At 29.4% G+C, this 57,671-nt stretch carries 49 protein-coding genes (2 of these 49 running past the window's edge); 35 read left to right on the forward strand and 14 right to left on the reverse strand.

Annotated features, from left to right (window positions below; genetic code table 4):
* Window positions 1–547, reverse strand: the 5' portion of a protein-coding gene (locus tag IM807_RS00690) for an amino acid permease (protein ID WP_230861144.1). The gene continues 230 nt to the left of window position 1, outside the view; only the first 547 of its 777 coding nucleotides appear in the window; it begins with the start codon at window positions 545–547; its stop codon lies off the left edge, out of view.
* Between the two features lie 27 nt (window positions 548–574).
* Here IM807_RS00690 and IM807_RS00695 point away from each other — a divergent pair, with 27 nt between their 5' ends.
* From IM807_RS00695 to IM807_RS00710, 4 genes are all read left to right on the forward strand, one after another.
* Complete coding sequence (locus tag IM807_RS00695; RefSeq protein WP_308699296.1) at window positions 575–1,003, forward strand: amino acid--tRNA ligase-related protein; 429 nt, start codon at window positions 575–577, stop codon at window positions 1,001–1,003.
* A 131-nt stretch (window positions 1,004–1,134) separates the two neighbouring features.
* Entirely contained in the window at window positions 1,135–2,058 is a 924-nt protein-coding gene (locus IM807_RS00700) for a putative cysteine peptidase (RefSeq protein WP_196362665.1), read from the forward strand.
* A gap of 102 nt (window positions 2,059–2,160) precedes the next feature.
* Window positions 2,161–2,484, forward strand: coding sequence for a putative cysteine peptidase (locus IM807_RS00705; protein WP_230861146.1), 324 nt, complete (start codon window positions 2,161–2,163; stop codon window positions 2,482–2,484).
* A 28-nt stretch (window positions 2,485–2,512) separates the two neighbouring features.
* The gene (locus IM807_RS00710) at window positions 2,513–4,186 is read left to right on the forward strand and encodes a hypothetical protein (RefSeq protein ID WP_196362666.1); all 1,674 of its coding nucleotides are present in this window, start codon (window positions 2,513–2,515) and stop codon (window positions 4,184–4,186) included.
* A gap of 12 nt (window positions 4,187–4,198) precedes the next feature.
* On the opposite strand, the gene rpsO (IM807_RS00715) is transcribed toward IM807_RS00710, so the two are convergent.
* Window positions 4,199–4,465, reverse strand: coding sequence for a 30S ribosomal protein S15 (gene rpsO / locus IM807_RS00715; protein WP_196362667.1), 267 nt, complete (start codon window positions 4,463–4,465; stop codon window positions 4,199–4,201).
* A 2-nt stretch (window positions 4,466–4,467) separates the two neighbouring features.
* Between rpsO (IM807_RS00715) and IM807_RS00720 the strand changes: the two genes are divergently transcribed.
* A complete protein-coding gene (locus tag IM807_RS00720) occupies window positions 4,468–4,650 on the forward strand; it encodes a hypothetical protein (RefSeq protein ID WP_196362668.1) in 183 nt (60 codons plus the stop codon).
* Window positions 4,651–5,223: 573 nt separating this feature from the next.
* Here IM807_RS00720 and IM807_RS00725 read toward each other — a convergent pair.
* From IM807_RS00725 to secDF, 5 genes are all read right to left on the reverse strand, one after another.
* Window positions 5,224–6,591 (reverse strand): APC family permease, encoded by a 1,368-nt coding sequence (locus IM807_RS00725; RefSeq protein ID WP_196362669.1) that lies wholly within the window; start codon window positions 6,589–6,591, stop codon window positions 5,224–5,226.
* An 85-nt stretch (window positions 6,592–6,676) separates the two neighbouring features.
* Window positions 6,677–8,185, reverse strand: coding sequence for an LppA-related lipoprotein (locus tag IM807_RS00730; protein WP_196362670.1), 1,509 nt, complete (start codon window positions 8,183–8,185; stop codon window positions 6,677–6,679).
* Between the two features lie 261 nt (window positions 8,186–8,446).
* Window positions 8,447–10,150 (reverse strand): aspartate--tRNA ligase, encoded by a 1,704-nt coding sequence (aspS, locus tag IM807_RS00735; protein WP_196362671.1) that lies wholly within the window; start codon window positions 10,148–10,150, stop codon window positions 8,447–8,449.
* Window positions 10,143–11,429 carry a histidine--tRNA ligase gene (gene hisS / locus IM807_RS00740; RefSeq protein WP_196362672.1) on the reverse strand — a complete coding sequence of 429 codons (1,287 nt, stop codon included), beginning with the start codon at window positions 11,427–11,429 and terminating at the stop codon, window positions 10,143–10,145. The genes aspS and hisS overlap by 8 nt, the downstream gene beginning before the upstream one ends.
* A gap of 81 nt (window positions 11,430–11,510) precedes the next feature.
* The gene (secDF, locus tag IM807_RS00745) at window positions 11,511–14,105 is read right to left on the reverse strand and encodes a protein translocase subunit SecDF (protein ID WP_196362673.1); all 2,595 of its coding nucleotides are present in this window, start codon (window positions 14,103–14,105) and stop codon (window positions 11,511–11,513) included.
* Between the two features lie 188 nt (window positions 14,106–14,293).
* Between secDF and glyA the strand changes: the two genes are divergently transcribed.
* The 3 genes from glyA (at window position 14,294) to IM807_RS00760 (ending at window position 16,807) form a co-directional block, all read left to right on the forward strand.
* The gene (gene glyA, locus IM807_RS00750) at window positions 14,294–15,556 is read left to right on the forward strand and encodes a serine hydroxymethyltransferase (RefSeq protein ID WP_196362674.1); all 1,263 of its coding nucleotides are present in this window, start codon (window positions 14,294–14,296) and stop codon (window positions 15,554–15,556) included.
* Window positions 15,557–15,618: 62 nt separating this feature from the next.
* Window positions 15,619–15,771 (forward strand): 50S ribosomal protein L33, encoded by a 153-nt coding sequence (gene rpmG, locus IM807_RS00755; protein ID WP_196362675.1) that lies wholly within the window; start codon window positions 15,619–15,621, stop codon window positions 15,769–15,771.
* 1 nt (window position 15,772) lies between these two features.
* Window positions 15,773–16,807, forward strand: a complete 1,035-nt coding sequence (locus IM807_RS00760; protein ID WP_196362676.1) for an aminopeptidase P family protein — start codon at window positions 15,773–15,775, stop codon at window positions 16,805–16,807.
* A 263-nt stretch (window positions 16,808–17,070) separates the two neighbouring features.
* On the opposite strand, the gene IM807_RS04145 is transcribed toward IM807_RS00760, so the two are convergent.
* Window positions 17,071–18,633, reverse strand: coding sequence for a GIY-YIG nuclease family protein (locus IM807_RS04145; protein ID WP_196362677.1), 1,563 nt, complete (start codon window positions 18,631–18,633; stop codon window positions 17,071–17,073).
* Between the two features lie 143 nt (window positions 18,634–18,776).
* Here IM807_RS04145 and IM807_RS00770 point away from each other — a divergent pair, with 143 nt between their 5' ends.
* From IM807_RS00770 to IM807_RS00810, 9 genes are all read left to right on the forward strand, one after another.
* On the forward strand, window positions 18,777–19,088 hold the full coding sequence (locus tag IM807_RS00770; RefSeq protein WP_196362678.1) for a phage holin family protein: 312 nt from the start codon (window positions 18,777–18,779) through the stop codon (window positions 19,086–19,088).
* Between the two features lie 170 nt (window positions 19,089–19,258).
* Window positions 19,259–21,049, forward strand: a complete 1,791-nt coding sequence (dnaK, locus tag IM807_RS00775; protein WP_196362679.1) for a molecular chaperone DnaK — start codon at window positions 19,259–19,261, stop codon at window positions 21,047–21,049.
* Window positions 21,050–21,212: 163 nt separating this feature from the next.
* The gene (locus IM807_RS00780) at window positions 21,213–22,340 is read left to right on the forward strand and encodes a DnaJ C-terminal domain-containing protein (protein ID WP_196362680.1); all 1,128 of its coding nucleotides are present in this window, start codon (window positions 21,213–21,215) and stop codon (window positions 22,338–22,340) included.
* 547 nt (window positions 22,341–22,887) lie between these two features.
* Window positions 22,888–23,559, forward strand: coding sequence for a (d)CMP kinase (cmk, locus tag IM807_RS00785; protein ID WP_196362681.1), 672 nt, complete (start codon window positions 22,888–22,890; stop codon window positions 23,557–23,559).
* 43 nt (window positions 23,560–23,602) lie between these two features.
* The gene (gene der, locus IM807_RS00790) at window positions 23,603–24,910 is read left to right on the forward strand and encodes a ribosome biogenesis GTPase Der (RefSeq protein ID WP_196362682.1); all 1,308 of its coding nucleotides are present in this window, start codon (window positions 23,603–23,605) and stop codon (window positions 24,908–24,910) included.
* Window positions 24,911–24,951: 41 nt separating this feature from the next.
* Window positions 24,952–25,224 carry an HU family DNA-binding protein gene (locus IM807_RS00795; RefSeq protein ID WP_196362683.1) on the forward strand — a complete coding sequence of 91 codons (273 nt, stop codon included), beginning with the start codon at window positions 24,952–24,954 and terminating at the stop codon, window positions 25,222–25,224.
* A 12-nt stretch (window positions 25,225–25,236) separates the two neighbouring features.
* Entirely contained in the window at window positions 25,237–25,467 is a 231-nt protein-coding gene (locus IM807_RS00800; RefSeq protein ID WP_196362684.1) for a hypothetical protein, read from the forward strand.
* Between the two features lie 3 nt (window positions 25,468–25,470).
* Window positions 25,471–27,267, forward strand: coding sequence for a translation elongation factor 4 (gene lepA / locus IM807_RS00805; protein WP_196362685.1), 1,797 nt, complete (start codon window positions 25,471–25,473; stop codon window positions 27,265–27,267).
* Entirely contained in the window at window positions 27,267–28,286 is a 1,020-nt protein-coding gene (locus tag IM807_RS00810; RefSeq protein ID WP_196362686.1) for an MSC_0882 family membrane protein, read from the forward strand. Before lepA ends, IM807_RS00810 begins: the two co-directional genes overlap by 1 nt.
* A gap of 30 nt (window positions 28,287–28,316) precedes the next feature.
* Here the strand turns inward: IM807_RS00810 and IM807_RS00815 are convergent, their stop codons facing one another.
* Both IM807_RS00815 and uvrB read right to left on the reverse strand, forming a co-directional pair.
* Entirely contained in the window at window positions 28,317–29,171 is an 855-nt protein-coding gene (locus IM807_RS00815; protein ID WP_196362687.1) for a Sua5/YciO/YrdC/YwlC family protein, read from the reverse strand.
* Window positions 29,172–29,232: 61 nt separating this feature from the next.
* Entirely contained in the window at window positions 29,233–31,206 is a 1,974-nt protein-coding gene (gene uvrB, locus IM807_RS00820) for an excinuclease ABC subunit UvrB (protein WP_196362688.1), read from the reverse strand.
* A gap of 236 nt (window positions 31,207–31,442) precedes the next feature.
* On the opposite strand from uvrB, the gene IM807_RS00825 reads away from it, so the two are divergent.
* The 13 genes from IM807_RS00825 (at window position 31,443) to nusG (ending at window position 45,940) form a co-directional block, all read left to right on the forward strand.
* Window positions 31,443–34,115 (forward strand): MAG2960 family serine endopeptidase lipoprotein, encoded by a 2,673-nt coding sequence (locus IM807_RS00825; RefSeq protein ID WP_196362689.1) that lies wholly within the window; start codon window positions 31,443–31,445, stop codon window positions 34,113–34,115.
* 230 nt (window positions 34,116–34,345) lie between these two features.
* Window positions 34,346–36,718 carry a leucine--tRNA ligase gene (leuS, locus tag IM807_RS00830; protein WP_196362690.1) on the forward strand — a complete coding sequence of 791 codons (2,373 nt, stop codon included), beginning with the start codon at window positions 34,346–34,348 and terminating at the stop codon, window positions 36,716–36,718.
* A 15-nt stretch (window positions 36,719–36,733) separates the two neighbouring features.
* Complete coding sequence (locus tag IM807_RS04150) at window positions 36,734–38,728, forward strand: DHH family phosphoesterase (RefSeq protein ID WP_196362691.1); 1,995 nt, start codon at window positions 36,734–36,736, stop codon at window positions 38,726–38,728.
* Window positions 38,709–39,146: a 50S ribosomal protein L9 gene (gene rplI / locus IM807_RS00840; RefSeq protein WP_196362692.1), complete on the forward strand. Its 438-nt coding sequence runs from the start codon at window positions 38,709–38,711 to the stop codon at window positions 39,144–39,146. Before IM807_RS04150 ends, rplI begins: the two co-directional genes overlap by 20 nt.
* Window positions 39,139–40,530, forward strand: a complete 1,392-nt coding sequence (dnaB, locus tag IM807_RS00845; RefSeq protein ID WP_196362693.1) for a replicative DNA helicase — start codon at window positions 39,139–39,141, stop codon at window positions 40,528–40,530. Before rplI ends, dnaB begins: the two co-directional genes overlap by 8 nt.
* Window positions 40,530–41,759, forward strand: coding sequence for a CNNM domain-containing protein (locus IM807_RS04155; RefSeq protein WP_196362694.1), 1,230 nt, complete (start codon window positions 40,530–40,532; stop codon window positions 41,757–41,759). The genes dnaB and IM807_RS04155 overlap by 1 nt, the downstream gene beginning before the upstream one ends.
* The gene (locus tag IM807_RS04160; RefSeq protein WP_196362695.1) at window positions 41,749–42,435 is read left to right on the forward strand and encodes a YgjP-like metallopeptidase domain-containing protein; all 687 of its coding nucleotides are present in this window, start codon (window positions 41,749–41,751) and stop codon (window positions 42,433–42,435) included. Before IM807_RS04155 ends, IM807_RS04160 begins: the two co-directional genes overlap by 11 nt.
* Window positions 42,422–43,630, forward strand: a complete 1,209-nt coding sequence (gene cysS / locus IM807_RS00860) for a cysteine--tRNA ligase (protein WP_374958957.1) — start codon at window positions 42,422–42,424, stop codon at window positions 43,628–43,630. Before IM807_RS04160 ends, cysS begins: the two co-directional genes overlap by 14 nt.
* Before the next feature lie 33 nt (window positions 43,631–43,663).
* The gene (rlmB, locus tag IM807_RS00865) at window positions 43,664–44,353 is read left to right on the forward strand and encodes a 23S rRNA (guanosine(2251)-2'-O)-methyltransferase RlmB (protein WP_196362697.1); all 690 of its coding nucleotides are present in this window, start codon (window positions 43,664–43,666) and stop codon (window positions 44,351–44,353) included.
* Window positions 44,354–44,379: 26 nt separating this feature from the next.
* A complete protein-coding gene (locus IM807_RS00870) occupies window positions 44,380–44,925 on the forward strand; it encodes a sigma-70 family RNA polymerase sigma factor (RefSeq protein WP_196362698.1) in 546 nt (181 codons plus the stop codon).
* Window positions 44,926–44,977: 52 nt separating this feature from the next.
* Window positions 44,978–45,118 carry a 50S ribosomal protein L33 gene (gene rpmG / locus IM807_RS00875; protein WP_196362699.1) on the forward strand — a complete coding sequence of 47 codons (141 nt, stop codon included), beginning with the start codon at window positions 44,978–44,980 and terminating at the stop codon, window positions 45,116–45,118.
* Window positions 45,118–45,345 carry a preprotein translocase subunit SecE gene (gene secE / locus IM807_RS00880; protein ID WP_196362700.1) on the forward strand — a complete coding sequence of 76 codons (228 nt, stop codon included), beginning with the start codon at window positions 45,118–45,120 and terminating at the stop codon, window positions 45,343–45,345. Before rpmG (IM807_RS00875) ends, secE begins: the two co-directional genes overlap by 1 nt.
* 16 nt (window positions 45,346–45,361) lie before the next feature.
* The gene (gene nusG / locus IM807_RS04165; protein ID WP_196362701.1) at window positions 45,362–45,940 is read left to right on the forward strand and encodes a transcription termination/antitermination protein NusG; all 579 of its coding nucleotides are present in this window, start codon (window positions 45,362–45,364) and stop codon (window positions 45,938–45,940) included.
* Between the two features lie 108 nt (window positions 45,941–46,048).
* Here nusG and rpsO (IM807_RS00890) read toward each other — a convergent pair whose 3' ends face one another.
* Window positions 46,049–46,315: a 30S ribosomal protein S15 gene (gene rpsO / locus IM807_RS00890; RefSeq protein ID WP_196362702.1), complete on the reverse strand. Its 267-nt coding sequence runs from the start codon at window positions 46,313–46,315 to the stop codon at window positions 46,049–46,051.
* 109 nt (window positions 46,316–46,424) lie between these two features.
* Window positions 46,425–47,123 carry a triose-phosphate isomerase gene (tpiA, locus tag IM807_RS00895; protein ID WP_230861147.1) on the reverse strand — a complete coding sequence of 233 codons (699 nt, stop codon included), beginning with the start codon at window positions 47,121–47,123 and terminating at the stop codon, window positions 46,425–46,427.
* Between the two features lie 191 nt (window positions 47,124–47,314).
* Here tpiA and IM807_RS00900 point away from each other — a divergent pair, with 191 nt between their 5' ends.
* The 4 genes from IM807_RS00900 (at window position 47,315) to IM807_RS00915 (ending at window position 54,264) form a co-directional block, all read left to right on the forward strand.
* On the forward strand, window positions 47,315–49,387 hold the full coding sequence (locus IM807_RS00900) for an ATP-dependent Clp protease ATP-binding subunit (protein ID WP_196362704.1): 2,073 nt from the start codon (window positions 47,315–47,317) through the stop codon (window positions 49,385–49,387).
* A 389-nt stretch (window positions 49,388–49,776) separates the two neighbouring features.
* Window positions 49,777–51,924, forward strand: a complete 2,148-nt coding sequence (gene ftsH / locus IM807_RS00905; protein WP_196362705.1) for an ATP-dependent zinc metalloprotease FtsH — start codon at window positions 49,777–49,779, stop codon at window positions 51,922–51,924.
* Window positions 51,925–51,965: 41 nt separating this feature from the next.
* Window positions 51,966–53,432, forward strand: coding sequence for a lysine--tRNA ligase (gene lysS / locus IM807_RS00910; RefSeq protein ID WP_196362706.1), 1,467 nt, complete (start codon window positions 51,966–51,968; stop codon window positions 53,430–53,432).
* A 1-nt stretch (window position 53,433) separates the two neighbouring features.
* The gene (locus IM807_RS00915) at window positions 53,434–54,264 is read left to right on the forward strand and encodes a Cof-type HAD-IIB family hydrolase (protein WP_196362707.1); all 831 of its coding nucleotides are present in this window, start codon (window positions 53,434–53,436) and stop codon (window positions 54,262–54,264) included.
* Here IM807_RS00915 and mnmE read toward each other — a convergent pair.
* Window positions 54,253–55,581, reverse strand: a complete 1,329-nt coding sequence (mnmE, locus tag IM807_RS00920) for a tRNA uridine-5-carboxymethylaminomethyl(34) synthesis GTPase MnmE (RefSeq protein WP_196362708.1) — start codon at window positions 55,579–55,581, stop codon at window positions 54,253–54,255. The genes IM807_RS00915 and mnmE overlap by 12 nt on opposite strands.
* Before the next feature lie 57 nt (window positions 55,582–55,638).
* On the reverse strand, window positions 55,639–57,255 hold the full coding sequence (locus IM807_RS00925; RefSeq protein ID WP_196362709.1) for an ABC-F family ATP-binding cassette domain-containing protein: 1,617 nt from the start codon (window positions 57,253–57,255) through the stop codon (window positions 55,639–55,641).
* Between the two features lie 148 nt (window positions 57,256–57,403).
* Here IM807_RS00925 and IM807_RS00930 point away from each other — a divergent pair, with 148 nt between their 5' ends.
* A protein-coding gene (locus IM807_RS00930; RefSeq protein ID WP_196362710.1) for a hypothetical protein crosses the window boundary here: on the forward strand, window positions 57,404–57,671 show its start. The gene runs 761 nt beyond the window's last position; only the first 268 of its 1,029 coding nucleotides appear in the window; its start codon is at window positions 57,404–57,406; its stop codon lies off the right edge, out of view.

Here is a 57,671-nt window from a genome sequence, read left to right on the forward strand (position 1 = left end):
ATTCAGTTTTTCGGTATTTTCAAATTAAAACTGTAAAAATTGTAAGTAGGTATTGGATTAAAAAAGAAATATTTCCGGCCTTTAAAATTATTCCAAAAGAATTTTTTAAATTTGCAATTTCGGGAATAATTGTAAAAATTAAGCCAGAAATAACAATAATTACAACTGATAAATAAATTGCATTTTGATGCTCGTTGTGTTTGTTTTTTTGAAAAAACAACAGGTATATAACCATTTCGGCAAGTGGCGCAATAATTCTTGTTCGTGGTTGGACACCACTAATTGCTGCTGACATTCTATTGAATGCAAGCCCAATTGCAAAAAGCAAACCTCCAGAAGTGCCTCAAAGTGTTTTATAAACATTTTTTAGTCCAAATTCAGAAAGATAATTTTTCCCAAGCCCTAAAAATATAATATAAAAAACAAAATAACTTGAAATCACAATTAAAAAAATCAAAATAATAATTTTTCTAAACCTATTTGTTTCAACATTTTTTGAAATTGTTGCTAAAGATTCAAAACCGCCATAAGAATAAATAAATGACAAAATTTTGAATTAGATTCACAACAAAATTTAACTCCAGTTCACCATCCTTTTACTAATCCAACTTCAGAAACTAGACATTTTTTGGACTTAGATACAATGAAAGTTCGAGCTGAAGCCTGTGATTTAGTGCTTAATGGTTTTGAACTTGGTTCAGGTTCAATTCGCATTATTGATTCTGAATTACAAAGGAAAATTTTTAAAATTTTAGGTCTAAATTCACAGGAAATTAAAAGTCAATTTGGCCCTCTTTTAAAAGCCTTTTCCTATGGAGCCCCACCTCATGGTGGTTTTGCAATTGGTCTTGATCGACTAGTGATGTTGCTTAAACAAGCTGATTCAATTCGCGATGTCATTGCTTTTCCGGTAAATTCCAAAGGTTTTGATTTATTGCTTAATTCACCAGGCAAAATTGATGAAAAAATTCTTACTGATTTTAACTTAAAACTTAAAAACTAATAATAAATTCAATTAGTTTTTCAAAAAAAAAAAAAAAATGGTTAATGCTATAATTTAACCATATAAAATAACAAAAAAATCATAAACTATTGTTTTTTAAAAAATAATTTATAAAATTAGGAAAATTAAAGATGATACGCTTATTTGAAAATATTGTTATGAAAGTAGATCAAAACAAAATCATTTTGAGTCAACAACAAATAGATTTTTTTATTAAAACATCCAAAGTAGAATTATTAAAAAAAACTAATACATCTCAGGATTTTTTATATTATAAAGTTTTAAGAAATATTTTCAATCAACCAATATTATTTTTGCAATTTATTAATCATTATTTGATAATAACTCCTGAAAATTATGAAACTAACGAAATTGCAAATTTTAATTTTGATAAGGAATTATTTGATAAAAATAATGTTGTTTACATGCCCGGATTTTCATTGCATTATCAAGTTGATGATGAATATTTTGGGTTAATTTCTAAACAAAAATTAGATGAAAGAATAGTTGAGGTTATAAAGAATCAAAAAGATATATATTTAAATGCAACTGGGCAGAATACAAGAAAAAATAAGGCTAAAAAAGAAGAATATTTTAATTATAAATTTCGTATAAAACGAGGAATTGAAAATCCTGAAGAAATAGCGACAAAAGCTGAAAAAGTTAATAATCTTTATTCTTTTAATATTCCTATTCAAAATTCTTGATGATTTAAGGTAAAAGATTCATATTCCAAACTTGGTTATATAGAATATCAAAATGATTCTAGAACCGTCGGACTTTGTGAATACATTGTTATGTCTTTAATGTTAGAATATGCTGAAACATTCATTGCATCTGGAATATTTAACGATGAAGAAATTGATAGATTCTTTGATATAAAAATTAATTATTCTTATAATTTAAGTGATGGTGTTGCAGAATATAAATATTATAAAAATAAATATTTTAGCGATGGAGCTACTACATATAATTCACTTCCAGTTCAATTGTTTGAACTTAATGAAAAATACGAAAATGTTAAGTATGCTTTTTATTTTACTAATACATTATAAAAATTTCTAAAAGGAAAGGAAATAAAAAATTACGTCACAACTGACTATTCTGCTAGTTGAATGCATTCAAGTAACCCCGAAACTTTTTTATTAAAAAATAGAATGCCAGTTATGTTATCTTTTGCTAATTTTAATGTTGGCCATAACATTCTTTTATATGGTTATGATTCAGATACAGAAAAATATCTTGTAAATTTTGGATGACCAGGTTTTTCTAATTTACTCATTTCTAAATGAGATATTTGAAGTTTTTGATCACTAGGTTATTGATGATCATTTAAAATAGATGATGATTATATAAAAAATCATCCACCTAAACAAAAATTATTAAGTGCAAATGGTAATATTTATTCATATCCAAAAATCTTTGAAGAAGGATATGAAATTGATAGAAATGGTATTTTAATTAGAAATTACGACATTTAATTAATGCAGTTAAATTTAGGTATTTTTAATGAAAAAAATAAAAGAAAAAAAATTCACAAGTTTATTAATTGTTTTAAAATATTTAAAAACTAATTTTCAAAAAAATTGATTTTTATCATTTTTCTTTATAGTTTTTTCAATTCCTTCAGTTTTACTTTTTTTGTTTTTATGAGAACTTGATAAAAAATTTGATTTGCCCATTTATAATTCACAAAATCAACAAATAACTATTGTGAAAAAAAATGGAGAAGAGTTCAAAAATAATGAAATTTCAGAAATAAAAAACTTAAATTCTGTTAAGTATGTTTCAAATGGCGAATCAACACTAGATTTTGGCGAATTTACCAATAAAAACTCTGTTAGTTTTAATCATATACCAACTAAAATTTTGCCAGTTGAAATCAATCATTTTTTTAAAAATGATATGAAAAACTATACTAATTTTCAAGGTAAATTTCTAGAAAATGATGATCAAATAATAGTTTCACGAGATTTTGCTAATTTAAATAAAGTTAAAATTGGTGATTATATTGATTATAAATATTGAATATCAAATTTTTCAACTAATAAAAGGGAATTAATTTATACTAAAAAATTTCAAATTGTAGCAACAGTAGGGTTTGCTAATGATCATCCAGATTTTCTTGTTTTAATTTCCAATAGTAGTTATAAAAACCTAGTTAAAAATATTTTTGATAAATCAAAAACATTTTTCAATCAAAATCAAGTAGAAGTTCAAGGTCAAACTAGGTTCTTTGAATTTTTAATTAAAAATTTAGTATATTATAATGCAAAAACAACAAACACTAAAAATACTGTTGATTTTAAAATTTTTGGACTTTATGCTTTAAATTCTAATAAAAATTTTAGTCTTGATGAAAAAGATAAAGTGCTAAAAATAGGTCATTTTAGTAAAAATAAAAACGAAATTCTTGTTAGTCAAAATTTAATTAAATATTTTAGTAAAAATTTCAATTTAAATTTAAATCTAGGAGATGAAATAACTTTTAAAATAGAAAATATTAATTTCTTATTTTTCAAAAATCATCTTTTTACTTTTAAAATTAGTGGAATTCTTGAATCTGATGAAATAAATAAAATAGAATTTAACAAAAACATAGTTCAGTTTTTTGCTGATTCAATAAATGAAAATCAACCTTTAAAATTAAATGTTTTTTATGATCCAAGTGAACAAAATGGCAAAAATTTGTTGTCAAATCTAGAAAAAAAAGGATTTAAATTGGCAACAAAAATTGAATACGGGATTCATAGCGGAGTAGCTTCTGGTATTTTGCCAATGATTTTAGCAGTTACAGCAATTATAATCTTACTTTTAACTGTTGTTATTGTTTTTGTTTTTACCTTGAGAAATTTCAAAATAAACAATGAAACTAATCAGTGTTTTTCTGTTAATATAAGTAAAAAAATATTGTTTAAAAAAGAAAATTTATATTGAATTTTTATTCAATCACTTATTTTTATTATTACTTTTTTAGTTTTTCTTATTTCAATTAAACTGCCATTTTTTAGTAATTTTTTTATGTACAAACCAATAAATTACATAATTGGTCGTATTAGTTTAGATCTTTTGTGAATTTTATCATTTTATATTGCATTTTCTACAATTATTTTTAAAATCATTACTTATTTTAAAAATAAGAAAAAAAGTATAAATAAAATCAAAAAACTAGCATCAAAATAATTATAAAAAAAATTATTTTCGAATATCTAAAGCTTTAATTGCCTCTTTATAAACATCAAAATGTTTGTTTTTGAGGTAATTTAAAAGTTTTTTACGTTTGTTAACTTTAGCAATAAAACCACGCATTGAATGTTTGTCTTTTTTATTTTTTGCAAAATGAACTTTTAATTTTTCAATATCTTCGGTTAAAATCGCAATTTGTACACTAGAATCTCCGGTATTTTTTGCATTTTTACCAAATTTTAAAATTAATTCTTCTTTTTTTGATTTTAAAACCAATAATGGCACGTGGAGGAATTAAATTAATTGGGGCTACCACAAATAATGAATATCGACTTTATATCGAAAAAGACGGTGTTCCTTGAACGGAGAAAGCAGAAAGTGGAAATTTCTGAACCTTCAAAAACAAAGAATTTGTCGAAGCAAGCAAAAATTTTAGACTTGATTTATCGGGATTTTTGTAGGCTAGCAAAATTTAGAGCTCCATTAGTTAGAAAATTACATATTCTTCAAGACTTTTATCTAATTTTTTTCTAGCTCTGCCTGAACTGGGTCGATAATTTCACCTTGATCCAATTTGTAATTAATCATATTCCAATTGACTGAATGCATCTTTCCAGAAAAATTTTTTTAGTGCAAACTCAAGTGGAGAAACTGACCGATTATAGCAATCATTTTTTGAGTTTGTCTTATTAAACTGGTTCATTTTACCTCTTTTTTTATAGCTTTTATTAGTAATTTCTAATAGTTAATTAGTAATAAAATAATTTTTTGTCAATTTAAAAGTTTTATGATATAATTAAAAATATTAAAAATTAGAAAATGTATTAAGCAAATTAAATTCAAGGAGGTTTCAAAAATTACTTAAATTTAAATTTTTTTAAAATTTAAGTAAAAATTATAGAATTAAGAATGAGAACGAGGATCACAAACTGAATAAAAATTAAATTGGTTAACTGGTGAAACCTAGTTGTAAAGATCGATGAAATTGTTGTTCTTCTAGTAAAGTTGTTGCATCTTTTAATTGTAGTTGAAGGTTAATTTTGCGAAATTTTCTTTTTCTTGCGTGAATTTATTCAATAATTCATGAAACGAATTAGATATCCTAAAATTATCGAGCAAAAATAACTAATTAATGGAATGAATAATTCTAAAGTTATTTTTGTGTCATTTGTTCCGCTAATGAATGGCATTTGTGAAAAAATTAGTGTGAAAAAAATTGTAATCATTCCTAAAATATAAATGATTGTTTCTCAAATTGGGATTTTTTCTGTTTTACGATATTTTCAAACTAAAACTGTGAAAATTGTGAACAAATATTGTATTAAAAATGAGATATTTCCTGCTTTTAAAATTGTGTCAAAAGAATTTTTTACTTCAAGAATTTCAGGAATAATTGTGAATACTAAACTGGAAGCAACCACAATTGCAACTGATAGATAAATTGCATTTTGATATTCGTTGTGTTTATTTTTTTTGGAAAAAACAGCTGGTAAAAAACCATCTTCTGCAAGCGGCGCAATAATTCTTGCTCTTGGTTGAACACCACCAATCGCTGATGACATACGATTAAATGCCAAACCAATTGCAAAAAGCGAACTTCCTGCGGCACCCCAAACGTACTTGTACACCTCTTCAAGACCAAATTGCGATAAATAATTTTTGCTCAACCCTAAAAATATTATGTAAAAGACAAAGTAGCTGAAAATTACAATCAAAAAAATTAAAATAATAATTTTTTTGAACCTTTTAGTTTCAATATTTTTTGAAACTGTCGCCAGGGATTCAAAACCACCATAAGAATAAATAAAGGATAAAATTGTCGTTGAAAGTGTTAAAATGCTAATAGGCGCAACATTTTTAAATGTTTCACCATAAGCGTTGTTTGATTTGCTAATTAAATAAATTATCAACCCAAATCCAACAATTAAAGTCAATCATTTAAAAATCCCAGTTATTAAAATAATCCATTTCGATAGCCTAAACCCAAAAGCGCCGACCAAAATCAATAAAATATAAACAATTAGTGATACTGCAACATAAATTCACTTGTTTTTTGGGTCAAAAGTGCTTAGAAGTGTTGAAAAAAACAGTGGATTTGTGGCTGAAAACAAGATTATTTGTGCAATTTGGTTTCAGCCTTGAAAAAAAGTCAACTCTTTTTTAAAGGTTTTTTTAGCATAAGCATAAGAACCGCCAACTTCATCCTGGTATTTTTGACCTGCGCGTGCAAAAGCAAAAATAACTGCTAAAGTTATTAAGGAGGTCAAAGTAAAAACTAAAATTCCCCAAACCCCTTGCTTAATTACGCTCGAAATTGTGCTAATAAAACCAAAGCCAACAATAAAATTAATACCGTAAAAAATAAATTGTCTCTCTGTGAGAGTATTTTTTGTTTTTTCCATTTTTTTTCCATTTTTTCCAATTTTAAAAATGTTGTGAATAATTTTATCACTTTCCTAGTTAAATTATCCTACAAAATCAAATTTATTATTTCATTTGGCGGTTATTAAGATCAAAAAATCCATTGAATTCATAGGTTTTTGTATCGCCTGGTAAAAAATCCCGGTTTTGCGATGTTAAGGTTTGATTTTGCGCCAATAAAGAAGTTTGAAATTTGAATTTTCATGATATTCTATTTTCCCCTTCTTTTTTTAATTCCAAATTTTTTATTAAGTTCTTTGAATCTAGATCAACATATTGAATTTGTGGGAAAACAATTCAATTTTTATTCACTACAGATTCTGTAATTTTTAAAAATTTTTCTCCATTTTTTTTCATTTTAACTCTGATATAAAGGTGTTTTAGCAAAATTTTTAAAAAATCATTTTTGGTAAATTCACTTACATTTTGCCACATTTTTAATTTTTTATTTATTTCCTTTTTCATGAGTTCCAATTCAAGGTTGTTTGTAGCAGTTTCAATTTTGTAATCTAAATTGTCATTTTTTGCCATTCCAGAAAATTCAATTTCTTTTTCTGAACCTAAAGAATTTCATTTTTCTTCTTTATCAATTCTTCAAAGCTGCAATTTTAATTTTAACTTCCCATTTTGGTCATCAGGAACAGCACCCACAACATTAAAACTGTATTTTTCCTCATCACTTTGAGGATTTTTACTTTTTATTTCAAAAAAAGAATCCTTAAGTCCGAGTCCAAAATTTCGTCCTTTAACAATAAAATCTAAATCATTGAAAAAAGGTGATAAAATTGAATCATCATTGCTGGAATTTGTGAGCGCAAACGCAAGAAAAGAGGGGAAAATTTCATTAAAATTTTCGGGCAATTTTTTAGTTACAGTTATAAAATTTTCACTAGTTTTTTCATAAAAAACTACTACTTCCTTCGTTGAACTAATTTTCGGGTTTTCCTTAAGCGTAAAAATTATTTTTACTCTTTCAATCGGTGATTTTTCGGAATTTGCACTAATTGCATCGGAAAAATCCAATTTTAGGTTATATTTTTTTTCATTAAATTCAATAGGGTCAACCAAACTTTGATAAGAAAGATTTTTATAATCATTTTTTGCATTGTAAATCAAAGTAAGCGGAGTTAATTGTTGTTTTGACGTTGTAACATACAAAACATTAGGAAGTTTTTCAAGGTCATTTTTGAGTTGCGCAAAACTTTCTGCATTATTTTGCGCATCACTTGGTAGTTCAAGTTTTTTAATTAGAATTGGATTTGTTGGAGTTTTATTGGTTTTTGGATTTTTTGGCACTATAGACGTTTTTGGCTTATTAATTTTTTTGGGAACTTCAGTTTCAGGAATTTTTAGTTCCTTTTCAGCTATGATTTTATTTTCAAAACCATCAGGAATATTTATTTTTTTCTCTTTTTCTGGCTTAATTAGATTATCATCTGCTATATTTTTTTTAGGATTATTAGTGTAATCATTTATTTTTTTAGTTTCAGGAACTTTTGAAATAATTTTGCAAGAAACAAAAAAAATCATGCAAAAATTTGGAATCAGAATAAATAAGATTTTTTTCTTTTTCAAAATCCACATAATAATAAATTTTACTTAATTTTAATTTTTTTAAAAATAAAATCAGATTTTTGGCTTTTAATTATTAATTATTTAAGTTAAAAAAAACAAAAAAAGTTCTAATTTTTCGATAATTTTTTCGAATTGAGCTGTAAAATTAATTCAAAAAGTAAAAAAATTTAGAAAAAAATCTTTATTTTTCTACTCCAAATCTGTCATTTTTCATGAGATTTTAGCTAAATTTAATTTAAAACTAACGATTTTTTTTTTTACTTAATCTTTATTAATTTTTAGTTCAAGCGCAAATTCATCAAGAATTTTTTTATCAATTTTGCTAGGAGAATTAAGCAATAAATCCAGACCTTTGGAATTCACTGGAAACGGAATTACATCGCGAATGGATTCAGTATTTCGTAAAATCATTATTAAGCGATCCAAACCAATTGCAAAACCACCATGAGGTGGAACCCCAAATTCAAAAGCATGTAAAAGCGGTCCAAATTGACTTTTAATTTGTGAAGGATCTAATCCTAAAATCTGAAAAATTTCAGTTTGAAGTTTAGAATCGCTAATTCTGATTGATCCAGATCCTAACTCAAAACCATTTAGAACTAAGTCGTAGGCTTGAGCGCGCACTTTTTTTGCATCAGTCGCAAGAAAATGCCTTGTTTGTTCGGTTGGTGCTGTGAAGGGGTGGTGCGCTGAAGTCAAATTTTCTTCTGAATCTAATTCAAAAAGTGGTCAATCAATAACCCAAATAAATTTAAATTCGTCTTTCTTAATTAAATTATATTTTTCACCAATTAGATTTCTTAACGCTCCAAGTGCCTGCGAGCAATTTTCATAAGTGTCTGAAACTAGAAATAAAGTCCCATTTTTAAAGTTTTTTTTGCAAAGAAAATTTTCAATTTCCAAAATAGGAAAATTTTCATCTGTTTTAAAAGAAAAAAAGGTGAATTTCTTGTTTTCAAAATGGCAATAAAAAAGTTTACTTCCTTTGTTTTGAACAATTTTTTCAGAAAAAATTCGGTAATCAGCTTTTGAAATTAGGAAATTTTCAAGAAAAATTCCACGTGTTTTTCCGAAAAAAAGTTTGTTAAAATTGTCTAAAATTTCAACATCGAAAAGTAAATTTTCAAAACGAAGGTCGGGTTTGTCACTTCCATAAAAAGAAATTGCATCCTGATGTTTAATTTTTGGAAATTCAATTTTGTAATTTGGAAATAATTTTTCTCAAAGATTTGTAAAAAGTGATTCAATTTGTTCCAAAACTTTTTCCAAATTAATAAAACCAAATTCAAGATCAAGTTGACTAAATTCAAATTGACGATCTTTGCGCAAGTCTTCATCGCGGAAAACTCGAGCAAATTGGAAATATTTTTCAAAACCTGCAACCATTAAAAGTTGTTTGTAAATTTGTGGTGATTGCGGTAAAGCAAAAAATTTACCATCATGTCGAGTTGGTACTAAAAAAGAACGAGCTCCTTCAGGAGTTGATTTCGAAAGAATTGGTGTTTCAATTTCAATATAATTATTTTCAAAAAGAAAATTTCTAATTTGGTGGAAAACTTGATAGCGGAAAATTAAATTTTTCCGCATCACATCACGTCTTAGATCAAGATATCGGTACTGAAGTCGCAAATCTTCATTTACTGAAATTTCATCACGAATTTCAAAGGGAATTTGCTGCGAAAAAGATAATGTTTGTAGTTCTTTTACAATTATTTCAAGGTCGCCATTATGGATTTTTGGGTTCGGATTTGTTCTGAGGACCAAAGTTCCTTCGACTTTAACAACAGATTCCTTTGAAAATTGTGCAGTTTTTGAATTTGGATCCAAAACAACTTGAAAAATGCCATAATAATCACGAATTATTACAAAAGTTTTATTTTTAATTTTACGAATATTTTGAACTCAACCCTGGATAAAAACTGAATTTCCAAGTTGTAATCTGGATAAATTTTTGGAATTAAACATTGTTTTCTCCATTCAATATTTCTCTTAATTTTTCTTTTTTTATTTCATCAAATAAGATTTCAATATTTTTTCCAGTTTTTGTATTTTTTAAAGAAATACAATTTTCCCTTTGCTCCTTTTCGAAAAAAAAGACAAATTTTGCGCCTGTTTTTTTTGCAACTTGAAAACCTTTAGAAACTGAAAGCGGAATTTTATTTAATTCAACTTGAAAACCCTGCTTGCGGAGCAATTCTGCAATTTGAAAATTTTTAATAATTTCATCAGGATTAAAAGCTAATAAAAAAAAGTCAATTTTTTTGGAAAGATTTTCCGTCTGTTGAACAAAAATTTCCATCATCCTTTCAATTCCGAAAGCCATACCAATGCTTTTGAAGTTAGCAAGATTGAATTTTGAAGGTAAACTATTATAACATCCGCCGCCAATAATTGTCAGTTTTGATCCTAAAATTTGTGCGGTGTCGACAATTTCAAAAACAAATTCATCATAATAGTCAAGCCCCCGAACCAAAGTGTGATCAATTTTGTATTGAATTTTAAATTCATCTAAAAGTTTAAGGATAGAATTAAATTTTTCTAACTGCTCAGGTGTAAAAAAATCACTTATTTTAGGAGCTAATTTTACAAAATCTTTCTGATTTTCCACTTTGTCATCAAGAATCCGTAGCGGATTATTTTTAATTCTGATTTGAGAAACAGGCTCGAGTTTGTTAGCAAATTTTTCAAAATAAGCGGACAAGATTTCAATATATTTTATTCTTGTTTCCAAATCAGCTAAATAATTAACCTTAATTTGGTAGTTATTGATTTTTAAATTGGCAAGAATTTGACAGGCCAAATTGATGATTTCAAGGATTTGAAATTTTAGGGAATTTTCTTTAAAATTTGTGATTTCAAACCCTGCTTGATAAAATTGTCGAAAACGGCCTTTTTGTGGGTTTTCGTAGCGAAACATTGGTCCAAAATAAAAGAATTTTTTTTCAGTTTGGTGTAATTTGTGTTGACTTATAGCTCTCATAATTGGCGCAGTTCCTTCTGGTCTTAGAGCTAACTTGCGCCCTGAAAGATCGCAAAATTGGTATAATTCTTTAGTTACTATGTCTGAATTTTGTCCAGATGTTGTAAAAATTGAGCTGTATTCAAAAATTGGAGTTTCGATGTAAGAAAAATTGAATTTTTTTGCTAATTCAAAAAAATTTTGGCGAAGTTTAAGGAAAAAATCAGCATTTTCACCGAAAAGATCGTAGGTTCCTTTTGGAGATAAGACTATTTTTGTAGACATTTTTTTGTTTTTCCTTAGATTAATTTGCAAATATTTTAATTTTTGATAATAAATTGTAGGCTAGCAAAATTTGTGAACAAATTATTTTTCAAAATCATTAATATTTACAAAAGTTTGTTCATAAACTTTTTGAATGTTTCAGTATTTTTTATTGATTCTTTTTTCTTTCTGTTTGTTGCGAAATCATTCAAGTTTAACTCAAATTTTTGTGGCAATAAATAAGGATGAATATGTCCCAATTATAATTCCGATTAACATTGTCAAGCTAAAGACAATGTCGATTGATTGATGAAAAATAAGTAGAACACAGACTGTTAAAACAGTTGCAAAAGAAGTGTAAATTGATCTTTTTGCAGTGTCCTTGATTGCGCTATGTGAAATTTCTTTGATTTTTTCAAGTTTGTAAACATCACTATGATTAATTTCGTTAAACTTGGACTTTATTCTATAAAATACGACAATCGTGTCGTTAACAGTATAACCAATTAGCGTCAAAATAGCAACAATTAAATTTTGTGAGACTTGAATACGAAAGATAATGACAGTAAGAATTATCATCAAAATATTGAAAATTAATGACAAAATAATTGCAATTGAAAAAGTTCATTTGAAGCGAATTAAAGTAAATAAAGTCACAAAAATGAGAGCAACAGCGATTGAAAGCAATGCATTAAATATTAATTTTTGCGCTTCAACATTCGAAATTAAATAGTTTGTCATTCTTAAATTTGAAAAATTATTTGTTATTGCTGAATTTAATGAAACAATTTTTGCAGAAAGATCAAGTTTTGTTTTAACTTCAATGTTAAAAATATTTGCATTTTCATTCAAAGGATTTAAAATAATTGCTGAATTTGTTTTGTCAATTCCCTGTGAATTCAAGTAACTAATAATTTTTTCAGCTTTTTGGCTATTGATTAAATCAAAACTAGGATTTGCGCTTTCAATCAAAAGATTAGTTCCGCCACTAAAATCAGTTGCTAAATTAAATCCAGCTGAACCAGATTTATTAATTCCAGCAAAAGTTGCAAAGATAATTATTGCAATTAGTAGCAAAACTAGCGGAAGTCAACGTGAATATTTATAAATTTTTTCATAATTAGCGATTGAATAAATTGATTGGTATCCCCGTTGGTATTTTTTTAGGTAGTAATTTTTTATTCCTAAAATTCAAAGTCTATTGTTATTTTCAAAAAATTTATCTTTTAAAATAAAACTAGTGAGAAATTTTGTGAATCCAATTGTCACAACAAGTGTAAAAATTATTGAAAAAATCAGTGTAATTGAGAAACTTTTGACATTTTTTGTTCCAAAAAAGAACAAAATAAGGGCTGCAATTAAAGTTGTAATGTTGGAATCAAGAATTGCATTAAAGGAGGATTTGTTAGCTTGATAGTTAGATTTTAATACACTATTTCCCGAATAAATTCGCGATTTGAATAGTTCAAAACTTATTACATTTGCGTCAATATTCATTCCAATTCCCACGACAAGGGCAGAAATCGTGATTGGTGAATATTCACCACGAACAACTGTAAAAAAAAGTAAAGTTAAAAAAACATAAAGTGACAAAGAAATTGTTGATAATACACCTAAAAGTCCATAGTTTACAATTAAAAATAAGGAAATTACAGCAATTGCAAGACCAATTGCAATTCATCCAGCAATAAAAGCAGAATCAGATTTAGACTGACTAACAAAAGATGCTGAAAGAAAATCAAGTTTGTAATCAGCAGTTCCAAAATTAATATTTAATGCAAGCTGCTTTGCTTCTTGTGGTGAAAAACGTCCAGTAATTACAAAAGATTTTCCATTTAAAGCTTGTGTTACAGTTGCATCAGAAATCAAATATTTGCGCGCATTGAATTGAAATTTTTTCAATTCTGGTTGCAAAAATTTATTCCTACTTAAAAATTCAGGATTTGTTTTTTCGCCAACATGCACAAAATTATAGATATTTTCATTTGCTTTTGCTCATTGTGCGGGAAATTTTTCTTTTGCTATTTTTTTTAACTCAGAAATATTTGATCAAATCAAAATTCGGTTTCTTCCATGACCTAATTTTGAAATATATTCAGTTGCCTTTGATCATTCAAGTTGGGCATTGCTATCTTTTAGTTCAATAACAACTTGATTATTCGCAGGATTTCTTGGATCCGGTTGTGAAATCGCAGAACCTGGTGCAAAAGGAACAAACCAATTTGACTCATCACCGATTTTTAATGTTGTTGAATTATCAAATTTACCATTATAAAATAATGGGTTAGTTTGAATATCTGTAATTGTTAAAGTTGGTTTATTAATAATTTCCTGAATAAAATTGTCTAATTCACGATTATTGGTAATTTTATTACGGGAAATACGAATTCTACCTTCACCTTCGGTCGAAACACTAGTACCATCTAAATTAGCACCACCAGTCAAACGCTGAAAAATGGCAGCATCAGCTTCATTAATAACTTTTGTCGGGGGAATTTTTCCGTCTAAAGTTTTAACTTGAACTAAAACTTCAGCACCACCGCCATACTCAATTGAACGATTAATGTTGCGAGAAATGTAGTGACTTGACACAAAGAAAATACCACTTCCAAGAAGTGAAAATCCAAGAAAAACAAGGAAAAATCGTTTTCAAGTTGACATTGAAAACATTTTCGCGAAAAAAGCAGCTATTTTCATTTTTCCTCCTTTTTCTTTTTTAATTTAGTTTATGAATTATACCATTTTTATTCAAGTTTTATAGATATTTTTAATACAAAATTAACCTTGGCAAAAGTTGGAAATTGGGTTTTCTAAAACAAAAAATAAAAAGATTATTTAGAGTTGTAAATTAAAATTTTTGTGGTATAATTTTAACTTAGTTCTTCATGTACAAACCAATTAAATTAGTTGATAGCAAAATTGCGAAATTAATTAATGCAGAAACAAGACGCCAAAACTTACAAATTGAACTAGTTGCGAGTGAAAATTATGCTTCTGAGGACGTTTTGATTGCAAATGGGTCAACTCTTACGAACAAATACGGGGAAGGATACCCCGGAAAGCGCTATTATGGTGGTTGTCAGTTTATTGACGAAATTGAAAAAATTGCCATTGAAAGAGCGAAAAATTTATTTGGGACAAAATTTGCAAATGTTCAACCTTATTCTGGCTCTAGCGCCAATGCGGCTGTTTTTGCAGCACTTTTGCAACCAGGTGACAAAATTCTTGGCCTTGATTTGAGTTCTGGCGGCCACTTAACTCACGGTTATAAGGTTAATTTTTCGGGAATTTTTTACCAAGGCGTTAGTTATTTTTTGGATGAAGAGGAACTTTTAAATTATGATGAAATCGAAAAAATTGCTCTAATTGAAAGGCCGAAATTAATAATTTGTGGTTTTTCTGCTTATTCAAGGTTAATTGATTTTAGTCGTTTTCGGCAAATTGCTGACAAAATAGGTGCTTTTTTGTTAGCAGATATTGCTCACATCGCTGGTCTTGTTGCCACCAAAAACCATCCTTCACCGGTAGGAATTGCTGATGTAATCACATCGACAACCCAAAAAACCCTTCGCGGTCCACGAGGTGGTTTGATTTTGACAGATAATCCAGAAATTGCAGCAAAAATTGATAAAATTGTTTTCCCCGGCATTCAAGGTGGCCCACTTTTCAACGTAATCGCTGGAAAAGCGGTTGCTTTTCATGAAGCAAGTCAACCCTGATTTGCACAATATTGTAAGCAAATTGTGCAAAATTCAGCACATTTTGCTGCTGAATTTGCAAAAAAAGGTGTAAAAATCGTTTCAAAAGGTTCAGAAAATCACCTTTTTGTCATTAATGTGCTTCAAAGTTATGGCCTAAATGGCAAGGAGGCGCAAGTTTTGCTTGAAACTGTTGGAATTATTGCAAATAAAAACACGATTCCAAGAGATTCGCTGAGTCCTTTTGTGACTTCAGGACTCCGTTTTGGAACTGCTGCAATGACATCACGTGGTTTTTCTGAAAGAGAATTTAGTTTTCTTGCTGATTTGATTGATCAAATTTTGCGTAAGAAAAAGTTGACAAAAACTGAAACCAAAACTTTTTCTTTGCAAGTTAAAAAAATAGCACTTGAATTTCCAATAAAAAAATCCTATTGACCCAAAAAATAGAAAAAATATGGTATAATTTATTAACATTTTTATTGAATTCAACACTAAAGAAGGAGGAAAATATGCCAAGAGAAGGTCTTACTTTAAGATGTATTGATTGCAAAATGGAAAACTATATTAGTAAAAAAAATAAGAAAACTAAACCTGAAAAAATTGAGGTAAAAAAACATTGTCATAAGTGCAATAAACATACCTTGCACCGTGAAAAGAAGTAAAATGAACCGAAAATACTTGGATAAATCTTTTTTAGATCACAACTTGGATGTTGTAATTTCATTTTCTTATCAAACTAGATTTTGGTTTACCAAAATCGCTACTTCCGACGGAATTTTATTCATCCAAAAGGATAAAGCAACCCTGTTTGTTGATGGTCGTTATATTGAAAACGCACAAAAAAACGCGCAAAATTGTGAAGTTTTGCTCACTTCCAAGGCAAATTTAGAAAATTTCTTAAAACAAAAAACCTTTCAAAAAATTGGAATTGAATCTGAATATCTTACAATTGAACAATTTGACCGAATTAAATCTTGATTTCCAAAAGCTGAATTTTTCAAATTAGAAGCACAACTTTTTCGGATTTTGAAAACCAAAGAAGAAATTGCTAACATTGAAAAAGCAGTACAAATTTCTCTTGATGCTTATAACCAAATTCTACCGAAAATAAAACCTGGAATGTCTGAAAAAGATGTTGATATCCAGTTAAATTACCAAATGAAATTGCAAGGCGCTGAAAAAGAATCATTTGATTCAATTATTGCCTCAGGGCCTAATTCAGCGATGCCGCATTGACGTGCAAGTCAAGCAAAAATTCATGAAAACGACCTTTTAAAAATTGATTTTGGCGCAATTTTTAATGGATATTGTGCTGATATTACAAGAACTTCAGCACTTGGGATTATTAATCCAAAAAAAATTGAAATTCTTGAAATTGTTAAAAAAGCTGCTGAAATCGGGCGCAAAAAGGTTGCGCCAGGAGTCAAAGCTGCTGAAATTGACAAAGCTTGCCGTGATTTCATTACCCAAAAAGGATATGGACAATATTTTGTTCACTCAACTGGTCATGGTGTTGGTATTGATATTCATGAATTACCAGTTGTCAGCGCAAACAGTCAAACAATTTTAGAGCCAGGAATGGTAATCACTGTTGAGCCTGGAATTTATATTCCCGGTGTCGGCGGTGCTCGAATCGAAGATGTTGTTTTGGTGACCGAAAGTGGTTTTCGAACCTTATCACGTGATGAAAAAAGTTAGTTTTCATTACTCTTTAAATTCAAATTTATTTGATTAAATCATCAAATAAATTTGAATACTTAAAAGATGCTATCATATGATAGCATCTTTTTTTGATTTTTGGGAAATTGCACATGAAAATGCTGTCTGAAGCATAGAAAATTAGCCATTTTTTCCTAATTTTTTTACCTTTTGCTAATTCAATTTCAAAAAAAGTTCTTATTTTCAATGCTTCTTTAAGATCACTACTTTTTAAGTAATTTTCAATAAAATGAATTTAAAAACTATGAATGTAAAAGATTAATTTTTTGTTTTTTCTTAACTTTTGATTTTGCAAAAAAATCAACGTGATCCTGAATTCTAGAAAAGAAATTAAACACTTCTTTATCAACATGAACTTTTTTTCCAAAAACATCAATTACTAATGCAGTTTTATGGAAGTTATTTTTAATTAATCCAAAAATAGGAATTTTTCAATTATTTTCACGCATTATTTTATCAACTGAGTTAACTTGTTGTTTTCCACCGTCAACTAAAATTAGATCTGGTTTGATAAATTTATCAATTTTTAGGTATTTTTGAAATCCTTGACTCATGTAATCAGTATCGCCCTTTTTTTCGCCACGATAGTTGAAATAACGACTATAATTTGCCTCAAATTCGCCATTAATATAAAAAATAATTCCTGTTGTTGTGTAGTTATTATCAATATGCGAATTGTCAATGGCCATAATTTTTTCAGCATTTTTTAGGTTTAAATTTTTACAAACCAAATCCAGTAAAAGTTTAGATTTTTCTTTGTTTTTGGTTTCTTTTTTAAAATTTTGCAAAATAAAATCATGATGATTTTTTGCTGTATTTTGAAGAATTTGCTGATATTTTTTGTTAATTTTTGTTTCAATTTTGATTTTTGGATCAAGAAATTCAACATCTTTAGGTCAAAATTCCGGAACTACTAATTTGTCTGGATAAACATGATTTTTGTAATAATTATTTAAAAAATTAACTAAAACTTCGTCTTGATTTAACACAATATCAATAATAAAATTTTTTTGTGAAAGAAAAATTCCATTTCTATAAAAAGTGAAACTAATTACTAAATTGTTTTTAGTTTTGGCACTAAAATACAGAAAATCAAGATTTTTATTATTATTTAAGTCAATATTTTGCTGCTCAACCTTTGAATTTTTTAGTGCAAGAATTACATCATAGTAAACCTGAGCTAGTTCAAATTGCAAGTTTTCCTTTGCTTTTTCCATTTTTTCTTCATAATATAAAATTGACTTTCGCGTTAATAGCGCTTTTTTACAAATAAGGAAATTTTCAGTTAGTTTATCAGCATTAGAAAAATTAATTTTCTGCCCTTTTTCATAAAGCACAAGGCTCTCAAGCACTTTTTTTATTGCAGCTGCACTTTTTTTATTTAAAAAAGGACCATAAAAAAAGCAGTTTTTTCCCCTTAATTTATCTCGTGTGGATATTTTGTACGCTAAACTTATTGATAATTTTTGCTGTTTTTCCAATTTTTCCAGTTTTATGTAAGGATAATTTTGATTATCCTTGAGTTTTATATTGTAGATTGGTTGTAATTGACCAATAATTGATTTTTCAAGAATAAGCGCCTCAAACTCGTTGGCAACAATATCATATTTAATAGTTTTAGTTTTATAAATCAAAGTGGCAGTTTTGTAGGAATTTTTTGTTCCATTCGCGTATTGTTTTATCCGCGAATTTAAATTTTTTGCCTTCCCAACATAAAGCAAATTCATTTTTTCATCATAAAACTTGTAAACTCCTGCTGATTTTGGCAAATTCATGTTTTTAATTAAATTTTGAAAATTTTTCATAAAAAATATTTTTACCCTGAATTTTACCCCTAAAACAAATATTTTAGTTTATGATCTAATAATTTTAGCAAAAATTGGTATAATTCTTAAATTAAACAGATTTCAAAAACTGTTTTCTTAATTTTTTATTTAAAAGGGAAAAAGTGAATTTTGATTCATACAAAAGAACATCTGCATCGAAACTGAAGCAAATCAAAAAAACCAACATAATTTTTTTGATTTTAGCAATTGTTTTTTTTCTTTTTTTTGTTGGATTACTTGCATTTTATCTAGTTCAACTTAGTGGTCAAGGTTTTTCCAATGATTTTATTGAGGCAACTTGGCTTGTTGTAAGCTTGTTTTGCATGGTTCTAACTATTGTATTTTTAATTTCATTTTTAATTGGCATATATAAAATTAAAAATATGAAAAAACTTGAAAGAAATATTGAAAATCAGTTGCGCGAATTACCATAAAATTTCATTTTTTGAACAAGAAAGTTAAAAAATATTCCTAAAAATCAGCGTTTTAAACTTTTTTAAAAAAATTTTGGCACTTTTTGTTTGTGAGTGCCAAAATTTATGGTATACTATTGTCTGTGTAATTCAAAAAATAAAATTTTACACATCAAAACGAAAGGGAAAAAATGGCAAAAGAAATTATTTTAGGTATTGATTTAGGAACTACTAATTCAGTTGTTTCGATAATCGAGAACCAAAAACCAGTAGTTCTGGAAAATCCAAATGGAAAAAGGACTACTCCATCAGTTGTTGCTTTCAAAAACGGTGAAGAAATTGTTGGAGATGCAGCAAAACGTCAATTGGAAACAAATCCCGAGGCAATTGCTTCAATTAAAAGATTAATGGGAACAGACAAAACTGTTCGCGCTAACCAAAGAGACTATAAACCTGAGGAAATTTCAGCAAAAATTCTTACTTATTTAAAGGAATATGCTGAAAAAAAAATTGGGCACAAAGTCACAAAAGCTGTAATTACAGTCCCAGCTTATTTTGACAACGCACAACGTGAAGCTACTAAAAATGCTGGGAAAATTGCTGGTTTAGAAGTTGCAAGAATTATTAATGAACCAACAGCTGCTGCACTTGCTTTCGGGCTTGATAAAACCGAAAAGGAAATGAAAATTCTTGTTTATGATCTTGGTGGTGGAACTTTTGATGTTTCAGTGCTTGAATTATCAGGCGGAACTTTTGAAGTTTTATCAACAAGTGGTGACAATCATTTAGGTGGAGATGACTGAGACAATGAAATTGTCAAATGATTAGTTGAAAAAATTAAAGCTGAATACGACTTTGATGCAAAAAGTGACAAAATGGCACTTACTCGGCTCAAAGAGGAAGCTGAAAAAACAAAAATTAATCTTTCAAATCAAAGTGTTTCAACAATTTCTCTCCCATTTTTAGGAATGGGTAAAAACGGACCAATTAATGTTGAACTTGAACTTAAAAGATCAGAATTTGAAAAAATGACTGCTCACTTGGTTGATCGAACTCGAAAACCAATTGTCGATGCCCTAAAACAGGCAAAAATTGAAGCAAGTGACCTTGATGAAATTCTTCTTGTTGGTGGTTCAACTAGAATTCCAGCTGTACAAACAATGATTGAACACACTTTAAATAAAAAGCCAAATCGTTCAATCAATCCTGATGAAGTTGTTGCAATCGGTGCTGCAATTCAAGGTGGAGTTCTTGCTGGTGAAATTAGTGATGTTTTACTTCTTGATGTTACACCTTTGACTCTTGGAATTGAAACTTTAGGTGGAATTGCAACTCCTTTAATTCCAAGAAACACAACAATTCCAGTTACAAAATCACAAGTTTTTTCAACAGCTGAAGATAATCAAACTGAAGTTACAATTTCTGTTGTTCAAGGTGAACGCCAACTTGCAGCTGATAACAAAATGTTAGGTCGCTTTAATTTGTCAGGAATCGATCCTGCTCCTCGTGGTTTACCACAAATTGAAGTTAGTTTTTCAATTGATGTTAACGGAATCACAACTGTTTCAGCAAAAGACAAAAAAACTGGCAAAGAACAAACAATCACGATTAAAAATACTTCAACTTTATCTGAAGAAGAAGTCAACAGAATGGTTCGTGAAGCTGAGGAAAATCGTGAAGCTGATGCTGCAAAAAAAGACAAAATTGAAACAAAAGTTCGCGCTGAAGGCCTCATAAATCAACTCGAAAAATCAATTTCTGATCAAGGAGACAAGATTGATCCAAAACAAAAAGAGACACTTGAAAAACAAATTCAAGAGCTAAAAGATCTTCTAAAAGATGAGAAAATTGATGAATTAAAAACAAAATTAGATCAAATTGAAACAGCAGCGCAATCATTTGCACAGTCAACCGCACAACAAGCAAACACTGCAGAATCTAATGATTCCAACACAGTTGACGCTGAAATCAAACAGGATTAATTTTTAATAAAAAAACACACTTGCAAAATCTAAATTAGTTTTGGTTTTGCACTAATGTGTGTTTTTTACTTTCAAAGGATAAAATAGACTCAAAGAAGTGGAAAATTCTCTCTGAAAGTTTCAAAAATTTCCACTTTCATAAAAAAGAAAGGAGTGTTTAATCATGGCAAAAAAAGACTTTTATCAAGTTTTAGGAATCACAAAATCAGCAACTTTAGCAGAAATCAAAAAAGCTTATCGTAGTTTAGTTAACATTTATCATCCTGACAGAAATACGCAAAAAACACCTGCAGAGCAGAAAGCAGCTGAAGAAAAATTCAAGGAAATTCAGGAGGCCTACGAAGTCCTTTCTGATGAAAACAAACGAAATCAATACGATAATTTTGGTCATCAAGCTTTTGATCAGCAAGCAGGTAACGGTTTTTCTGGTTTTGATTTTGCAGATATTTTTTCAACCTTCACATCCGGATTTGGTTCAAATTTTGGTTTTAGATCCTCGCGATCTGAAAGACAAAATCGACCCCAAAAAGGCGATGATCTCCAAGGCTCAATCTATATTAATTTTATTGATTCGATTTTGGGAAAAGAAATTTCCCAAAAATTAACAAAATATTCTCAATGTGATTCCTGTAATGGTAGTGGCGCAAATTCTGATGCTGACATTAAAGTTTGCCAGAATTGTCAGGGTTCTGGAATGCAAATTGAGACAATTAGCATTCCAGGTTTTGGGCGCGTTCAAAATCAAGGAACTTGTCGAAGCTGTTCAGGTGTAGGAAAAATTGTCACCAAAAACTGTAAAAAATGTCGTGGAAAACAAATAATTGAGACTAAAAAAGAAATAACAATTGAAATTCCTGCGGGAATTCGCGACGGAATGTTTGTTCGCGTTGTTGGCTACGGTGGTCCTGGTCACAAAGGTGGTCCGTCTGGCGACTTGCATCTTGAAATTAAAGTCCATGATCACAAGCATTTTACTCGTGCTGGAAATGATATTCACATTAATTTGCCAGTTTCAGTTATTGATATTATCAATGAAAATACAGTTGATGTTCCAAGTCCAACCGGTATGAAAAAAATTCGTCTTTATAGCCATTATAAATCAGGTCAAATTATCACTGTCACTAATGCTGGCTCACCTAACCCAACAAATTCAAAAATTGTTGGTGACCTAAAAGTTCACCTAATTTTTTATGTGCCTGAGTTCAATCAGCGTCAAAAAAGTGAATTAAATCAAGTTTTTAGTCAAATTAATGATAAAGAAAAAAGTAAATGGTTGAAAGATTTTTATTAATTATTTAATTTTTTTGAGAAGCAAACCTCCTTTTTCAAGGAGGTTTTTTAATTAAAAAGTTATTTAATTCTTTTTATCTAAAATAATATGAAAAATATGAAATTTTGTGTGAAAAATCAATTGATTTTTCCTAAATTTTTCCACTTTTTTAACCCAAAAAAATCCCTATTTTTCAGAACTTTTTAAGATTCTCATTTATTAAGAGTTTTAGCTTAGAAAATGAAAAATTTACTTGAAAGTATGTGTCATATGACACTATTTTTCTTAAATTTTTTTTATTTCTTTAGTTAAAACTGGTTATTTTTAAAAATATCTCTTAAATTCAACGTTTTTAAAATTTAAATAAAATTTTTAATTTAAAAAGATTCTGTAAAGCATTAGATAATTTTGAATTTTTCAAAAATTCTTTCAAGAAATAATCAAGAATTATTGCTGTTTTCACTAATTTGTATTTTTGCAAAAATGTGTTAAAATATAGAAAAAATTTTTATTGTTTTTTAATAAGTTTACCAATTTTTAAAAAACAAAGTTTTCGGAATTTAAATAAATGTCACTAAAAAAAATTAATATTGCAATTGATGGGCCTTCTGGTGTTGGAAAGTCAAGTATTGCAAAAAAAATTGCACTTAATTTTAATTATTTATACGTAAATACAGGTTCATTATACCGGGCAATTGCGCTTTTTTGTCTTAAACATAAAATTAGCGCAAAAAATGAGAGAAAAATCGTGCAAAATTTGCCATCTGATGCTTTAATTCTTGACTCAAGCGGTAATGTTTGACTTGAAAATCAAGATGTTTCAGATTTTCTTCGTGATGATTTAATTTCAAAAAATGCTGCAATTATTGCGCAATTTCCACAAGTTCGCGCTATTGTGACTAAGATTTTACAAAATTTTCAAAAAAGCAACTCAGGAATTATAATGGAAGGTCGCGACACCACTTACAACATTATGCCTGATGCTAATTTGAAGATTTTTTTGTGAGCTGATGCAACAACAAGAGCAAAAAGGCGTCTAAAACAAAATTTATCCTTAAATTTAGAGACTGATTTTGCTATTATTCTTAAAGAAATTGAGCATCGCGATTTTTTGGATATGAATAGAAAAACAAATCCACTTCAAAAAACCGTCGATTCAGTTTTTATTGATAGCACAAATTTTAGTGAAGACGAAATTGTTGCACAAATTGCGAAAATAGTTGCTTGCAAAACTCAATAATTATTTCTTTAGAAATTTTTTTCAGAAAGTCAAAAAATTGCCTATGAAAAATTTAGTTGCCCTTGTTGGAAAACCAAATGTCGGAAAATCAACGCTTTTTAACCGAATAGTTGGTAAAAAAATTTCAATAACTGATGAAATTCCAGGGGTAACTCGCGACCGAATCTATCAAAATACAACCTGAAATCAACACGATTTTGTTGTGATTGATACTGGTGGAATCGAAGTTGAAGCAAAGAATTTTCAGAATTTAATCCAAATTCAGGTGCAAATTGCAATCCAGGAGGCTCAAGTTCTAATTTGGGTTCTTGATGGTAAAAGTTCGCTTGATTCCGATGACTATTTTGTTTGAAATCTGCTTTTAAAATCACAAAAAAAAATTATTTTAGTTGCAAATAAACTTGAAAATAATCAGGATTTTGATACAAGCATTTATGAATTAGGTTTTGAAAAAATTTTTCCAATTTCCTCACTTCATGGCCATGGAATCGGTGATCTTTTGGATTCAGTTGTTGAAAATTTTCCTGAAAATGAGACTAAATTACAAGAATTTTTCAAATTAGCAATTATCGGTAGACCAAATGCTGGAAAATCAAGCCTTTTAAATAAGCTTGTTGGCGAAAACAGGTCAATAATTTCCGATATTCCCGGAACAACAAGAGATTCAATTTCGGGTTTTTGAAAAATAAATTCAGAAATTTTTGAAATTATTGATACAGCAGGGATTCGAAGAAAATCAAAATTGATTGAATCTGTTGATTTCTATGCGCTTTTACGTGCTTTTCGCTCGCTTAGTGATGCTGATTTATCGCTGATTTTACTTGATGCAACTCAGGATTTTCATCATTTTGATCAGAGAATTGCTGGCTTTGCAACTGAGAGAACCAAACCGATAATTTTGGTGATTAATAAGTGAGATTTAGTTCAAAAAAACACTACTACTCAGCAAGAATTTGTTAAAAAAGTGCGCCAAAATTTTAAATTTTTGGACTGAGCGCCAATTGTTTTTATTTCAGCTAAAACTGGTGAAAAAATTCACAAGTTAGCTGAAACTATTTTGGAAGTTAAAAAAAATTTAACAAAAAAAATTTCAACTAATTCATTGAATCAATTTTTAATGGAAATTCAAATGATTCAACCTCATCCAAATGTTAATGGCAAAAAAATTAGCTTTAATTTTGTTAGTCAAATTAATGCTCGAATTCCAAGTTTTGTTTTTTTTGTTACTGATAGAAATTTAGTTCATTTTTCTTACCAGCGCTATATTGAAAATCAAATTCGCAAATATTTTGATTTTTTTGGTTGTCCAATTAAAATTATTTATAAAAATGTTGCAAAAATGGTAAAATAAAGTAAAATTTATTAAATCATCGCAAATCAAAGGAGTTCATTATGAACAAAAAAGAGCTATTAGAGCGAATTTCTAAAGAAACTAAATTGCAAACAAAACAAGTTGACCAAGTTTTGAATGAATTTGTTAAAGTAATAACTGAAGTTGTGAAAAGTCAAGACAAATTGGTTATTAATTCTTTTGGAACCTTTCAAGGTGTTTTCAAACCTTCTTCAACTTCATTTAATCCACTTACAAAAAGTCAAATTACTGTAAAAGAAAAAACAATTGTTAAGTTTAAACCTTCAAAAGTTTTCAAAGACACAGTTGCTTAAAAAATAGTACAAATGTTCAAAAAGAAACAAAAAACACCGAAACCAAAGTACAAGTTCGCTAGTGAAGTTGTTTATGGCAATGTTGTTTTGCAAAAATTAAAAGAAATAAAACAAGTAAAAAGATTTACTTTTTTCTTTTTACTTGTTACGATTATTGTTGGCCTTGCTCTTGGCCTTGTTTTCCTTGTATTATATTTTGCTGGAAATGGGCAAAATATACAAGAAATAATTAGTCGCAATTAATAAATGGATAGCACCAAAATTCGAAATTTTGCAATCATTGCCCACATTGATCATGGAAAATCGACTTTAGCAGATCGGATCCTTGAATTTACAAACACAGTTTCAAAAAGAGATTTGAAACAACAGCATCTTGACTCAATGGATCTTGAAAAAGAACGTGGAATTACAATTAAATTAAATGCGGTACAAATCCGCTATAATTCTTTTGTTTTTCACTTAATTGATACACCCGGTCACGTTGATTTCACCTATGAGGTTTCACGCTCATTGGCTGCAACTGAAGGTGCTTTACTTTTAATTGATGCAAGTCAAGGAATTCAGGCGCAAACTTTAGCGAATGTTTATTTAGCGCTTGAAAATAATTTGGCAATAATTCCAATTATCAATAAAATCGATTTGCCCTCTGCAAATGTTGATGCAGTTAAAAAAGAAATCGAAAATACAATCGGTATTTCAGCACAAGATGCAATTTTGATTTCAGCTAAAAACGGAACCGGAATTCAAGAAGTTTTAAACGCAATTGTAAAATTAATTCCACCACCACAACAATCTAGTAAAAAAGATGCCTTGAAAGCGCTTGTTTTTGATTCCTATTTTGACATTTATCGCGGTGTGATAATTTTTATAAGAATTGTTACAGGTCAAATTTGTGTTTCTGATTCTTTCAAGTTTATGGCAAATGAGTTGAAATTTCATGTTACTGAATTAGGAATCTCTAATCCAAATCAGACTAAAAAAGAGTGTCTTTTTGCTGGTGAAGTTGGCTGACTAGCCGCTGCAATTCGTAATGCAAAAGATGTAAATGTTGGTGACACAATTACTTTAGTTGAAAATCCAGCACTGGAACCACTTCCAGGTTACAAAAAAATGGCGCCTGTGATGTACACGGGTTTTTATCCTGTTGATTCTCAACAGTTCAATCTTTTGAAAGATTCGCTTGAGAAAATATCTCTTTCAGACTCTTCAATAATTTATGAACCTGAGTCCTCAAAAGCGCTTGGAACTGGATTTCGCATTGGATTTCTGGGTCTTTTGCACATGGAAATTCTCCAGGAAAGGCTCGAGCGAGAATTTAATTTAGCAATAATTGCAACAGCTCCTTCAGTTGAATTTGAAATTAAAAGAACGAATAATCAAATTGAAAGAATTTCAAATCCAACCCTTTTTCCAGAACCAAATTTAATTAGCGAGATTAAAGAACCTTTTATTTTGGCAAAAATTTTTTTGCCTGAAGAGTTTTTAGGTGCAATCATGGGACTTTGTCAAGATAGACGCGGAGTTTATGTTGATCTTGAATATATTGATGATTTTCGGCGTCGCTTAATTTATAAACTGCCACTTTCAGAGGTGATTTTTGACTTTTTTGATCGCCTAAAATCACTTTCAAAAGGATATGCGTCCTTTGAATATGAGGTAATTGATTATCAAATTTCAAAACTTGTTAAATTAGACATTCTTTTAAATGGTCAAAAAATTGATGCACTTTCAATGATTGTGCACAAAGATTTTGTTTATCCAAGAGCAAAAGAATTAACACAAAAATTAAAAAATATCATTCCCCGACACTCTTTTGAGGTTCCAGTTCAAGCTGTGGTTGGTTCAAAAGTTGTTGCCCGAGAAACAATTAAGGCCTATCGCAAGGATGTAACCGCAAAATTATATGGTGGCGATGTCACAAGAAGAAAAAAATTGCTTGAAAAACAAAAAGCTGGGAAAAAACGAATGAAATCATTCGGTGTTGTTGAGGTTCCCCAGGAAGCTTTTTTAGCAATTTTAAAAACAAATTTAAATGAAAAATAATGTATAATTATTTAGCGGGAATTTTTATTGATTTTTCCCAATTTTTTAGAATTATTATGAGACATAACAGACCCAATTTACGCCAACAAAAATACCCAAATAGACCGAATAATCGTGATTCTTCTCGTTATCCAGTAGGTCAACGTCGACAAAATTATTATCAAAATCAACAAGACTATCAATATGAAGATTTTGGTGATGACTTTTACGAAAATGATCCAAAATACAGAACTGATTATCACAATTCGCCACGATATTATCAAGATCAACTTACTCAGGAAAATTTCCATGAGAAAATGGAACAAAAATGGATTCAGGATGAATCCAATACTTTTATTTCCAGAGAAGTTCGGAAAATTTTTGGGCTTGAATTAATATTTTTACCAATAAAAGCAGTTTTTTGGTTTTGCTTAATTCTTGCAGTTGCAATTGTTTCCGTTCTTTGACAACAACAACAAATTCCGCAGTGAACTTATCGCACTGATTATTTGCCCCTACTTGTAATTCCAGGCATAATTTGCGCAATTTTGTTATTTTTATTTGTAAGAACACTTTTAGATTACAACGCAGTCAAAAAATCTGTTGCCTATTTTCGCTCACAATTAAAAAACAATTCAAACCGGCTTGAAATGCCACCAATGATTTTGTGGCTTGTAAAAAAAGTCAATTTAAAAGAAGTGAATGCAATTTGATTAAGTATTTTTACTTTTCTTTTAACAACGATTATGGGCATAAATTATTGATTGATGATCAAATATTTACCTTCAAATAATATCCAGAATTCAGTTGAATATATCACTGGAATGGTCGTTTCAGGTGTGTTTTTTATAACAATGTTGTTCTATGATCTCATGTTACGAAGAAGACTGTCCAACATTGAAGCAATTTTTGGACATGTTTATCATAAACATATTGATATCAGCCGAATTCGTTTTCGTCGCCATTTAGTTTGAGCATTTTTTACAATAATCGTTTTCTTTATTTTGCGAAGAGTGGGTAGAAATCGAAAATTAATTTAATTTTTTTAAAAATATAAATCAAAAAAATAATTATCTAATTCAATTTTTGCCTTCAATATCAAAAATTTTTGATGCTGTTCCTGAACCTGATTTGAAATTATAAGTTTTTGTGATTTGTCAAAATTTTATTTGTGCCTGTTGAAAATTAAGTGGATTTTCACCAGAAAAATTAGCACTTGAAACAAAGGCTGGTCCTTCTTTTTTCAAAAGTTGTTGCAATTTAGCTAGATTTGGAATTCTAAAAGATTTGGATTCAATAATTAATGTTACTGCACCTGGTCAGAAATTTTTACTTATTTGCTTTAAAATTTGGTAATTTTTTGGCAAAATTATTGATTTAGCTTGTCTTAAGTCACCAATTAAAGTCACAATTTTCTTCTCTTTTGGTCTTTTTTTAATTTCAAAAATTAATTCAATATCAAGATTATTGTAAAAACAACCAATTCCAACAATGGTATCTGTCGTTGTTAAAAATAATTTAGAAAATTTTTGAATTTCAAGACTAAAATTCTGAAAACCCTTGCTAAATTCTGCTTCAAAATTAGCATTTTTTTCAACAAAAATTATTATTTCACAATTTTTTCTCCAAAATAAAATTTTTGAACCATTTTTAAATTCTAGATGACAAATTTTGTTTTCGCCAATTTTTTTTTTGGAAAAAAATTGATTTTTACTGATCAAATTTTGATCTAAAAGCCAAAACTGAAAATTTTCAAAAAGGAAAATTTTCAGTTTACCAACAAAAACAAAATTAAGATTTTTTTTTGTTGGTAAAAAATTTGTTCTAAATGGGATTTTCACTTTTGTAATTCTGTTAGTTTTTTCATTGAAAAAACACAGAATTTTACTTTTTTCTAGGAAAATTATGTCAAGATTTTTTTTCATACTTAGTTTTAATTTTAAATTTAAAAATTTTAATGCTTTTTTCTTTTAAAAAAACAAGAAATTAAGCAATTTTTTGCATAATTTCAGTTATTAAATCCCTAATTCTACTTGCCTCTTTAAAACGATTTTCTGAAGAAGCAATTTTCATTTCCTTTTTCAACATTTCAATATATTTTTCTATTTCTTCCTTATTTATTTCACTCTTCTTGAGAATTTTACCGATATTTAGGGAATTTGGATTGATACTTTCCGGAATAGGTTTAATAATTGTTTTCGGCGTAATTTGGTATTTTTGATTATGTTCCATTTGGATTTGGCGTTTTTTTTGATTATCAGTCATTACTTTGGTGATTGTTTCGTTGATAGTTTCAGCAAAAAGAATGACTTTTCCATGATCATTACGGGCGGCGCGCCCAATAATTTGGATTAGTGATGTTCTTGAACGCAAAAAAGAACTCAAATCTGCCTCTAAAACAAGAATAAGTGAAACCTCGGGAATGTCAACGCCTTCACGTAGCAAATTAATGCCAACAATTGCATCATAAATGCCTTTACGAAGCTTAATTATAACTTCTTCGCGTTCAAAAGTTGTCATTTCTGAGTGCAAATAATAAACTTTTTGTCGTTTTTCTTCTTGCAAATACTTGCTAATTTCTTCAGCAAGTCTTTTTGTAGTTGTCAAAATGAGACTTCGTTCATTTTTTGCTTTTTGATCTTGTAAAAAATGGTAAATTTTCTCCATCTGATTTTCAGTTGATTCAATGAAAATTTCAGGATCCAAAAGCCCTGTTGGCCGAATGATTTGCGAAATAACCTCACCATTTGTAAGACCTAATTCATATTCTGCCGGGGTTGCTGAAACATAAATTTTTGCTTGCTGATAATTTTCAAATTCAGCAAATTTCAGTGGTCGATTATCAAGTGCTGAAGGCAAGCGATAGCCATAATTCACTAAAGTTTCCTTGCGATTACGGTCAGCCTTGTACATTCCGTGAATTTGATGCAACATAATATGTGATTCATCAATGAAAATAAGGCCATTTTCAGGTAAATAATCAAGTAAGCAAAAGGGTTTTTCACCTTTTTTTCGCCCATCAATATGACGGGCATAATTTTCAATTCCTGAGCAAATTCCAAATTCACTAAGTGAATCAATATCGTTGTTTACACGGTCTTTTAGCCGCTGCTTTTCAACTAATTTTTCGTTTTTTTCGAAAAATTCTAATTGTTCATTTAATTCAATCTCAATTGTTTTAATTGCATTGTCAATAATGTCCTTTTTGACACTATAAGCAGTTGCAGGGTAAACTGTAAAAGCATTGTAATTCCGGATTATTTTTTTAGAAATTGGGTGAATTGTTGTAATTTTTTCAATCGTGTTGCCAAAAAATTCAACACGAATATTAAAATTATCATTTCAACCTGGTGAAATTTCCAAAACATCACCTTTCAAGGAAAAGCAACCTGGTTTTTGATCAACTTGATTATTTTCATACTTGATTCGAACAAGTTTTGTTGTCAAATCTCTTGGTTTAATTTCTTGATTTACTTCAAGATTCAAAAAATTTGACTTATATTCCAATGGATTTAAAGTACCGTAAATTGCAGCAACTGATGCTACAACAATCGTGTCATTCCGCATTGCAAGGGCGTTTAGAGCTGACATGCGCATTGTTTCAAGATCAAGATTAGTTTTACTTGTTTTTTCAAGATAAATATCTTTACTTGGCGAATAAAATTCTGGGCGGTAAAAATCAAAATAGGAAACATAAAATTCAACTCGATTTTCCGGAAAAAATTCTTTAAATTCGCTATATAATTGCGAAGCAAGTGTTTTGTTGTGTGACAAAACAATCACTGGGCGATTAAAATGTGCAATCACATTTGCCATTGTAAAGGTTTTTCCAGAACCTGTAACTCCCATTAAAATTTGGGACTTTTTTCCAGATTCAACCCCTTTTATTAACTCATTTATTGCCTTTGGCTGATCACCACTTGGTTGATAATTGGCGTTTAATTTGAATTTTTTTACCATTTTTTACAAAAGATTACTAATTTTTTAGACTGTTAAAAAAATTTTAACACAAAGATTTTTTAACATTAAAAATAAGGTACAATTTTTTCAATTAGAGGATTTCAAATATTTTAGAAAAAAAGGTTTAAAAAATTAGTAAAAAATGCCAATTTTTACTAATTTTTCCCGTTTACTTTATTAATATTTATGATTTTAATTTATAATTTAAACATATTTTAAAAGGTTTTAATTGAATTTTGAAAATTAGAAAACAATATAAAATACTTGTTTTTTTGAGTTTTTTTGTAGTTCAAACTTTAGTTATTTCAAGTTGTTATACAAAAATTTCGTCAAATAATGAAAAAAACTTGTTAAGCGCTGAAATTGAAAAAAATGAATCAATAAAATTGCAAGATTTAGAGTGAGATCACATTAAATTTGATTATAATAAGCAAAATTTTACACTTAAAAAAATTGAAATAATCAAAAACAATCTGAAAAACCAAGCTCAAGTTTTTGTTGGCCTTGTTGACAACAAAACTAATCAAATTTTAAAAAAAAGTTTTGTTTTTACAGGATTTTTTCAAGATAAAGAAGAAAAAAATCCTGTAAATTCAGTACAAGAAAAAAGTGATTTAAATCTAAATCCAAAAATAACTCAAGAAAAAAAACAAAAAATTAGCCAAAATTCTGATATTAAAACCAAAAAAGAACCTAAAATTGATCTACCAAGGCCAAAACCAGATTTTCAGAATAACTTGCCAAAAAATCCTGAAAAAACACCAGCAATTAAGCGCAATCCACCAATTTCTAGTCCAAAATATTTGGAAAATAACAGAAAATTTGATTCAAACAGTGGCTCAAGTGACCTTCCAACAAGAAAACAAGAAATTCCAGCTGTAACATTTCCAAAAAACAAATCAATTTCATTTAAAAATATTTTTGATAAACATTTTTTAGGGAAAAAATCAGGACTTTCTTACGAAAATGGCAAAATTTATAGTATTTCAGATCAAAAATATTTTGCTGATCAGCATTATTTTGACCTTGATTTTTTACAAAGAAACACCGCATATTCAATAATTCAAAGCACACCAAAATGGCAAACCTCACTGCACAACATGTATTATTTTCTAAATAATTACGACGGGAGAAAGGTTAGTTTTCTTGAACCCAATGATGAAAGAAAAAACAATGAATTTTGAGAACACACAAAAAACCTTGGTGTTTATGGTGAGTTTGGCGAAAATGATACAGAAAAATTAATGTTTTACAATCGTGGACTTTCCTACAGGGGAATGATGGAGCAGGTTTTTCTTCCAACTTTTAGTGAACAAGAAGCCCAAAACGCAACTGAAATCGAAAAAAATATTAGTGATTTAATTAGCAAAAATCCATTTGGATTTTTGCCCTCAAATTTAAGTCAGCTTTTTTATTACATGAAATTAACTGATATTGAAAAAATTTTTCAATTTACCAATTTAGTGTCTATAAAAACTAATTTTGATGATAAAAAAGGCGAAATTAAAATTCTTTTTTTGACCAAAAATGGTGAAAAAAAGCTTTGAAAATCAAGTAGTTCAAATGCAAATTCACTTAAAAAGGACCTTGATTTTCAACAATACATCTATGATCGATCATTTTTGATAGGCCTTAATTCAATTCGCTGACACCGAGATTCATTTTTTCCACGTTTACAAGGCTTAAAAGCTGAACAAAATTTTGGAACCGCTTGAGTTATTGACCGAATTATTGATAAAAATCAGCAAAGACAAGATGAATTTGAAATTTTAGTTGCAACAAACATTCATGTTTGGGAATGGCAAAAAACTTTTGATAAAACGGCAATTTTCAATCCCATTTTAAACGATTCAAGGGCAAATGAATGAAATGCCGGGTTTTATGATTATGCAACTTTACCACAAACAATCAAAAAAAATAACGAAGATTATGCAGTAATTCCAGAGCAAACAGGAAATGAATTTTTTGTTGCATCGCGTGGAAAAAATCCAACACCTGAAAACAATCAAGAAAATTTTGTTAGCCATTCTGACAACAATAAAGCCAACTATTATCCTATTTTCAATGCTAAGTTGAATTATTTGGATGGAACTTTTTACACACCTAGATACAAAGTTACAGGTCTCATGGGTGCTGATGTCGATGTTGGTTGAAAATATTTAGATAATTATGACGAAATTACAAGAGTTGGCTCAACAAAAAATGGCGGTGCTGATTTTGTTATTTTAAAACTAAAAATATCAAGACAAAATTTAAAAATTATCTTGCCAGAACTAGAAAAAATTATTGGTACTGACAAAGAAAAAGATTGGTATGTAGGACTTGGTAAAAATGAAAAATTTACGCCAATGAAAACACAATTTTATGGTGGCTATCCTGTTTTTAGCACTGATAATGAACATCCTGATTGGTCAAAAGGTTTCCATTTCAAGTCAAATAAATCCAAAGGTGGGATAGTTAACACAAGAAATCGGGTAATCACGGAAGAATTATTTTTACCTTTGTGAAAAAGATATAATGAAAGTGAAAATCGTGACTGAAATTCCAAACACGAAAAGTGAAAAAACTACTTAAAACCATTTCGCGATTCACTTGAACATGGAATGCTAAATCTTGTTTTGAACCAGCACTCACATTTGTACACAAAAATTGACCCGCAAAACAAACAAAATGCACTTGGTCCTGGTTCTTCAGGTTCGATGGCCATTGATTCCAGTTTCAATTTGATTGGTATCAACTTCACCTATTCAAAAGACACAGCAATGAACACTTATTCCAATGCAATCAGTTTGATGGAGGGGCTTAGCACATATGAAGATGATTTTGATGGAAATATTCGCCTTGATTTTGCGCGGAAATTGAAGGAAAAAAATATTTTTACTGTCAAAATTAATCCAGTAAATTCCTAAATTTATTCAAGAAAAGGACAAAATTTTACTTTTTTGCTGCAATTTTTAACTGATTCTTCCCAAACCCCCATGAAAAATGTGGGATTTGGCGTAAAGAATCTACTAAATTTTCCTACTTTTTGTGATTTTCAAATTTTCAAACAATTTTGTTTGAAAATTTGAAAGTTTTTGTTGATTTTTTAACTCAAAAATCTAATTTATTTCTATTTTTATAATATAATTAATTAACTATGTTTGATCACCAGGCAATTGAAAAAAAATGGCAAGAATTTTGGTTGAAAAATCATGTTTTTCGTACAACTGAGACATCAGAAAAGAAGTTTTATGTCCTTGATATGTTTCCATATCCTTCAGCGGCTGGCCTGCATTTAGGACATCCAATTGGCTACACAGCTTCGGATATTGTTGCTAGATTTAAGCGTCTAAATGGTTTTGATGTTTTGCACCCAATGGGTTGGGATGCTTTTGGACTTCCAGCAGAACAATATGCTATTAAAACAGGGAATCACCCTGGTGAATTTAGCAAAAAAAATATTGCAAACTTTAAAAAGCAAATTATTTCCTTTGGTTTTTCCTATGATTGAGAAAAGGAAATTGACACTTCAGATCCAAAATTTTATGAGCAAACTCAGTGAATTTTCAAACTTTTATATCAACAAGGTCTTGCTGAAATTCGTGATATTGAAGTGAATTGATGCCCAGAATTAGGGACCGTCTTAGCAAATGAGGAACTAAAAAAAGACGAAAATGGAAATTTTGTCAGCGAACGAGGTGGTTTTCCCGTTGTTTTTAAAAAAATGAAGCAATGAGTTTTGAAAATTACGCTTTACGCACAAAGATTACTTGATGGTCTTCAGGAGGTTGAATTTCCTGAGTCATTAAAATTGTTACAAACCAAATGAATTGGAAAATCTACAGGCTGAAAAATTAAATTTTTACTCGAAAACACAGAAGATTATCTTGAAATTTACACAACAAAAATTGAAACAATTTTTGGTGCCAGTTTTGTTGCAATTGCTCCAACACATTTTTTTGCTGAGAAATTAGCAAAAAGTGATAAAGCAATTGCTAGTTTTATTGAACAAAATAGTTTTAATAGCCCTAAATTACAAAGTGAAAAAACAGGAATTTTTACTAATTTTTATGTAATTAATCCTTTAAATTCAAAAAAAATTCCTGTTTTCATCACAAATTATGTTCTAAATAATTATGGAACTGCTGCAATCATGGGAGTGCCAACTCACAATCAAGCTGATGAAGATTTTGCAAAAATTTTTAATTTGGATTTTATAGATGTAATTGATAAAAATGGGAAATTAATAAATTCAGGTGAATTTTCTGGAATTGATGTTAATTTAGCTCCAAAATTAATTTTTGAAAAATTAAAATTACTAGATTTGGTTAAAAATTTTACAACTTTCCGTCTCAAAGATTGAGTTTTTTCACGCCAGCGTTATTGAGGTGAACCTTTCCCGGTTTATTTTGATGAAAATGGGAAAGTTTTTTTGGAAGAAAAAATTGTTGAATTGCCACATCTAGATAGAATTAAACCATCTGGCGATGGAAATTCTCCACTTGCTACTATGAAAAATTGGGTTTTTTTCGAAAAAAATGGGATTAGTTATCGCCGTGAAACAAATACGATGCCACAATGAGCTGCTAGTTCATGATATTATTTAGCCTTTATTTTAAAAAAAAACGATGAAAATTATTTAAAATTAGATTCAAAAGAAGCATTTGAAAAATTAAAAAAATGGCTACCAGTTGACCTTTATATTGGGGGACAAGAACATGCAGTTGGTCACCTAATTTACTCTCGTTTTTGACACAAAGTTCTATTTGATGCTAAAATTATCCCTAATTCAGAGCCTTTTTTGAAAATTATTCACCAAGGAATGTTGTTGGGTTCAGATCACCAAAAAATGTCAAAATCAAAAGGAAATACAATTAATCCAGAGGACGTTCTTCGTAAATTTGGCGCAGATTCAGTGCGACTTTACTTAATGTTTATGGGCCCAATTAATGAAACTAGAATTTGAGAAGAAAATGGCGCTAAGGCAATGAATAACTGGGTGCAACGAGTTATTCGTATTGTTTCAAAGGATTATCAGTTTGACAAAAATCTTGAAGAAAACACTGAATTTTCGCATTTTTACAATAATTTTATTTTTGAAACTACCAATTTAATTGAAAATTACAAGTTTAATATTGCAATTTCTAAATTAATGGTTTTTGTAAATTTTTTAAGCAAGCAAGAAATCCTACCATCAAAAAAATATTTAGTTAACTTTTTGATCATCCTTTCTGTTTTTGCGCCCCATATTTCTGAAGAGCTTTTGGAAAAACTTTTGGAAAAGGACTTATCAAAACAAAATTGGCCAGTTTATGATGAAACAAAAATTGTCAAACAAACTTATAATTTGCCTGTTGCAATAAATGGAAAAATGCGTGTAATTTTGGAATTAAATGATAGCTTGACAGAGCTAGAAATTATTGAAAAGGCTAAAAAAGATCCTAAAATTAATAGTTATTTAGATAATACCAAGATATCAAAAACTATTTTTGTGCCAAAAAAAATTCTTAATTTTATAATAAAAAATTAAAAAAGATAAAAATTCATGAAAAAATATATATTTCCGTTTTCGCTATCATTTATTAGTTTTCTACTTGAAATGATTACTTTGTTAATTAAAGTAATTTTTTATGAACAATTTGATTTCTCTCTCTTTTTTGTTATTTCAATTTCAATTTTTGGCGTTTTTTTAGCTTCCTTGATTGTTGGAATAGTCATTTTTTATCGCTTTGTTTTAAAACAAAATCACTTTTATTTTCAAAAATTTGACCTCATAAATGAAGCAAATAATCTTGGGATTATTAATTTATCTTCTGTCTACAAAATCACAAGAGTTTCACCATATGTGAAAAATTTATATCCTGAAAGACTTGTGGATCGGGATATTTTTTACTTATTTCCTCAATATAAAAAAATTGAAGATATTCCGCCAAAATTTGAAATTAAACGTGGAAATAATTGATTTGAAATCCATTTTAACAAATTTTTTTACTGAATTTCATACAGAGACATTACACTTTTTAAATCGATTTCGCAAGGATATGAAAATAATTCACTTGTTTTTGCAGAAGTTGAAGTTGACAATTTAGTTTCATCAAATTTTCGCAGTAGCGACCAAGATTATTCAAAAATTAAAATTTTTATTAATGATTTTTTTGAAAAATTAGCTCAAAAATACGGCTTTTTATATAAAGAATATGCTGACGGGCGAATCATGCTGATTTTACGATATGAGACTTTTGCAATTTGGCAAAAAAATCATTTTTTCATTTTTAGTGATAATAGTACCAAAATCGATAACACTACCACAGTTTGACTTTCTGTTGGTTTTGGGCTTGGAACTACAAATTTGGTTGAAGTAAAAAGACTTGCAAATGAAGCGCTTATTTTTTCAAAAGCACGTGGGGGAAACCAAGTTTCAATTTACTCTTATGGAAAAAGACCTTTTTCCTATGGTTCTTATAGCGAATCACTTAGTCTACATTCTCTTGTAATGCTTAAGAGGATTTCACGACTTTTGATTGAAAAATTGGAAAAAGTTGACAACATTATTATTTATGGTCACACAAATTCTGATCTTGATTCCTTTGGATCAGCATATGTTTTAGGGAACTTTTTAAAAAGATACGCACAAATTATCTATAAAAAAAAGATTAACTTTTATATTCAAAACCGCACATTTGACCCAACAACAACAAGATTTTTAGCACAAACTGATATTCTTAAAAAAGACATTTTTATTTCGCCTACTGTTGCTTCAAAAATCACTGAAGCTTCAAAAGTTAATGATTCATGCCTTGTTATTCTTGTTGATGTTTCTGATTTGGAAAGAATTGAAAATCCAAAAGCCTTTGATCACATTAATCTTGAAAATGTTTTTGTTTTTGATCATCATGGAATTAGTTCAAAAATGCAGGGACTTTTGGAATTAGTCAATGATTATATCGATGTTTCCTCATCCTCAACCTGTGAAATTATCACACATTTAATTTTATTAACTTTTCACTCAGATCTTACAATTGATCAAGAATGAGCGCAAATTTTATTAAATGGGCTTTATGTTGATTCTTCACAGTTTAAAAAAACCGCAACTTCATCAACATTTACTGCTGTTTCCTCGTTGGTTCGTTGAGGAGCAAGAACAATTAAAACTGCTGAATTCCTTAAGTTAACTGAAAGCGAGTCAAAAATAATCAAGGAAATAATCGAAAAAGCAATTGAAGTTAAACCTGGTTTTTTCCTTTCAAGTTTGGATAAGGAAATTGATAGTGACCTTGTTTCAATTGCTTGTGAACAAATTTTATTAGTTAAAGGTCGTCAAGCAGCTTTTGTTGTGGCAAAATTGCCACAACAAAAATCCTATAAAATGTCAGCAAGAAGCCTTGAAGATGTCAATGTTCAATATATTGCTGAACAAGTTGGCGGCGGCGGTAATTTCGCATCAGCTGCTGCATATTCAACTGTTGAATCCTTCAATGAATTTGTTGAAAATATCAAACTAGCAATTAATCGGAGAGAATATGAAAGTAATTCTAATTAAAGATACAAAAGACGGAAAAGCAAACACAATTGTTGATGTTTCACCTGGATATGCTACCAATTTTCTTTTTAAAAATGGATTGGCCGAGCCATTTAACCCGCAAAATCAACGACTTTTAGAAGAACGCAAAAAACGTTTGCAAGAAATTGAAGAAACAAAAAAACAAACTGCACTTGTTTTAAAAGCGCAAATTGAAAATGTAATTTTAAATTTTAAATTAAAAGGAACAAAAGATTTAGCTCATGGGGCAATTTCTGCAAAAAAAATTCGCAAAGTGCTTGAGGAAAAGGGAATTTTTCTTGAAAAACAAACACTACAAACTGAAGGAATTAGCAGTTTTGGAACCAGTGTTATTGATTTAAAATTAACTTCAAAAATAAGTGCAAAACTGAAAGTAAATGTTGAAAAAGATGAATAAAAACCGTTATGAATCACCGGCTCTTGAATCATTTATTATTTCCTTTTTGCTGGCAAACCCACAAAAAAGTTATGATTTTATAGGGATTTTAAACCCTGATGATTTCAGTGATATCCGTCTGGTGAAAATTGCAAAAGTGATCAAAACAATCGCAGAACGCGGTGTCGAACCGCATGCAAATTTAGTTATTGAAGAATTAAATCGAATTGGCGAACTTGAAAAAATTGGTGGTCGCAAATATATAATTTCACTTTATGATTCCAATTTTTCATTGCCAAGTGAAATTACAAATCATCTTCGTATTGTTAGTGAAAAAAAAACACTTCGTGATTTAAGGAAAATTGTCACCGATTTTAGTAAAGAATTAGATTCAGGCACAAAGGAAAGTGCTGAAATTAGCAGTTTACTGCTTGAAAAAATTAATCTTTTGAATTTCAGTGCACAAAATGAGACTTTTGTCACTATTTTTGAGGTTGCCCAAAAAATATTTGAAAATTTGACTGATGTTCACACAAAAAACAAAAGAATTAAAGGAGTTTCAACTGGTTATGATCATTTAGATCTTGTTACTTCTGGGTTTCAAAAAGGTGATTTATTTATTTTAGCAGCTCGACCATCGGTGGGGAAAACCGCTTTTGCACTCAATTTGGCTTGAAATGTTTGTGAAAGTGGAAAATCTGTTTTGTTTTTTGCACTCGAAATGTCAAGTGCTGATTTGGGCACAAGATTACTTTCGCTTGTTACTAAAATTGATGCCCATACTTTTAAAAAACCTCATAGTTTACGACCTAATTTGCTAAATCAAATTGCAAAAACTATTGAGGCAAGAATTAAAAATTGTAATTTGATAATTAATGATTCAGGATCAATTAATATTGATGATATTTATTGGCAAGTGCTAAAAAGATATCGTAATAATCAAAAATTTGATCTTATTGTTTTTGATTATTTACAATTAATTAATTCTCCAATGAAGAATCAAAATTATAATCGCCAAGTTGAGGTTTCAATGATTTCGCGAAAGTTAAAGCAACTTGCTCGTGAAACTGACACACCAATTTTAGCGCTTTCACAACTTTCGCGAAATGTTGAAAAAAGAGAGGACAAAATTCCTGTTTTGTCAGACTTACGTGAATCAGGAGCGATCGAACAAGACGCTGATATAGTTGCTTTTTTGCACCGAGATAATTATTATCAAAAAGCAGAAAACCACCAAAATTATCAGGGAAGGCCAAATACACAATTGCGGATTGCAAAGCACAGAAATGGACCCTTAGGAATTTTATACTTTGATTTTCAGCCCGAAATTGGTCAATTTGTTCAAGCAACAACTGATTTTCCAACCAAAAATAGTCATGAACAAAATTTGGGATTGGATGAATAATGAATTTAGGCTATTATCTTACTTTAATTTTTGTTTTGATTTTTTTGTTCATAATTTCAGCACTTTTTTCAGCAAGTGAAACAGTTTTTACTGCCACAAGTCGTGCAAAAGTGGACGAAAATATTGCAGATTCTTTTTTTGGAAAGAAACAAATTTTAAAATATTATGATAATTATGAAAAAACATTAACAATTATTCTAATTTGAAATAATATTGTTAATATTGGAATTTCTATCATAATTTCAACACTTTTTGCTTCACTGGCAATCAATGAGTCGTTGCAAATTTTGGTTTCAATTGCAGCAACAACACCACCATTGATAATTTTAGGAGAAATTTATCCAAAAATTTTTGGTCGTAAAAAACCAATTTTATTCCTAAAAATTTTTTGAATCTTTATCACTTTTTTCTATTATTTTTTATACCCAATTGCCACTTTAATGACAAGGTTTGTTAAGAAAATTAATGTAACAAATACTGAAAACGAATTAAAAAAAATTATTTTACAAGGGCAGCGTGAAGGAGTTTTAGAGCAAGATGAATCAGATTTGGCAATTCGTGCACTTGATTTTGACTCCTTTAAAACTGCAAAATATTTTACAAAATTGAAAGACCTTGTCTATGTGAATTATGAAGATAGTCTTGAGTCAATCAAAAATGTTATTATTGATAATAATTTTTCAAGAATTCCTGTTAGAAAAGAAGACCATTTTGTTGGTATTTTGCTCTCAAAAGACATTTTACACCTTGATAAATTTGACATAAATGATTACTTGATTGAAGTTCCTTTTTTATTAAAGTCAAACCTAATCAAAACCAATTATGAAATTTTGAAAAAATCAAAATCACATCTTGGTTTTGTTGTTGAATCAAATTCAAACAACAAAGTAATTGGAATTTTGACCTTTGAGGACATTCTTGAATGTCTTTTTGGACCAATTTACGATGAACATGATTACCGTGATGACTTAGATTTTTATCAGATTAATGCAAATCAAATAACAACAAAAGGTTCAACAAGCATTTCTGTAATTAATCAGGCATTAAATATTGAAATTCCACTTAGATTTAAGGATTTAAGCCAATGATTAACAACTCAATTTCCCAAAAAAAGGTTAATTTTAGGAGAAAAATACCACTATAATTCCCCTTCATATAGTTTGGAATTGGAAATAATTGCCAAAAATCGCAACATTATTGAGGTAAAAATATCGAAAAATGAAACCTAATTACAAGAAGTTACTTGTAGAAATTGAAGGAATTTTTTATCCAATTTTTGTTGATTTTAGAGACTATTCAAGTCGAAAAATGATCATAAAACTAGTTGATAATTTCATTTTAGTGCGTTGTAGCCGATCCATTAGTAATGATGAAATAATTAGATTAACAAGGGATTCAGAATTTTTTCAGAAAACTATTAAAATTTTGGAAAAACGAAATTTAATTAATTTTGCGCGCTCAGAGTTTTTCCTATTTGGCAAAAAATATGTTTATAATTTAGTTGAAACAAAAAAAAAACTCTTTTTACAAAGCCAAAATTTAGTTTTTCCAATTCGAAGATCAAAAAATATGAACCTAAATATTCAAAAAACAATTTTGAACTTTTTTGCTGAATATTTACAAAAAAGAACAAATTTTTGATCTAAAAAACTTGGCATACCTGATTATTTGGTGAAAATCTCTCCTAAAAATCATGCTTGAGGAACTAATTATCGCTGCCAAAAAATTTATTACAGCACTTATTTGTTGCCTTTTTCAAAAGAAATAATTGATTATGTCATTGTTCATGAACTTTGCCATCATTTTTTTGGGAACCACGGCAAACAATTTTGGGAAAAAGTTGCCTTTTTTTTACCAAATTATAAAGACTTAATAAAAAAATTAAATGATTATGAATTCAACTAAAGAAAATTTGAACTTGTACCTTTGCGGCCCAACTGTTTACAATGATGTTCATATTGGTAATTTGCGACCAATAATTGTTTTTGATTTTTTAATCTCAATTTGGGAATTTTTTGGGCAAAAAGTCAACTTTTTACACAATATTACCGATATTGATGACAAAATTATTGAAAAATCAATTAATTTACAAATCAACGAAGCTGAATTAGCAAACAATTATTTTCAAGAATATTTAAAAATTCTTGAAAAATTTAATGTTAAAAGTCCAACAAAAATTATTAAAATTACTGATGCAATTGATAAAATTATCAACTATATTTCACTACTTGAAAAAAAAGGCGCAACATACTTTGACAATAGAGGTGATTTAATTTTTGATACTAGTAAATTCAAAGATTATGGCTCAATTTCTAGTCAAAAAATAGAATTTTTGCTGCAAAACAATACTAATCGTAGATCGGAAAATGATTTTGTACTTTGAAAAAAAACAACAAGAGGACAACTTTTTGAATCACCATTTGGAAAAGGTCGACCAGGATGACACACTGAATGCGCAGCACTAATTTTTGATTATTTCAAAGGAGAACAAATTGACATACATGGAGGCGGTCAAGATTTAATTTTTCCACACCATGAAAATGAAAATGCACAGCATTTTATTTTAAGGGGCGAAGAACTTGCAAAAAAATGATTGCGGGTTGGAATTATTAATTTAAATGGTAAAAAAATGTCAAAATCAGAAGGTAATATTTTTCTTGCAAAAGATTTTTGTAAAAAAAATAATCCAGATGTTTTACGGAATATTTTTCTTACAACAAATCTTAAAAGCCCAATTGATTTGACTGAAAAATTGCTTGAAAATCATAGAAATATTATTAAAAATTATCGCAAAAGCTACTTTGATTTTCTTGTGAATCCTGGGGAAACTAATTGGGAAAAAGTCAAGGAAATTCTCAATTTTTTCTCTAAAAATGATTTTTCAAGAGGTAATTTTTTGATTTCAGAATTGTTGCGGAAAAAAGAAAATGCAACTTTAGCGCAAGTTTTTAAAGTCTTAAGATTTAATTTTGCAAAACAAAAATTAGGAAATGAAGACAAGCTTGATCTTAAAAATTGACATCAATTTTTGGAGGAGAAAAAATACAAAAAAGCAGATGAAATTCGTGAAAAATTATGAAAAAAGTTTATTTTTTCATAATTTTTTCCATTTTGCTTTTGAAAGTTGAAAAGTATGGTTAAATATGTTTGTGGCAAGAATTCATTGATTGATGCAATTAAAAATGGCTTTGTTTTTAAAGTAATTTATTTGCTAAAATCGCCTAGTAATCCAGTATTTTTAGATCAAAAAATTAAAATTGTCAGTCGAGATTTCCTTGACAAATTGACTTCCGTGAATCATCAGGGCTTTGTAGGTGTTCTTGAAAATTTTAAGTTTCATGAAATTGAAAGTTTAAAAGTTGATAAACCAGAAATTATCTTAATTCTTGACCATATTCAGGATCAAAATAATCTTGGGAACATCATTAGAACAGCGAATTGCCTTGGAATTAAACATATAATTTTGCCTAAAAAGCGCGCAGCAAAGCTAAATCAAACAACACTAAAAGTTGCCTCTGGCGGTTTTGTTGGAATTAAATTTATTTTGGTCAACTCAATTTTGGCCGCGATTAATAGCTTAAAAAAATTTGGTTACTGAATTTATGCCACAAATCTTGATAGTAAAAGTAAAAAAATTCAGGAAATTAATTTTAATTTTCCCTGCGCAATTGTGTTCGGCAGCGAAGCAACTGGAATAAAAAAAAGTACAAAATTAGCTAGTGATGAAACTTTTTTTATTCCGATGAAGGGCAAAATTAATTCTTTTAACGTTACAGTTTCCGTTGGAATTGTTTTATTTTTTCTAACCTATTTAAAAAAATAATTTAAAAATGGAGCAATTTATTTTCTATGTGGCAAGATCGCAAACAAAAAATTCTTAAAAATAAGCGTTATTTTAAGGTTTTAAACAAATATTCTCATATTTTAGTTGCCTGCGCGAAACAAGTTATGAGAACTTACAATATGGTTCCAATTACTTACCTTGATCTTTTTAATGCATCGATTGAAAGGTTTGTGTATCTATATGAACAGTTTAACCCTGATTTGGGGATTCCAATTGAAAACTATCTAGTTCATACAATCCGGGTTTTCATGTTAGGATATGCAACATCTTTTACTTCAAAAAACAATCAAATTTCTAATTTTTCGGTCCCTTTAGAGGAGTTGCCGGAAAATCTTGAGTTTTCTGTTGATACAATTCGTGAGGAATTCGAACTTCAGGACATCTATAAGCGTCTAACAAGTCCACTTGATGAAGTTGAATTGGAAATTTTTGAAATGTTCTTTTTGGAGGACAAGCCGCCAGGCGAAATAGCAAAAAAAATTGGCATCACTACGCAAAAAGTCAATGATTTTGTGCGAAGCACTAATGCAAAATTACGTAGTTTTTTTTAAATTTAGGTTATAATTTAATTAACAAATTTTGCCTTTATAGTTTATAATAGATATGAAAAGAAAGATCAGTTTAAGTTGTTTTTTTTGCAAAGCCAGAAATTACAAAACCAACAAGTCAATTCAGGAGCGTCTAGAAATTAATAAATTTTGTAAAAAATGCAGAAAATCAACGTTACACAAGGAGGAAAAATAATGGTTAAAAAAGGTCCAAAACAAAAAAAAATAAAAAAATCAAGAGAAAAAAAACATTTTATTAGACTTTTTTTAAAAGAAATGAAGCGTGTTAAATGACCTACTAGTTCTGTTGTTTTCCGAAATTTTTCTCAATCAATTATTTTTTCAATTTTCTTTATGATTGTTTTCTTTTTAATAACTGTTTTAGCCGCAGTCGCCTGAAATAGGGCGGGTGTCGGACTTTAAAAAAGGTGAATTTGCTATGATAGTTTATAAATGGTACATGATTTCGACTATTTCTTCAAAAGAAGATATTGCAATTAGTTTGTTAAAAAATCGTATTAGACACGAAAATTTGGAAGAATATTTTCAAGAAATTATTAAATTTGACGTCCCTTATTATGATGAAAATAAGGTGCAATTAGGAATAAAAAAGCTAAAATACCGAAATCTTTACAAAGGTTATATTTTTATAAGAATGAACATGATTGATAAAGCTTGGTTTGTTGTTCGAAACACACAATATGTGACTGGTCTTGTTGGATCGCATGGTCATGGGACTAAGCCAACGCCAATTTCTGATCGTAAATTTGCAAAAATGAAAGAAAATTGAAGTCAAAAAATTTATGATTTTCAAAAAAATAACGATGTTGCTATTAATTGGGAACTTGGTGATTGAGTAAAAATTACTCAGGGGCCTTTTTCTGGTGAAATTGGGAAAATAATCGAAATGAATGACACCAAAACATTAGTAACTGTTGAGCTTGAAAATGTTTTCGGCAAACGTGCACCAGCAACTTTTGAGTACAAAAATCTTAAAAAAGTTTATGTTACAACTTAAATCAAGGTGTTAAAATCTTATATAAAAAAAACCAACAAAATTTGTTGGTTTTTTTTATATAAGATTTTAAATATTTTCCTTCGAAATCCAAAAAATAGCAGAAAAAAATTATTTTCGGATATTAAGAGATTCAATAGTTTCTTTGTAAACGTCAAATTTTTTTGATTTTAAGTAGTTTAAAAGTTTTTTACGTTTATTAACCTTAGCAATGAATCCGCGCATTGAGTGTTTATCTTTTTTATTTTTGGCAAAATGAACTTTTAATCTTTCAATATCTTCAGTTAAAATTGCAATTTGAACACTAGAATCACCAGTATTCTTTGCTGCTTTACCAAATTTTAAAATTAATTCTTGTTTTTTCGATTTTGAAACCACTTTCACTCTCCTAATAATAACAAAATAAGCGTTAGATTTAATCTAAAAAAGATTTAAGACTAACCTTTTTTCATTAAATTTTACAATAAAATTTTAAAAACAAAAGAAATTAACTATTAATTAAAATTTTCACAAACTCTTTTGGATCTAACGAAGCACCACCAACAAGTACACCATCAATGCTTTTTTTGCTTAAAAACTTAGCAACATTTTCTGAATTAACTGATCCCCCATAAACAACTTTGAGGTTTTCACCAAAATTACTTTTTATTAATGAACAAACATTATCTGCAATTTCAGGAGTCGCAGTTTTTCCAGTCCCAATCGCTCAAATTGGTTCATAGGCAATTATTACCTTTTCAAAATTTAGAATGTGTTTTATTGCATTTATTTGCGAAATTATTACACTTTCAGTTTTGTGTGATTCAAATTCAAGAAAACTTTCACCTACACAAAAAATAGGAATTAAGCCATTTGTTTGCGCCTGGTCAACCTTGTAAATCAAGTCTTCATTGGTTTCTTTTAAAAACATTCTTCTTTCAGAATGTCCAATTATAACAAAATTTACAGATAAATCTTTTAACATTTTCGCACTAACTTCGCCAGTGTAAGAACCTGATTGAAATTGGCTGACATCCTGTGCTGCAAGTTGTAATCTTTCAACTTTTGATTCCAAAATCGCAGTTAGCGAACTAAAACTTGGTGCAATCGCAAAATCAAGGTCATTACTGATTTTATCAGCACTTTTGCTAAAAAATGAATCAAAATCGCGAATAAATTCTTTCGCCTCAGTAAGAGTTTTGTTCATTTTTCAGTTTCCAATAATAATTTTTTTCATTTAGATAAATTATAATAAGATTCCTTTAAAAAAGAAAGAAAAATTAAAAATTTTTGCAAATAGCAAAGAAGAAATTTTTTTGGCAATCAAGTATTGTGAGTGCCAAAATATGTTATAATTTGCTGTGTGAAGCAAAAAATAAGAAAATAAGAAGGAAAAAAATGAAATTACAACTTGAAAATTTACAAAAATATGCCCGTAACCTAACGGAATTAGCTAGAGAAAATAAAATTGAACCTGTGATTGGTCGAGATTTGGAAATTCGCAGAATTATCAAAATTTTGTCAAGAAAAACAAAAAATAATCCGGTTTTGGTTGGTGAACCAGGGGTCGGGAAAACAGCAATTGTTGAAGGAATGGCAGCAAAAATCGTCGCAAATCAAGTTCCAGATAACTTGAAAAATAAGCAAATTTTTGAACTTGATTTGACCTCAATTCTTGCAGGGGCATCCTTTAAAGGTGAATTTGAAAAAAGAATTAAAGCACTTTTGCAGGAAATTGAACAAAACCCAGATGAATTAATCATTTTTATTGATGAAATCCATCTTTTAATTGGCACAGGTTCCTCTGGTGTAGACTCAATGGATTTTGCGAATATCTTAAAACCAATTATGGCCCGCGGTGGAATCAAATTAATTGGCGCGACAACAAATGCTGAATATCAACTTTACATTGAGAAAGACGGTGCGCTCGAGCGCCGAATGCAAAAAGTGGAAATTAGCGAACCAACTGTTCTTGATACAATTAACATTTTACGAGGGATTAAGGAGAGATTTGAAAATTTCCACCAAGTGAAAATCCGTGATTCAGCCCTTGTATTTGCAGCGAAAGCTGCAAATAGATACATTTCTGATCGCTTCTTGCCTGATAAGGCAATCGACCTTGTTGATGAAGCCGCTGCTTCTTTGAAAGTTGAGATTAATTATCAACCTGAAAAGCTTGAAAAGGCAAAAAGAGAGTTAATTTACTTGAAAATGGAGCAAGTTAATGCACAAAATAAGGATGATACCGAACTTGCCAAAAAAATTACTAAATTAGAAAATCAGGTTCAAAAACTGCAAGAAGAATGAGATTCTTCAAGAAAATCAGCTTCAGAAATTGCGGAATTATCACAACAATTAGAAAAATTAAAATTAGAACAAAATCGCTTAATGGATTTAGGTGATTATCAGCAAGCTTCGCAAATTAAGTATGAAAAAATTCCGGAAATTTCACAAAAATTGGAAGATTATAAGAAAAAACAGAAACAATTTTCGAATATTTTGGATGAAAATCATGTTGCCAAAATTGTTGCAAACTGAACAAAAGTTCCGCTTGAAAAACTTTTGGAATCAGAAATTGAAAAATATCTAAATTTAGAAGCAAATTTGGCAAGACAAATTAAGGGACAAAATGAAGCAATAAAATCTATTGCAAGTGCAATTTTGCGTTTTAAAGCAAAAATCAATGATGAAAGTAGGCCGATTGCTTCATTTTTATTCATGGGACCAACAGGTGTTGGGAAAACTGAACTTGCTCGCGCCTTGGCGCTGAATTTGTTTGACAACAAAAATCAAATAATTCGCCTTGACATGTCAGAATACATGGAAAAACACGCGGTTTCAAAGTTAATTGGCGCGCCGCCGGGCTACATTGGTTTTGAGCAAGGTGGAATTTTAACAAACAAAGTGCGTCAAAATCCTTACTCAATTGTGCTTTTTGATGAAATTGAAAAAGCGCATCCCGAAGTTATTAATATTCTTTTGCAAATTTTTGACCACGGCGAACTTGCTGATAGCAAGTCAAGAAAGGTTAATTTTCGAAATACCATTATTATTTTGACCTCAAATATTGGTGCTTCACAAATTCTTGAGGGTAAAAAAATGTATAATTCTACCATAAAAAACACACTTTTAAACTATTTAAAACCGGAACTTATTAACCGAATTGATGAAATAATTGTCTTTAATCGTTTAAATCAGGACGTGATTAATGAAATTATTGAACTTGAATTGGCCGATTTTACTAGACGCTTGAGAGAAAATAATTTTGAAATTAAATTTGAAAATTCAACAATTAATTGAATTTTCAAACACGGTTATGATGAAAATTTCGGAGCAAGGCCAATTAAAAGATTCATTAAAAACAAGATTGAAACTTTTGTTGCACATAGGATCGTTGCAAAGGAAATTGAACCTGAAAAAAAATATCTACTTGAAGTTGAAAAAGGCAATCTTAGTTTAAAAGAAATTTAGTTAATTTTGCATGCTTTTAAAGAAAATTAATCAAATTTTCCTAAATTTTTCCACTTTTTGGTAATAAATCCAATAAAATTTAATAATTTCTAAACTGAATATTTTTTTACTTTTGTCTTTTAAGTGAAATTACATCAAAATTTAGTAAATTTTTTGTTATATTAATAAAAATAAAACTCAAAATCTCAAGAAAAATTTGATTTTCATATTTATTAATATAATGGTAACATTTCAAAAATACTAGGAAGTAGCAACGGAAATTAATTTAATTTTTTCATTTTAATCTTAGCAAAACAGCCAAAAGGCGGATTTTCATCAAAAAAAATGAAAATTAGTGGCAAAATTTAGTAAAATTTAATGTTAACTTCCAGAAACATTGAAAGGAAAACATGCAACCTAAAATTAAGAAGCCTTCAATTGGTTTTATAGTGTTTTTGCTAATACTTTTAGCTATTGTTGGTTATATACTTTACCAATATTTACAACCTAGACTAGAAGTTAGAAGCCTTTCTTATTTTGAAACTAGATTAATTCAAAATGCTCGCGAAACAACTGATTCAAACTTTTTTTGATTAGTTTCTTTTGATATTAATGATTACCGAATTCGAGTTGTTGATTCTCAAGGCGGGAACTTGATAGCTTATTCAGTTATTGCAAATCCACCTGTAATTTCTAAATTTCAGTCAGGAGTCGCACTGATTAGCCCAGCAATAAAAAACCAACTTGGAAACACAAATATCAATACTTTTTCTGAACTAGTTACTCGAAGTACTCAGGCAACACCAACTAGTTTTCAAGATCTTGGTGTTCAGCAAAAATTACTGAAATCCTTACTTGATTTAGCAGGTTCAAATCAGGTTTTTAATTTACAAGTACCAGGTATTTATTCAGCTGATAAACCCTCTCCCAATTTTTTTCAAACTTTTATTTTTCCATACTTGCCATTCTTATTAATTAGTATAGCTTTTTTTTGAATTGCAGGAAGATTAAGTCGTAACTCTTCAGGCGGCGCCGGTTTTTTTAATCCTGGAAAAAACCAGGCAATTCGGATCAAATCAGACAAAAAATATACAGATGTTGCCGGTAATGTTGAAGCAAAAGAAGAAATTGCCGAATTCATTGATTATTTAAAGAATCCAACTAAATATGCTGTTGCAGGTGCAAAAATTCCTCGTGGAATTTTACTAGGAGGTCCTCCTGGAACAGGGAAGACATTACTTGCAAAAGCGACAGCAGGTGAAGCAAATGTGCCCTTTTTCTTTATTTCAGCATCTAATTTTGTTGAACTTTACGTCGGAGTCGGTGCAAAGCGTGTTCGTGAATTATTCAAGGATGCCCGCGCAGATTCGCCAGCAATTATTTTTATTGATGAACTTGATGCAATTGGACGTTCTCGTGGATCTGGAATTGGTGGCGGTAATGACGAACGCGAACAAACTCTTAATCAACTTTTAGTTGAAATGGATGGAATGGTCGAAAATTCAGGACTTTTAGTGATTGCAGCAACAAATAGAACAGATGTTCTTGACCCTGCTTTGCTTCGCCCAGGTCGATTTGACCGTTCAATCATTGTTGGCTTACCTGATGTCAAAGAGCGTGAAGAAATTTTACAACTTCATGCAAAAGGGAAACGAATTTCCAAAAAAATAACTTTGGCAAATATTGCCAAAAGGACCCCTGGTTTTTCTGGAGCACAACTTGAAAATGTAATTAACGAAGCGACTTTACTCTCAGTTCGTGAACAAACACAAGTAATTACAAATGAACAAATTGACGAAGCAATCGACCGTGTTATTGGCGGGCCAGCCAAAAAAAATCGTGTGATTACTGAAAACGAAAGAATTATGGTTGCTTATCATGAAGCTGGGCATGCTGTTGTTGGTTTAAAATTAAAATCTGGAGTAAAGGTGCAAAAAATTACCATTGTACCACGCGGTAACACTGGCGGTTACAATTTAATGCTTCCGGAAGAAGAAAAATATAATAGTACTAAATCAGAATTATTAGCTTCAATTGCCTCATTTATGGGTGGACGTGCTGCTGAAGAAATCAAGTATGGTAAAAGTGAAATTTCTTCGGGTGCTGCAAATGACATTGAAAAAGCTACAAAAATTGCCCGAAGAATGGTTACTGAATTTGGAATGTCATCGCTTGGGCCAATTCAGTATGAACAGGATCAATCATCACCGTTTTTGGGACGTGATTATGTTAAAAATACCACTTTTTCTTCGCAGGTTGGTCATGAAATTGACATTGAAATCCGGCAAATTATTTCTGATTCTTACAAAAGAGCTTTTGAAACGATCAATGAAAACATGGTTTTACTTGAACTTATTAAAGATACTTTGTTAGAAAAAGAAACAATTGTTTATGAGGAAATTCAACAACTTGCTGAAACACTCAAGCCACTTCCTGATTCTGAAAAAGTTGCTACACAAGGTGTAAAACCTTCAGAAATTCTTGAAGAATTGCTTCAAGTTGAGCCTGATTCCGAAGAATTCAAAAACGATAAACCTGATGATGAAAACCAAGAGTAAAATCAACTTTATAAAAAAGTAAGAGTAAGTTTAAAATTAAAATGGAAAAATTTAACGATCAACAAATCCTTCGTCGCCAAAAATTGCAAAATTTAATCAAAAATGGGTTTAATTATCCAAAATCAGCATTTAAACACAGTAATTTAGCAGAAATTCTACAAGAATATGCACAAAAACCAGATGATTTTTTCACAGAAAATAAAATTCCTGTTTCCTTAGGTGGCCGATTAATTACGCAAAGAGGACCATTTTCTCTGATTTTTAGCCAAGGATTACAATTTCAAATTTATTTTTCTAAAGATTTTCAAAAAAAAAATGAAAATTTCTTTGCAAATTTAGACCTTGGTGATATAATTGAAGTCTCTGGATTTTTGTTTAAGACAAAATCAGGCCAACTTAGCCTTAAAGCTGATGCTTTTTCCATCCTTGCCAAGTCACTTTTCCCACTTCCGGATCAGTATTATGGACTTGAAAACACAGAGGACAAATACCGTAAACGCTACCTTGATTTACTTGTGAATCCGAAATCACGGCAAACTTTTGTCAATCGTAGCAAAATTATTAGTCTAATTCGCAATTTCTTTGATAGTCAAGGATTTTTAGAAGTTGACACTCCTGTTCTGCAACCCATTTTAGGTGGCGCTGCTGCAAAACCGTTTAAAACTTTTTATAATTCGCTAAATGAAAATTTTTATTTACGAATTGCCACTGAATTGCCACTAAAAAAACTTTTAGTTGCAGGTTTTGATGCTGTTTATGAAATTGGTAAAATTTTCCGAAACGAAGGTTTTGACACCACTCATAACCCAGAGTTTACCTCAATTGAGTTCTATCAAGCTTTTGCTGATTTAGAAAAAATGATGGAACAGACTGAAAATTTATTTCATTTTTTGCTAAAAAATCTTGGTTTAACAGCAAAAAAGATCAATTTTGGCAAACATGAAATTGATTTTAGCAACAAATTTAAGCGCCTCGATATGGTTAAATCAACTTCTGATGCAATGAAGGTTGATCTTAAAAAGGCTGATTTTGCTGAATTAGTTAAAATTGCAAAAACTCACCAAATTAAAGTTGAACCTTATTTTACAAAAGGTCATTTAATTAACAAATTTTTTGAAAAGTTTATCGAACCAACACTAGTTAATCCAACTTTTGTCACTGGACACCCGATTGAAATTTCACCACTTGCCAAATCTGATCCTGAAAATCCTGGTTTTACATTGCGTGCTGAATTATTTGTTGCAACAAAAGAATTTGCCAACATGTTCACAGAATTAAATGATCCTTTTGATCAATTAAGCCGTTTTAAAATGCAAATTGAAGAAAAAAACCATGGAAATCAGGAAGCTTCAGAAATTGATTTAGATTTCGTACATGCACTTGAACATGGCATGCCTCCTGCTGGAGGGTGTGGAATCGGAATTGACCGCCTTGTGATGTTACTCACAAATAATGAATCTATTCGGGAAGTAATTTTATTTCCACAATTGAAAACCAGAAAGGAATAAAATGAAACTATTTTTTGCCTTTGACCTTGATGGAACCTTGTTACGCTATGATAATACTATTCACCCAGAAAATGTTCAAGTACTAAAAAAACTTAAGGAATTAGGTCATATTTTAGCAATTGCAACTGGTCGCGGTTTGGCTGCTTGTCTTGATGTTTGAAAAAAATATCCATATTTTGACTATTTGGTTTCTAATAATGGTACTTTAATTCATGATGTAAAAACTAAACAAACAACAAATAATGGTTCACTTTCCAAGGAAGTTGTTGCGAATTTACTTGAAGATTGCAAGCAAACTGAATCAATTTGTGCGATTTCAACACCTGATGAACTTTATGAATTTTCAACAAAATCTGATCATGATTGATTGCAAAATCAGCAAATTATGGATTTAATGTTTTATCAAAAAGTTAATGAAAAGCAACTAAAAAATATTATTGAAAAAGAAACAATCACTCAACTTGCTTTTCGCAATGATCAGAAAATAATTGCTGAATTGTCAAAAAAATGATCAAAAATTCTTCAAAATTCCTATAAAGTTACAATAACAAACCAAATTTTTCTGGATATTAACCCTCTTGAAGTCGACAAAGCTTTTGCAATTGAAAGCTTGCTTGCAAAAAATAATTTAAGTCAATCAAAATTAGTTGCTTTTGGTGACAGCTCCAACGATTTTTTGATGATAAAACTTGCTCGTTATGGTTTTGCAATGGAACATGCAACTCCGGATTTACTTACAGTTGCAGCTTGTAAAATTGGTGAATGCGATTCAGGAACAATTGCAAAAACAATTGAAATTTTACTTGATGATCAAGAAAAATTATTTTCCTAAACAAAAGCGTGAAAAAATTGAATCAAGCAAATTCTCATCATCATTTCTTCCAAAAATTGTTTCTAATTCTTTTCAAGCAATTCGCAAATCAACAATTGCGATTTCTGGGCCAAAACCTATTTCCAAACTAGTTTTGGCTTCCAAAAGCGCTGATTTTGCTAACTCAAGTTGGGTAATTTGCAAAGAATTTGCAACAAATTCTTCATTTTGGTTAATAAAATTAAAATTAGATTTTATTGCCGAAATCAGCCTATTAATTTCACCTTTTTTTGCACTAATTAAAATTTTATCCTCAAAAGTTGAATCATTTTCTAGTAAATCACTTTTGTTAAAAACTTGCAAATAAATTTGCTCAGGCGCAATTTTAAGTGCTAAATCAAGATCTTTTTTTAAAAACTTAGTTGCATCAATCACATGAATAACAAGATCAGCTTTTTCCATATTTTCAAAGGATTTTTCAATACCAATCCTTTCAATTTCAGAATTGGTTTCCCTAATTCCAGCAGTGTCAAAAACACGAAAAAGCAAATTATCAATTTGAAAATTACCTTCAACAATATCACGAGTTGTGCCAGCAATATTGCTAATAATAGCCTTATTTTCGTTAATTAATGCATTTAGAAGTGAAGATTTTCCGCTATTTGGAGCACCAATAAGCGTTGTTTTGATTCCTTGATAAATCAAGCGTGAATTGTTGCCAAGTTTAATTAATTTAGCAAAATCAAGTAATAATTCTTGGATTTTTGGCAAAAGTAATTGATTAGTTAAAACTTCAACATCATCGTATTCTGGATAATCAATATTAACCTCAATTGTGCCAATAATTAGTTCTAATTTTTCAATCACTTTTTTGATTGCGTTAACTGTATTTCCTGAAAATTGCAAAAGTGCTGCTTGGTGCTGTTTTTTTGTCTGTGCATGAATTAAATCATTGATTGCTTGCGCTTTTACAAGGTCCATTTTTCCGTTTAGAAATGACCGAAGTGAAAACTCACCTGGATTTGCAAGACGTGCTAATTTTGTTTTTAAAATGGTTTCAAGAATCAAATTTGTATTCAAAACTCCACCATGAGCATTAATTTCAACAGTATCTTCGCCAACAAAATTTTTTGTCCCTAAAAATCACATTACTAAAACTTGATCAATTTTCTTGCCGTTTTCATGAATTCAACCAAAAGTTATTTCCATTGATTTACCAGTCTTACCTGTAAAAATTTTTTCCATAATTTTTACAGCATTAGTTCCTGAAATCCTAATAATTGAAATTGCCTGATTAACTTGACCAGAAGCAATTGCGCAAATAGTGTCAAAAATCAATATTCAAATTCCTTTTCAGTTTAATTTTTGCACGAGAAAAAAATTGAAATTTATATATTAAATTCCAATTTTTTTCTCGTATTCAGTCAATTTTCCTTCAAAAAAAGTTGCAGAATCTTGTTTGATATCCAAAATTGCATTCGCAGTTTCTTTGATTAGTGCAATGTTAAAAGTTGTAAAAATAACCCCGGATTCATAAGCTTTAAGACCTTCAATAAAGGAATCAATTGATTCTGAGTCAAGGTGATTAAGTGGTTGGTCAAAAATCAAGAAATTTGACTCAGTTAGCATCATTTTTGAAAACATAAGACGAACTTTTTCGCCTCCAGAAGTAACATTGATTTTTTTAAAAACTTGGTCGCCACTAAAAAACATTCGCCCTAAAAAAGCGCGCATTCTCTGAGTTGAATTATCTTTGTTTTCAACTTGTGAATTCAAATTTGGTCATTCTGAAATTCAGCTAATTAAGTCAAGATCGCCACTAAAAAATTCATCAACATTAGCGGGAAAATAGTCAATTTTGATTGTTGAACCCCATGTTATCTCACCCGAAGTTGGTTTTTCTTTGCCTGCAATAATGTCAAGTAACTTTGTTTTTACTAAATCGTCTTCAGCGAAAACAACCATTTTTTGACCAGGTTGAAGTTTGAAATTAACATTTTTAAACAAAAATTCGCCAGTATTTGGATTTTTATAACTTAAATTTTCCACACTCAAAATTTGCTTTCCTGGTCTTGGAAAAACACTAAAACGAATGTAAGGATATTTGCGAGATGAAGGTTTAATTTCATCCAACTGAATTTTTTCAAGCGACTTTTTCCGCGAAGTTGCTTGCGCTGATTTGGAAGCATTTGCAGAAAATTTTGCAATAAAAGCTTCTAACTTGGCAATTTGCTCTTCTTTTTTGGCATTAGCATTTTTTTGGAGTTCTCTAATTAGTTCAGATGATTGTTTCCAAAAACTGTAATTTCCGCTGAAAATTTTAACCTCACCATAATCAATATCGACTGTATGTGTGCAAACTTGGTCTAAAAATTCACTGTCGTGACTGACAATCAAAACAATGTTTTTGTAATTAATTAAAAATTCTTCAAGTCACTTAATTGCCTTGAAATCAAGGTGGTTGGTTGGTTCATCCATGATTAAAATATCTGGATTTCCAAACAAAGCTTTTGCCAAAAGAACTTTAACTTTATGACCTGATTTTAATTCAGACATCTTTGAATTTCAAAATTCCTTGGGAATTTCAAGTGCTGAAAGCAAAATTTGTGCATCATTTTCAGCACTTCAACCACCTAAAAGTCCAAATTTTTCTTCTAAATCACCAGCACGATTGTAATCAGCTTCAGTTGCGTCTGGATTTGCATAAATTTGGTCTTTTTCCTGTTGAATCTGAAAAAGTTGCTGATTCCCCATGATCACAACATCGGTGACATTATAATCATCAAATTCATAGTGGTTTTGTGAAAGCACAGAAATTCGTTGATTTTTTGAAATTTGCACAGTGCCAGAACTTGGTTGAATTAACCCAGCAAGAATTTTTAAAAACGTCGATTTTCCGGCACCATTTGCACCAATTATTCCGTAGGTATTGCCTTCAACAAATTTCAAATTAACATTTTGAAACAACGTTTTATCAGCAAAAATTTTTGATAAATCTTTTACTTCTAACATAATTTTGCACCTCGTTCGTTAAAATTATATTATAATTTTTTATTTATAATAATGAGGTTTAATTATCCCTTAATTTTAAGAGAAATTTCTATTTATTGTAAAATTAAGGAAAAAATTGCTTATTTTTTAGGATGGATGGGAGAGAAAAATGCCAAAAAAGAAAATTTTTCGCACCCTAACAACTTTGGCATTTTTCATGCCAGGCACATTTCTTGCTTCCTGCTTTGCGAAAAAAGATTTTATTTTTCCCATTGAAAATCTGATTATTCCTGATTTTTTTGATAATTCACCCAATTTCAAAAAACAAAAATTGCGAAGTTTTGACCTTTATGCCTCAGAAGTGAATGCCATAAAATTAAAGTGATTTTTGAATACTGATAGTTTGTTGGGCCTTTCGAAAGCGCAGAAAAACCAAA

Source organism: Mycoplasma sp. 'Moose RK' (assembly GCF_015708155.1).
Lineage (GTDB): Bacteria > Bacillota_I > Bacilli_A > Mycoplasmatales > Metamycoplasmataceae > Mesomycoplasma.